At 74.4% G+C, this 54656-nt stretch carries 53 protein-coding genes and 1 riboswitch (2 of these 54 cut by a window edge); of the genes, 29 read left to right on the top strand and 24 right to left on the bottom strand.

Annotated features, from left to right (window positions below):
- On the top strand, positions 1-1526 hold the 3' portion of the coding sequence (locus ACIOFR_RS09050) for a diguanylate cyclase domain-containing protein (RefSeq protein WP_400993833.1). Its footprint begins 385 nt before the window's first position; the window shows 1526 of its 1911 coding nt (coding positions 386-1911); the start codon falls outside the window, past its left edge; the stop codon is at positions 1524-1526.
- Positions 1527-1667: 141 nt separating this feature from the next.
- Positions 1668-2570, top strand: a complete 903-nt coding sequence (locus tag ACIOFR_RS09045) for a hypothetical protein (protein ID WP_400993830.1) — start codon at positions 1668-1670, stop codon at positions 2568-2570.
- Here the strand turns inward: ACIOFR_RS09045 and ACIOFR_RS09040 are convergent.
- The 4 genes from ACIOFR_RS09040 to ACIOFR_RS09025 all read right to left on the bottom strand — a co-directional run bounded on the left by ACIOFR_RS09040 (position 2548) and on the right by ACIOFR_RS09025 (position 6671).
- Entirely contained in the window at positions 2548-3411 is an 864-nt protein-coding gene (locus tag ACIOFR_RS09040; RefSeq protein WP_400993828.1) for a class II fructose-bisphosphate aldolase, read from the bottom strand. The two genes, ACIOFR_RS09045 and ACIOFR_RS09040, sit on opposite strands and share 23 nt — an antisense overlap.
- A gap of 65 nt (positions 3412-3476) precedes the next feature.
- Positions 3477-4652 (bottom strand): N-acetylglucosamine-6-phosphate deacetylase, encoded by a 1176-nt coding sequence (gene nagA, locus ACIOFR_RS09035; RefSeq protein WP_400993826.1) that lies wholly within the window; start codon positions 4650-4652, stop codon positions 3477-3479.
- Entirely contained in the window at positions 4649-5581 is a 933-nt protein-coding gene (locus ACIOFR_RS09030) for an ROK family protein (RefSeq protein ID WP_400993823.1), read from the bottom strand. Before ACIOFR_RS09030 ends, nagA begins: the two co-directional genes overlap by 4 nt.
- Positions 5582-5750: 169 nt before the next feature.
- Positions 5751-6671 (bottom strand): SIS domain-containing protein, encoded by a 921-nt coding sequence (locus ACIOFR_RS09025; RefSeq protein WP_400993820.1) that lies wholly within the window; start codon positions 6669-6671, stop codon positions 5751-5753.
- A 220-nt stretch (positions 6672-6891) separates the two neighbouring features.
- On the opposite strand from ACIOFR_RS09025, the gene ACIOFR_RS09020 reads away from it, so the two are divergent.
- Entirely contained in the window at positions 6892-7686 is a 795-nt protein-coding gene (locus ACIOFR_RS09020; protein WP_400993818.1) for a DeoR/GlpR family DNA-binding transcription regulator, read from the top strand.
- Between the two features lie 199 nt (positions 7687-7885).
- Positions 7886-9196 (top strand): extracellular solute-binding protein, encoded by a 1311-nt coding sequence (locus ACIOFR_RS09015; RefSeq protein ID WP_400993815.1) that lies wholly within the window; start codon positions 7886-7888, stop codon positions 9194-9196.
- Positions 9197-9287: 91 nt separating this feature from the next.
- Here the strand turns inward: ACIOFR_RS09015 and ACIOFR_RS09010 are convergent, their stop codons facing one another.
- Positions 9288-9632, bottom strand: a complete 345-nt coding sequence (locus ACIOFR_RS09010) for a cupin domain-containing protein (RefSeq protein WP_400993812.1) — start codon at positions 9630-9632, stop codon at positions 9288-9290.
- A gap of 93 nt (positions 9633-9725) precedes the next feature.
- Between ACIOFR_RS09010 and ACIOFR_RS09005 the strand changes: the two genes are divergently transcribed.
- Entirely contained in the window at positions 9726-9953 is a 228-nt protein-coding gene (locus ACIOFR_RS09005) for a DUF3263 domain-containing protein (protein WP_371498597.1), read from the top strand.
- Positions 9954-10053: 100 nt separating this feature from the next.
- Positions 10054-10914: a trehalose-phosphatase gene (gene otsB, locus ACIOFR_RS09000; protein WP_400993809.1), complete on the top strand. Its 861-nt coding sequence runs from the start codon at positions 10054-10056 to the stop codon at positions 10912-10914.
- 3 nt (positions 10915-10917) lie between these two features.
- On the opposite strand, the gene ACIOFR_RS08995 is transcribed toward otsB, so the two are convergent.
- Complete coding sequence (locus ACIOFR_RS08995) at positions 10918-12387, bottom strand: trehalose-6-phosphate synthase (RefSeq protein ID WP_400993807.1); 1470 nt, start codon at positions 12385-12387, stop codon at positions 10918-10920.
- Positions 12388-12454: 67 nt separating this feature from the next.
- The gene (locus tag ACIOFR_RS08990) at positions 12455-13441 is read right to left on the bottom strand and encodes a glucosyl-3-phosphoglycerate synthase (RefSeq protein ID WP_400994016.1); all 987 of its coding nucleotides are present in this window, start codon (positions 13439-13441) and stop codon (positions 12455-12457) included.
- A 191-nt stretch (positions 13442-13632) separates the two neighbouring features.
- Positions 13633-13776: riboswitch (SAM riboswitch) on the top strand.
- Positions 13777-13793: 17 nt separating this feature from the next.
- Here ACIOFR_RS08990 and thrC point away from each other — a divergent pair.
- From thrC to ACIOFR_RS08960, 6 genes are all read left to right on the top strand, one after another.
- Positions 13794-15068, top strand: a complete 1275-nt coding sequence (gene thrC / locus ACIOFR_RS08985) for a threonine synthase (RefSeq protein ID WP_400993805.1) — start codon at positions 13794-13796, stop codon at positions 15066-15068.
- 37 nt (positions 15069-15105) lie between these two features.
- Positions 15106-15384, top strand: coding sequence for a MoaD/ThiS family protein (locus tag ACIOFR_RS08980; protein WP_400993803.1), 279 nt, complete (start codon positions 15106-15108; stop codon positions 15382-15384).
- Between the two features lie 607 nt (positions 15385-15991).
- Positions 15992-16198 carry a cold-shock protein gene (locus ACIOFR_RS08975; protein ID WP_033819590.1) on the top strand — a complete coding sequence of 69 codons (207 nt, stop codon included), beginning with the start codon at positions 15992-15994 and terminating at the stop codon, positions 16196-16198.
- Between the two features lie 308 nt (positions 16199-16506).
- Positions 16507-18129, top strand: coding sequence for a chaperonin GroEL (groL, locus tag ACIOFR_RS08970; RefSeq protein WP_400993800.1), 1623 nt, complete (start codon positions 16507-16509; stop codon positions 18127-18129).
- A gap of 197 nt (positions 18130-18326) precedes the next feature.
- Positions 18327-18911 (top strand): Uma2 family endonuclease, encoded by a 585-nt coding sequence (locus ACIOFR_RS08965; RefSeq protein ID WP_400994013.1) that lies wholly within the window; start codon positions 18327-18329, stop codon positions 18909-18911.
- Between the two features lie 19 nt (positions 18912-18930).
- Entirely contained in the window at positions 18931-19287 is a 357-nt protein-coding gene (locus ACIOFR_RS08960; protein WP_400993797.1) for a hypothetical protein, read from the top strand.
- 24 nt (positions 19288-19311) lie between these two features.
- On the opposite strand, the gene ACIOFR_RS08955 is transcribed toward ACIOFR_RS08960, so the two are convergent.
- Positions 19312-19950, bottom strand: coding sequence for an HD domain-containing protein (locus ACIOFR_RS08955; RefSeq protein WP_400993794.1), 639 nt, complete (start codon positions 19948-19950; stop codon positions 19312-19314).
- A 91-nt stretch (positions 19951-20041) separates the two neighbouring features.
- Here ACIOFR_RS08955 and ACIOFR_RS08950 point away from each other — a divergent pair, with 91 nt between their 5' ends.
- The 3 genes from ACIOFR_RS08950 (at position 20042) to ACIOFR_RS08940 (ending at position 22071) form a co-directional block, all read left to right on the top strand.
- Entirely contained in the window at positions 20042-20389 is a 348-nt protein-coding gene (locus tag ACIOFR_RS08950; protein ID WP_400993792.1) for a PadR family transcriptional regulator, read from the top strand.
- The gene (locus ACIOFR_RS08945; protein WP_400993790.1) at positions 20386-21318 is read left to right on the top strand and encodes a hypothetical protein; all 933 of its coding nucleotides are present in this window, start codon (positions 20386-20388) and stop codon (positions 21316-21318) included. Before ACIOFR_RS08950 ends, ACIOFR_RS08945 begins: the two co-directional genes overlap by 4 nt.
- A 66-nt stretch (positions 21319-21384) precedes the next feature.
- The gene (locus ACIOFR_RS08940; RefSeq protein ID WP_400993788.1) at positions 21385-22071 is read left to right on the top strand and encodes a copper homeostasis protein CutC; all 687 of its coding nucleotides are present in this window, start codon (positions 21385-21387) and stop codon (positions 22069-22071) included.
- A gap of 77 nt (positions 22072-22148) precedes the next feature.
- Here the strand turns inward: ACIOFR_RS08940 and ACIOFR_RS08935 are convergent, their stop codons facing one another.
- Positions 22149-24242, bottom strand: a complete 2094-nt coding sequence (locus tag ACIOFR_RS08935; RefSeq protein WP_400993786.1) for a HelD family protein — start codon at positions 24240-24242, stop codon at positions 22149-22151.
- Positions 24243-24630: 388 nt separating this feature from the next.
- Here ACIOFR_RS08935 and ACIOFR_RS08930 point away from each other — a divergent pair, with 388 nt between their 5' ends.
- A complete protein-coding gene (locus tag ACIOFR_RS08930; RefSeq protein ID WP_400993784.1) occupies positions 24631-24852 on the top strand; it encodes a hypothetical protein in 222 nt (73 codons plus the stop codon).
- Between the two features lie 42 nt (positions 24853-24894).
- Here the strand turns inward: ACIOFR_RS08930 and ACIOFR_RS08925 are convergent, their stop codons facing one another.
- On the bottom strand, positions 24895-26529 hold the full coding sequence (locus ACIOFR_RS08925) for a DNA repair helicase XPB (protein WP_400993782.1): 1635 nt from the start codon (positions 26527-26529) through the stop codon (positions 24895-24897).
- A 97-nt stretch (positions 26530-26626) separates the two neighbouring features.
- Between ACIOFR_RS08925 and ACIOFR_RS08920 the strand changes: the two genes are divergently transcribed.
- Entirely contained in the window at positions 26627-26902 is a 276-nt protein-coding gene (locus ACIOFR_RS08920) for a hypothetical protein (protein WP_400993780.1), read from the top strand.
- Between the two features lie 18 nt (positions 26903-26920).
- Here the strand turns inward: ACIOFR_RS08920 and pgeF are convergent, their stop codons facing one another.
- Together pgeF and ACIOFR_RS08910 are read right to left on the bottom strand one after the other, a co-directional pair.
- Positions 26921-27637 (bottom strand): peptidoglycan editing factor PgeF, encoded by a 717-nt coding sequence (pgeF, locus tag ACIOFR_RS08915; RefSeq protein WP_400993778.1) that lies wholly within the window; start codon positions 27635-27637, stop codon positions 26921-26923.
- A gap of 41 nt (positions 27638-27678) precedes the next feature.
- Positions 27679-30207: a helicase-associated domain-containing protein gene (locus ACIOFR_RS08910; RefSeq protein WP_400993775.1), complete on the bottom strand. Its 2529-nt coding sequence runs from the start codon at positions 30205-30207 to the stop codon at positions 27679-27681.
- A gap of 233 nt (positions 30208-30440) precedes the next feature.
- Here ACIOFR_RS08910 and ACIOFR_RS08905 point away from each other — a divergent pair, with 233 nt between their 5' ends.
- Positions 30441-31355, top strand: a complete 915-nt coding sequence (locus tag ACIOFR_RS08905; RefSeq protein WP_400993773.1) for a hypothetical protein — start codon at positions 30441-30443, stop codon at positions 31353-31355.
- 16 nt (positions 31356-31371) lie between these two features.
- On the opposite strand, the gene ACIOFR_RS08900 is transcribed toward ACIOFR_RS08905, so the two are convergent.
- Both ACIOFR_RS08900 and ACIOFR_RS08895 read right to left on the bottom strand, forming a co-directional pair.
- Positions 31372-32229, bottom strand: a complete 858-nt coding sequence (locus ACIOFR_RS08900; RefSeq protein ID WP_400993771.1) for a class I SAM-dependent methyltransferase — start codon at positions 32227-32229, stop codon at positions 31372-31374.
- Between the two features lie 75 nt (positions 32230-32304).
- Positions 32305-33291 carry an ABC transporter substrate-binding protein gene (locus tag ACIOFR_RS08895; protein WP_400993768.1) on the bottom strand — a complete coding sequence of 329 codons (987 nt, stop codon included), beginning with the start codon at positions 33289-33291 and terminating at the stop codon, positions 32305-32307.
- Between the two features lie 177 nt (positions 33292-33468).
- Here ACIOFR_RS08895 and ACIOFR_RS08890 point away from each other — a divergent pair, with 177 nt between their 5' ends.
- The gene (locus ACIOFR_RS08890) at positions 33469-34074 is read left to right on the top strand and encodes an HAD family hydrolase (protein WP_400993765.1); all 606 of its coding nucleotides are present in this window, start codon (positions 33469-33471) and stop codon (positions 34072-34074) included.
- On the opposite strand, the gene ACIOFR_RS08885 is transcribed toward ACIOFR_RS08890, so the two are convergent.
- On the bottom strand, positions 34062-34313 hold the full coding sequence (locus ACIOFR_RS08885; protein WP_400993763.1) for a hypothetical protein: 252 nt from the start codon (positions 34311-34313) through the stop codon (positions 34062-34064). The genes ACIOFR_RS08890 and ACIOFR_RS08885 overlap by 13 nt on opposite strands.
- 190 nt (positions 34314-34503) lie before the next feature.
- Between ACIOFR_RS08885 and ACIOFR_RS08880 the strand changes: the two genes are divergently transcribed.
- Both ACIOFR_RS08880 and ACIOFR_RS08875 read left to right on the top strand, forming a co-directional pair.
- Positions 34504-35643, top strand: coding sequence for an alpha/beta hydrolase (locus ACIOFR_RS08880; RefSeq protein WP_400993761.1), 1140 nt, complete (start codon positions 34504-34506; stop codon positions 35641-35643).
- A gap of 403 nt (positions 35644-36046) precedes the next feature.
- Positions 36047-36430 carry a cold-shock protein gene (locus ACIOFR_RS08875; RefSeq protein ID WP_400993759.1) on the top strand — a complete coding sequence of 128 codons (384 nt, stop codon included), beginning with the start codon at positions 36047-36049 and terminating at the stop codon, positions 36428-36430.
- Positions 36431-36454: 24 nt separating this feature from the next.
- Here ACIOFR_RS08875 and ACIOFR_RS08870 read toward each other — a convergent pair whose 3' ends face one another.
- From ACIOFR_RS08870 to ACIOFR_RS08855, 4 genes are all read right to left on the bottom strand, one after another.
- Complete coding sequence (locus ACIOFR_RS08870; RefSeq protein ID WP_400993758.1) at positions 36455-37303, bottom strand: 1,4-dihydroxy-6-naphthoate synthase; 849 nt, start codon at positions 37301-37303, stop codon at positions 36455-36457.
- Positions 37296-38039, bottom strand: coding sequence for a futalosine hydrolase (locus ACIOFR_RS08865; RefSeq protein WP_400993756.1), 744 nt, complete (start codon positions 38037-38039; stop codon positions 37296-37298). Before ACIOFR_RS08865 ends, ACIOFR_RS08870 begins: the two co-directional genes overlap by 8 nt.
- Positions 38040-38049: 10 nt before the next feature.
- A complete protein-coding gene (locus ACIOFR_RS08860) occupies positions 38050-38568 on the bottom strand; it encodes a hypothetical protein (protein ID WP_400993754.1) in 519 nt (172 codons plus the stop codon).
- A 93-nt stretch (positions 38569-38661) separates the two neighbouring features.
- A complete protein-coding gene (locus ACIOFR_RS08855; protein ID WP_400994011.1) occupies positions 38662-39990 on the bottom strand; it encodes an MFS transporter in 1329 nt (442 codons plus the stop codon).
- A gap of 519 nt (positions 39991-40509) precedes the next feature.
- Here ACIOFR_RS08855 and ACIOFR_RS08850 point away from each other — a divergent pair.
- The gene (locus ACIOFR_RS08850; RefSeq protein WP_400994009.1) at positions 40510-41391 is read left to right on the top strand and encodes a DUF3027 domain-containing protein; all 882 of its coding nucleotides are present in this window, start codon (positions 40510-40512) and stop codon (positions 41389-41391) included.
- A gap of 196 nt (positions 41392-41587) precedes the next feature.
- Positions 41588-44878, top strand: a complete 3291-nt coding sequence (locus ACIOFR_RS08845) for a sacsin N-terminal ATP-binding-like domain-containing protein (protein WP_400993752.1) — start codon at positions 41588-41590, stop codon at positions 44876-44878.
- Here ACIOFR_RS08845 and ACIOFR_RS08840 read toward each other — a convergent pair.
- The 3 genes from ACIOFR_RS08840 to ACIOFR_RS08830 all read right to left on the bottom strand — a co-directional run bounded on the left by ACIOFR_RS08840 (position 44842) and on the right by ACIOFR_RS08830 (position 48090).
- Positions 44842-45129, bottom strand: coding sequence for a hypothetical protein (locus ACIOFR_RS08840; protein WP_400993750.1), 288 nt, complete (start codon positions 45127-45129; stop codon positions 44842-44844). The genes ACIOFR_RS08845 and ACIOFR_RS08840 overlap by 37 nt on opposite strands.
- A 14-nt stretch (positions 45130-45143) precedes the next feature.
- Entirely contained in the window at positions 45144-47693 is a 2550-nt protein-coding gene (locus ACIOFR_RS08835; RefSeq protein ID WP_400993748.1) for an HAD-IC family P-type ATPase, read from the bottom strand.
- Between the two features lie 109 nt (positions 47694-47802).
- Positions 47803-48090, bottom strand: coding sequence for a DUF2530 domain-containing protein (locus ACIOFR_RS08830; protein ID WP_400993745.1), 288 nt, complete (start codon positions 48088-48090; stop codon positions 47803-47805).
- 262 nt (positions 48091-48352) lie between these two features.
- On the opposite strand from ACIOFR_RS08830, the gene ACIOFR_RS08825 reads away from it, so the two are divergent.
- Positions 48353-49819: an NCS2 family permease gene (locus tag ACIOFR_RS08825; protein WP_400993742.1), complete on the top strand. Its 1467-nt coding sequence runs from the start codon at positions 48353-48355 to the stop codon at positions 49817-49819.
- Between the two features lie 122 nt (positions 49820-49941).
- Here the strand turns inward: ACIOFR_RS08825 and ACIOFR_RS08820 are convergent, their stop codons facing one another.
- Positions 49942-50364, bottom strand: coding sequence for a DUF5994 family protein (locus ACIOFR_RS08820; RefSeq protein WP_400993740.1), 423 nt, complete (start codon positions 50362-50364; stop codon positions 49942-49944).
- Between the two features lie 252 nt (positions 50365-50616).
- On the opposite strand from ACIOFR_RS08820, the gene ACIOFR_RS08815 reads away from it, so the two are divergent.
- The 3 genes from ACIOFR_RS08815 to ACIOFR_RS08805 all read left to right on the top strand — a co-directional run bounded on the left by ACIOFR_RS08815 (position 50617) and on the right by ACIOFR_RS08805 (position 53503).
- Entirely contained in the window at positions 50617-51027 is a 411-nt protein-coding gene (locus ACIOFR_RS08815; protein ID WP_400993737.1) for a CBS domain-containing protein, read from the top strand.
- A gap of 72 nt (positions 51028-51099) precedes the next feature.
- Positions 51100-51645, top strand: coding sequence for an FHA domain-containing protein (locus ACIOFR_RS08810; protein ID WP_400993735.1), 546 nt, complete (start codon positions 51100-51102; stop codon positions 51643-51645).
- 118 nt (positions 51646-51763) lie between these two features.
- Positions 51764-53503: a hydrogenase maturation protein gene (locus tag ACIOFR_RS08805; protein ID WP_400993733.1), complete on the top strand. Its 1740-nt coding sequence runs from the start codon at positions 51764-51766 to the stop codon at positions 53501-53503.
- On the opposite strand, the gene ACIOFR_RS08800 is transcribed toward ACIOFR_RS08805, so the two are convergent.
- On the bottom strand, positions 53457-53825 hold the full coding sequence (locus ACIOFR_RS08800) for a VOC family protein (protein WP_400993731.1): 369 nt from the start codon (positions 53823-53825) through the stop codon (positions 53457-53459). The genes ACIOFR_RS08805 and ACIOFR_RS08800 overlap by 47 nt on opposite strands.
- A 150-nt stretch (positions 53826-53975) precedes the next feature.
- Between ACIOFR_RS08800 and ACIOFR_RS08795 the strand changes: the two genes are divergently transcribed.
- Both ACIOFR_RS08795 and ACIOFR_RS08790 read left to right on the top strand, forming a co-directional pair.
- A complete protein-coding gene (locus ACIOFR_RS08795; protein ID WP_400993729.1) occupies positions 53976-54410 on the top strand; it encodes a MarR family winged helix-turn-helix transcriptional regulator in 435 nt (144 codons plus the stop codon).
- 108 nt (positions 54411-54518) lie between these two features.
- On the top strand, positions 54519-54656 hold the 5' portion of the coding sequence (locus ACIOFR_RS08790; protein WP_400993727.1) for an MFS transporter. Its footprint extends 1425 nt past the window's final position; the window shows 138 of its 1563 coding nt (coding positions 1-138); the start codon lies at positions 54519-54521; the stop codon falls past the right edge of the window.

Below are 54656 nucleotides of genomic sequence, written 5' to 3'. Positions count from 1 at the left end.
TGTACGCCAACGACTGGCACCCCAACGACGCCCTGCTCGCCCCGATGTACAGCGCCGGCGGCGACCTGCTCGGCGTGCTCTCGGTGGACCGCCCGCGCAGCGGCAAGCGCCCGGGCGCCTGGACCCGCGAGGCCCTGGAGATGTTCTCGCTCCAGGCGTCGATCGCCATCGGGAACGCGAGGCTACGCGCGGAGATGCAGCGCGCGCTGGCCCGGCTGGAGAAGGAGCAGCAGGCCCTGCGGGCCAGCGAGGAGAGCTTCCGGCAGGCCTTCGAGTACGCGCCCAGCGGGATGGCCATCACCGAGTTGCACGGGGACGCGATGGGCCAGCTGACCCGGGTCAACGACGCGCTCTGCCGCCTGCTCGGCCGGCCTCGGGCCACCCTGCGCCAGCAGCGCTTCGCCGACCTGGTCCACCCCGAGGACCTGGCGCTGCTCCTGCGCACCAGCGCCGAGGGCGGCCGGGCGGAGCTGCGGCTGTCCCGCCGGGACGGCGGCTACCAGTGGGTCTGTCTGCGCAACTCGGTGGTGGCCGACGCCGCCGAGGGGCCGAGCTTCCTGCTCACCCACGTCGAGGACATCGAGGACCGCAAGAAGCACGAGCTCCAGCTCGCCCACCGGGCCAGCCACGACGCCCTGACCGGCCTGCCCAACGGCGCCGAGCTGCGGGCCAGGCTCGGCCGCCGGCTGTGTGCCGCGCCGCAGGGGCCGGGGGGCGCGGCCGCGCACGGCGCGGCGTACGGAGCGGGCTACGGCGCGGTGGCGGCCGGACACGCCCCGCTGCCCCAGGCCGCCGTGCACGACGCCCAGGACATCGCCTTCGGGGCGTCCTACGGCCCCGCCCACGAGCCCGTCCACGGCGGTTCCTCCTACAGCGCCTCCTACGGCGCCCACGGGGGCTTCGAGGGCCTGGACGCGGGCGTCCCGCCGCACGGCTACGGCCACCCGGAGGAGTCGCTGCACCTCGACGTCGACGCGTTCGACGGCGGCTACCCGCTGCGCGGCCGGGAGCCGGCCGCCGACCACGTGCACGCCGTCGTTCCCGGCGACCCGCCGGCCGGTGAGGTCTGGGGGGCAGCCCGCCGGACCGCCCCGCCGGGCGAGAAGGGCCTCGCGGTGCTCTTCTGCGACCTGGACGGCTTCAAGTCGGTCAACGACCGGTTCGGCCACAACGCCGGCGACGCGGTGCTGATCGAGGTGGCCCGCCGGCTCCAGCAGGTGGTCCGGGAGGGCGACACGGTGGCCCGGATGGGCGGCGACGAGTTCGTCGTGCTGGCCGACGGCATCGGCCGCGAGGAGGCCAAGGACCTGGCCGGACGGCTGCGCAACGCGATCATCCCGCCGATGCGGATCGACAACCGGGCGATGCGGGTCGGGGTCAGTCTGGGCATCGGCTGGGCGGGCTGCGGGATGAGCATCGAGGAGGTGCTGCACGCCGCCGACGAGCGGATGTACGACGAGAAGCGGGCCCGCGGGAGCGCCGTGCGCGGGGCGCGGGGCGACCGTTCGCACCGCCGCGCGGGCTGAGCCGGGCGGGAGCGGCCGAGCGCAGATCAGACCGTTTTCCCGGTAGTCCGGGGCGGCAGGTAGGGTGCCCGGGTACGAGCGTCCACCACTGACCGTACGGCATGCTCCGTGCGGCCCGCCGCGATGGGGAGTTGAACCACCGTGACCACGGCCGGCAGCAACGGCACACCCGAGGGCGCGGGCGACGACGACCCGTTCGCCTACCTCTACCGCCCCGCCGAGGGCGAGACGGCTCCGCAGCAGCAGCCGCGCAGCGCGTACAGCAGGCCGATGGAGGTCGGCCGGGCCCAGTACGGCGCGCCGGCCGCGGCGCCCACGCAGCAGTTCCCGCAGCCCCCGCAGCCCGCATCGGTGCCGCAGCAGAGCCGGTACGCCGAGCGCTCGCGCCCGCAGCCGGGCGACGACCGGCCCGGTGGCGGCCGGGGCAAGGCCGCGGTGATCGGCGCGGTCGCGGTGATCGCCGCCGTCGCGGTCGGCGCGGGCATCGCGCTGTCCACCGGCGACGCGGACGGCAAGTCCGGGGCGAAGGGCACCCAGAGCAGCGCGCCGGCCGCGGCGCAGTCCTCGGCGGCGCCCCCGGCGTCGCCGGCGGCCTCGCCCAGCCCGACGGCGGACGGCAACCCGATCGCGGACGCCTCGAAGCTGCAGGGCCAGAACGCCCAGGCGGGCAACTCGGTCAAGGGGGCGATCTCGGCGGACGGCGGCTACCTCACGCTGCAGGCCGGATCCTCGGTGACCTGGACGATCTCGGTGCCGACCGCCGGTCAGTACAAGCTCTGGCTGCACTTCAACAACTCGGTCGCCGACCTGCCGGCCACGGTCACGGTCAACGGCGCGGAGCACCAGGGCGGCGTCACCCTCAAGAACTACGGCAAGGGCGGCACCGACCCGGAGCGGTCCTGGTTCAGCACCAACATATGGCCGCAGATGCAGGCCGGGACGAACACCGTGACGGTGACCATCCCGGCCGGCGGCGGCGGTTCGGTCCTGCTCGATCAGGTGGCGCTGACCGCGATGTCGGTCACCGACTACCCGAAGCGCTGACCACCCCGGCCAGGTGGGCGACCACCTCGGCCATCGCGGCGCGGGCGGGCGCCAGGTAGGTGCGCGGGTCGCTGACCCGGTCGTCCCCGGCCAGGTGCCGGCGGACGGCCGGGGTGAAGGCGGTGTTCAGCGCCGTGCCGACGTTGACCTTCACCAGGCCGGCCGCCAGGCCCGCCGTCAGCTCCTCGTCCGGGACGCCCGAACTGCCGTGCAGCACCAGCGGGACGGTCACCGCGGCGGCGAGCCGGCGGATCAGCCCGTGGTCGAGCGCGGCGGAGCGGGTGGTCATCGCGTGCGAGCTGCCGACCGCGACCGCCAGCGCGTCCACCCCGGTCTCGGCGACGTACCGCGCGGCCTCGTCCGGGTCGGTCCGGGCGCCGGGGGCGTGCGGGGAGAGCGGCGGTTCGCCGTCCTTGCCGCCGACCCGGCCGAGTTCGGCCTCCAGGTGCAGGCCGTGCCGGTGGGCCCAGGCGGTGGCCTCCGCGGTGGCCTTGACGTTCTCCGCGTGCGGCAGGGCCGAGGCGTCGAACATCGCGGAGGAGAAGCCGGCCGAGGGCGCGGCCCGCAGCAGGTCCTCGTCCTCGACGTGGTCGAGGTGCAGCGACAGCGGCACCCGGGCGGCGGCGGCCACCTCGGCGCAGGCCCGGGCGAGCGGGAGCAGCCGCCCGCCGTGGAAGGCGACCGCGTTCTGACTGATCTGCAGGATCGCCGCGGTGCCGGCGCGTTCGGCGCCGGTGGCGATCGCCTCGGCGTGCTCCAGCGTGATCACGTTGAAGGCCGGCAGGCCACGCCGCTCGGTGACGGCGGCGGCGAGCAGGTCGGCGGTACGGGCAAGAGGCATGGGAGTCCCCCGGAAGGTGAGTAGCGGGACGCGGCACCGCTACTCACCCCCGGCAGGACGGGAGTTCAGGCCGCGTGGGCCCGGGCGAGGCGGTCCGCGCCGACGATCCACTCGCCGCGGCGCATCACCGCGACGAGCTCGTGGGTGTCGGAGTCGAGGACGACGAGGTCGGCGTTCTTGCCGGCCTCCAGGGAGCCGATCGAGTCGCTCAGCCCGAGCAGGCGGGCCGGGACGGTGGACAGGGACTGCACGGCCTGTTCGAGGCTCAGGCCGTTGACGGTGACGGAGCGCCGCAGCGCCACGTCGAGGGTGAGGGTGGAGCCGGCGATGGAGCCGCCCTCGACGAGCCGGGCGACGCCGTTCTCCACCCGCACCTGGAGCGGGCCGAGCGGGTAGAGCCCGTCGCCCATGCCGGCCGCGCCCATCGCGTCGGTGATCAGCGCGACCCGGTGCGCGCCGGCGGTGCCGTACGCCAGGTCCAGCACGGACGGGTGCAGGTGGACGCCGTCGTTGATGAGCTCGACGGTGACCCGCTCGTCCTCCAGCAGCGCCACGATCGGGCCGGGGGCGCGGTGCTGGATGCCCGGCATCGCGTTGAACAGGTGGGTGGCGACGGTGGCGCCGGCCTCGATCGCCTCCAGGGTCTTGGTGTAGTCGGAGTCGGTGTGGCCGACCGCCGCGATGATGCCGAGGTCGGCCAGCATCCGGACGGACTCCAGGCCGCCCGGCAGTTCCGGGGCGAGGGTGAACATCCGGGCGTGGCCGCGGGCCGCGTCCGCCAGCTTGCGCACCAGCGCCGGGTCCGGGTCGCGCAGCAGGTCGGGGCGGTGGGCGCCGCACCGGTTGTGCGAGATGAACGGCCCCTCGAAGTGGATGCCGGCCAGCACGCCGTCCTCGACCAGCTCGGACAGCACCGCGGCCTGGTGGCACAGTTCGTCGATCTCGCCGGTGACCGTGGAGGCGACGGTGGTGGTGGTGCCGTGCTCCAGGTGCGTCCGGGCCGCCCGCAGGGCCTCCTCGGCCACTCCGGAGGTGTACGAGGCACCGCCGCCGCCGTGCACGTGGAGGTCGACGAACCCGGGCACCACGGTGCGTCCGGTGAGGTCGAGGTCGCCGGGCCGGGACTCGCCGCCGACGGACGCGATCCGCGACCCCTCGACGGTGATCCGGCCGTTGTCGACGACGCCGCCGGGCAGGACCAGACGGGCGCCGGCCAGTGCAGTACGGTCCGCGGTTGTCACGCGGTCACCTCCATGGAGAGCAGATCCCAGGCGAGCAGGCCAGCGCCCAGGGACGCGGCGGTGTCTTTGAGCATGGCCGGAACGACCATCGGGGGCATCTGGAAGGTCAGCCGCTCGTTCACCGCGTCGCGCAGTGGCGTGAAGAGGGTGTCACCGGCCTCCGCCAGCCCGCCGCCGACGATCACCGTCGACGGGTCGAGCAGGCTCTGGGCCAGCACGATCCCGTCGGCGAGGGCGTCGACCGCGGTCCGCCAGACCCCGACCGCCCGCTCGTCCCCGGCGTCGACGGCCAGCGCACAGGCCGCGGCGTCGGCGAAGGGGTCGCCGCTGGCCTCGGCCCACGCCCGGGAGACCGCCGAGGCCGAGGCCAGGGTCTCCAGGCAGCCGGCCGCGCCGCAGCCGCACCGCGGCCCGCCGGGGCGGACCACCACGTGGCCGATCTCGCCGCCGTAGCCGTGCGCGCCCGCCTCGATCCGTCCACCGATGCCGATGGCGCCGGCGATGCCGGTGCCGAGCGCGATGAACAGGAAGCGGTCGACCCCGCGGCCGGCGCCGATCCGGCCCTCGGCCAGCCCGCCGGAGCGGACGTCGTGGCCGAGGGCGACCGGCAGGCCGCCGAGCCGCTCGCCGAGCAGCTTGCGCAGCGGGAGGTCCCGCCAGCCGAGGTTGGCGGAGAAGACCGCGATCCCGTTCCTCTCGTCGATCGTCCCCGGCACCGCGACGCCGGCGGCGAGGGGCGCGCAGCCGAAGCGGCTGCGGCCCTCGTCCGCCAGGTCGGCGGCGAAGTCGAGGATGGTGGCGACGACGGCTTCGGTGCCGCGCTCCCGCCCGGTCGGTCGGCGTGCTTCGAACAGCACGGAGCCGTCCTGGGCGAGCAGCGCGGCCTTCATGCCGGTGCCGCCTACATCGAGTGCGATGACGTGCTTCACGGGGGACAGTTTCCCTTGCCCGAGTCGAAGAGGTCTAGTCCAGTTGCCCGATTGGTCTGGTCCATGGGAGGTGAGGTTTGTCGCGCTTGGGTGCCTGCTGAGGGGTTTGTGGATCCTCGGGCAACCTTCCTTCCGGTCGTGCCCGTGGCGCCCGGGGGTCGCCGCGGGCTCAGGCCAGGATGACGGACCGGGTCAGGTTGCGGGGCTTGTCCGGGTCGAGACCACGCGATTCGGCGACCGCGATGGCCAGCCGGTGGACGCGCACCAGGTCCGCCAGTGGGTCGATGCCGCCGGGGCCGGAGTCCGCGACCAGCCGCCCGCCGACCCCGTCGACCTGCTCGGCCAGGCCCTCGGGCAGTGCCCCGAAGCCCCAGACCGCGCGGCCCGGCGCGGTGATGCTGATCGGGCCGTGCCGGTACTCCATGGCCGGGTAGGCCTCCGTCCAGGCCAGTGCCGCCTCGCGCATCTTCAGACCGGCCTCCTGGGCCAGCCCGTTGGTCCAGCCCGCACCGAGGAAGGTGAACTGCTCGCAGGCCACCAGCTCCGCCGGCAACCGCTCGGCCAGTGCCCGCTCGGCGTCCTCGGCGGCGGCGGCCACCGTGCCGACCCCGGCCGGACGGGCCCCCTCGACCTCCAGGTGCGCGCGCAGCAGTGCGAGCGCGGTGGTGGCGAAGCGGGTCTGCACCACCGAGCGCTCGTCGGCGAAGCCGAGGTCGACCAGCCGGTCGGCGGCCGCGGCGATGGGCTGCGAGACGTCCCCGGTGATCGCGGTGCTGGGGGTGTCGATCCGGCCGAGCAGGTCGAGCACCTCGGTGGTGGTGCCCGAGCGGCTGATCGCCACCACCCGGTCGTAGCGGCGGTGGTAGGGGAACTCCGAGGCCGCGAAGGCGTCCGTCTCGCCGTGGCCGCCGGCCTCGCGCAGGGCCGCGTAGGACTGCGCCATGAACCACGGGGTCCCGCAGCCGACCACGGCCACGCGCTCGCCGCGTCGCGGCAGGGCGGCGCCCGCCTCGGCCGCCAGGGAGGCGGCGGTGCGCCAGTCGGCGGGCTGGGTGGCGAGCTCCTCGCCGGTCAGGGATGGATGGGGCATCGGGTGGGCTCCTCGGGTCGGCACTCCGGTCCAGGCAACGAGTGATGCGTGAAGCTGATTGATTTATAGCTTTTTCGAGCATCATTGCGCAATGGTGCTCGCCGTCCCGATCGGAGGATCCCGCATCGGCACGCGGGGATGTGACAAGCTGTCCCCGCTTCGCGCGCGGTCCCGTGCGACTCCCGGAGCAGGCCGAACGTGCGAGGAGGGGCGGCACCGCGTGTCCAGGTACGAGCGTTGGAACTCACTGCTGGAGCTGCTCGCCGAGCACGGCAAGCTGGAGGTCGAGGAGGCCGCCGACGCGCTCGGGGTGTCCGCCGCCACGATCCGGCGCGACCTCGACCAGCTGGCCCGCCAGCAGATGGTCACCCGCACCCGCGGTGGCGCGGTGGCGCACCACGTCTCGTACGACCTGCCGCTGCGCTACAAGTCGGCCCGGCACGCGGACGCCAAGCAGCGGATCGGCGCCGCGGTGGCCGCGCTGATCGCACCCGGCGAGGTGGTCGGCCTCAACGGCGGCACCACCACCACCGAGGTGGCCCGCGCGCTGGCCGTCCGCCCGGAGGTGGCCGAGCGGCCGGAGAACGGCCCGGGGCAGCCCCTCACCGTCGTCACCAACGCGCTCAACATCGCCAACGAGCTGACCGTCCGTCCGCAGGTCAAGATCGTGGTGACCGGCGGCGTCGCCCGTCCGCAGTCGTACGAGCTGATCGGCCCGCTGGCCGGCCTGGTGCTGGGCGAACTCGCCCTGGACATCACGGTGCTGGGAGTGGACGCGGTGGACGTCGAGCACGGTGCGACCGCCCACCACGAGGGCGAGGCCAGCGTGAACCGGATGCTCGCCGAGCGGGCCCGCCGGGTGGTGGTGGCCGCCGACTCCTCCAAGGTCGGACACCGCGCCTTCGCCCGGATCTGCGGTCTCGACCGGGTGGACACCCTCGTCACCGACGCCGGTGTCGACGCCGAACTGGCCGCCGCCTTCACGGAGGCGGGCGTCGAGGTGATCACGGCCTGAACGGGACGTGGGGCCCCCGCGCAGGTCCGGGGGAGACCCGGCGGAGGGTGTCCTCGATGTCACGAAAGGCCCGAATCCGGTTGCGCCTGATGCAACGTCAGGAGACAACTCGGTAACTAACACCGCAAGAGGTATGGACCACCCAGGAGAAGCCTGTCAGGGTGGCGCCGGTCTCCTCCCCCGAAGGCGGTAAACCGAGTTGAACAGCGCGGCCCAGCAAAGACCGACTCGCACGTCCTGTCGCCCGGCCCTCGCGGCGGCCCTCTCCGGCGCCCTCCTGCTGACCGGCTGCGGCACGGTCGGCAGTGACGACAGCGGCCCGGTCACCCTCCGGCTGGTGGCCGCCGACTACGGCGACACCGAGGCCACCAGCACCACCCACTACTGGAACGACCTGGTGAGCCGCTTCGAGGCGACCAACCCGGGCTTCAAGGTCTCGGTGGAGGTGGTCAGTTGGAACGACATCGACAAGCGGGTGGCCGAACTGATCGCCACCGGCAAGACCCCCGACGTGGTGCAGACCGGCGGCTACGCCGACCAGGTCGCGGCCGACCGGCTCTACCCGGCCGGGGAGGTGCTGTCGATCGACACCCAGGCCAACATGATCGACGTGTTCGCCAAGGCCGGCCAGGTGCTCGGCAGCCAGTACGGCATCCCGTTCGTCGCCTCCACCCGGGTCTTCGTCTACAACAAGACGATCTTCCAGAAGGTCGGCATCAGCGGCCCGCCCGCCACCTGGGAGGACCTGCGCAAGGACGCCGAGCTGATCAAGTCCAAGCAGCCCGGCACCATCCCGTACGCGCTGCCGCTCGGGCCCGAGGAGGCCCAGGGCGAGTCCATGATCTGGACCATGAGCGGCGGCGGCACGCTGGCCGACAACGCCGGCAACTACACCGTCGACAGCCAGCCCAACCGGGACACCTTCAAGTGGCTGCGCACCAACCTGGTGGACCGTCACCTCACCTATCCCGACCCGTCGACGGTCGACCGCAAGACCGCCTTCACGGACTTCGCGACCGGCAAGGTCGCCATGCTGAACGGGCACCCCGGGCTGGTCGCCAAGGCGATCGACGCGAAGGTCGAGTACGGCACGGCGGCCATCCCGCGCAAGGACGCCGGTGCCAAGCCGAGCACCCTCGGCGTGGCCGACTGGATGATGGCCTTCAAGGCCAACGGCCACAAGGCCGAGATCAAGAAGTTCCTCAACTTCGTGTACGCGAAGGAGAACACGCTCAAGTTCGACGAGCAGTACAACCTGCTGCCGGTCACCCAGGACACCAAGGACGAGATGATCGGCAGCGGCAAGCACCCCGACCTCACCGAGTTCCTGAACGCCCTGCCGACCGCCAACTTCTACCCGCTCGGCGACCCCTCCTGGGACAAGGTCAGCGGGCTGCTGAAGGCGAAGATCGGCGGAGCGGTGAAACCGGGCGGCGAGGGCGTGCTGGCCGAGCTCCAGGCCTCGGCCGCCCAGGAGGCCGGCCGGGCCCGCGCCGCCGCCGGCCACTGACGTCCGCCGGCCACCGACGGCCGCGGGGCACCGACGGCCGCGGGGACCGGGGCGGGCACGGGGGCGGGGCGGTGGGCGGCGGCGGCCGCGGTCAGAGGTTGATCGAGTAGGCCTTGCGCAGCGTCTCGTGCACCGTCCAGGTGGTGCGGTCGCCCTCCCGCAGGACGGCGAGGTCACCCGGACCGACCTCCAGCGTCGGGCCGTCCTCGAACTCGATGGTGGCCCGGCCGCTGACCACGACGAACAGCTCGTCGGCCTCGGTGTCGGTGACCACGCCGGGGGTGATCTGCCAGATGCCGCGGACCTGCCTGCCGTCCGGGGACTCCCAGAGCACCTTGCCGGACACCTCGGGGGAGCCGGAGACGATCTGGGCGGGGTCGAGCGGGTCGGGTTCGAGCTCGGCGTCGGGGATGTGCACCGCGAAACTGTTGGTCATGATCCCGACGCTAGCCGCCGGCGGCCCCGGCCGGCGGACGCAGAGTGTGTCGGGGCGGGCGGGCAGAATGACACCTCGTAAGCGGAGGTGACCATGGCTGAGCTGAGTGAGCGCGATCGCGCGGTGCTGGCGCTGGAGGCGCGGGCCTGGCGGACGGCCGGCGCCAAGGAGCGGGCCGTCCGGGAGGAGCTGGGCATCTCCGGCACCCGGTACTACCAGCTGCTCAACGCGCTGCTCGACCGGCCGGAGGCGCTCGCCCACGCACCGGTGCTGGTCAACCGCCTCCGGCGGATCCGGCAGGCCCGGCGCGACGCGCGCTGAGGCGGGCGGGTCGTGGCGGCCTGGCGCGGGCGGGTCGCGTCCGCCGGGCGCGGGCGCGCGGGCAGGCATCGGCCCGGCGGGTCTGGGTACGGTCGTGGGCATGGGTATGCCTGAGAACGTGACGCCCCGGACCGCCGCGGGCCGGGAGGGGCTGGCCGCGCTGCTGGCCGAGCCCGGGCGGGGCGCGGTGGGGCTGGACTTCGACGGGACGCTGGCGCCGATCGTCGCCGACCCGGAGCGGGCCCGGGCGCACCCCGGGGTGGTGCCCGCGCTCGCCGCGCTGGCGCCGCTGGTCGGTTCCGTGGTGGTGGTGACCGGGCGGCCCGCCGCACTGGCGGTGGAGTACGGCGGCTTCGCCGGCGTCCCCGGGCTCGAACACCTGACCGTCCTGGGGCACTACGGTGCCGAGCGCTGGGACGCCCGCACCGGGCGGATCACCGCCCCCGAGCCGCCCGCGGGGGTGGCGGCGGTCCGCGCGGAGCTGCCCGCCGTGCTGGCCCGGGCCGGCGCACCCGACGGCACCTGGACCGAGGACAAGGGGCGCGCGCTGGCCGTGCACACCCGGCGCACCGACCGGCCGGAGGAGGCGCTGGAGCTGCTGCGCGGGCCCCTCGACGAGCTCGCGGCCGCGCACGGCCTGATGGTCGAGCCGGGCCGGATGGTGCTGGAGCTGCGCCCGCCGGGGGTGGACAAGGGCGCGGCGCTGACCGCCTTCCTCACCGAGCGGGAGCTGCGGACGGTGCTGTACGCCGGCGACGACCTCGGCGACCTGCCCGCGTACGCGGCCGTGGAACGGCGCCGCGCCGAGGGCCTGGCCGGTCTGCTGGTGTGCAGCGCGCCGGACGGCGGCGAGGCCCCGGTCCGCGACCTCGCCGACCGGGCGGACCTGGTGGTCCCCGGCCCCGCCGGCGTGGTCGCACTGCTCGCCGCCCTCGCGGGCCGGCTCGGCCGAGCGCGTTGAGGCTCAGCCGAGGGCGTCGAGCTGGTCCAGGAACCACTGCTGCGGGGGCAGCGCGGTGGCCGCGGCGGCCAGCCGCTTGGTGCGGTCGGCACGCTCGCCCCGCGGCATGGTCAGGCCCCGGTGCAGGGCCTCGGCGGTGGCGACGACGTCGTACGGGTTGACGGTGATCGCGTCCTCGGCGAGCTCGGCGAACGCGCCGGCCTCGCGGGAGAGGACGAGCGCGCACCCGTCGTCGGAGACCACCGGGATCTCCTTGGCGACCAGGTTCATGCCGTCCCGGATCGGGTTGACCAGGGCGACGTCGGCGAGCCGGTAGGCGGCCAGCGAGCGCGGGAAGTCGTCGTTGACGTGCAGGATCAGCGGCTGCCAGGCGGGGGTGCCGAACTCGTCGTTGATCTCGTGCGCGATGCGCTGCACGGCGGCGGTGTACTCGCGGTACTCGGGCAGGTCGTGCCGGGACGGGTAGGCGAACGCGATGTGCACCACCCGGTCCTGCCACTCGGGCCTGGTCCGCAGCAGGTGCCGGTAGGCGAGCAGGCCGCGGACGATGTTCTTGCTGAGCTCGGTGCGGTCGACCCGGACGACCGTCCGGCGGTCACCGACGGCCTCCCGGAGCGCGGCGAGCCGGGCGTCCACGTCGGGCCGGTGGGCGCGCTCGCGCAGGAAGTCGGCGTCGGCGCCCAGGCCGTGCACGCCGAGCCGGGTGGTGCGGCCGGCGTGCGTCACGGTGAGGGCGTCGCGGTCGACCTCGGCGCCGAGCAGGTCGGCGCAGCAGTCGGCGAAGGCCAGCGCCCAGCGGCGGGTGAGGAAGCCGGCCCGGTCGGCGCCCAGGATGCCGGTGAGGACGGCGGTGCCCACGTCGTCGGGCAGCATCCGGTAGTACTCGGGCGGAGCCCAGGGGGTGTGCGAGAAGTGGCCGATCCGAAGGTCCGGGCGCAGCGCCCGGAGCAGGTCCGGGGCCAGCGACAGGTGGTAGTCCTGGATCAGCACGGCGGCGCCGGGCGCGGCCTCGGCCGCCAGGGCCCGGGCGAAGGCGGTGTTGTACGCGGTGTAGGACTCCCACTCGCGGCGGAAGCGGTCGTCGAAGACGGGCGAGACCGGGGTGTCGTAGAGCAGGTGGTGGACGAACCAGAGGGTCGAGTTGGCCACGCCGTTGTAGGCGCGGGCGAAGGTGCCGGGATCGATGTCCAGCATCCGGACGGCCTGTCCGCCGACGTCGAAGCCGCCGAGGTCGAGCCGGCCGTCGGGGGACTGCCGGGCGGCCGTCCGGTCGGCCTCGCCGAGCGCGGCGCAGACCCAGACGGCACTGGGGTCGTCGATCGCGGAGAGGCCGGAGACCAGGCCGCCACCCCCTCTGCGCAGGGTCAGCGAACCGTCGTCCTCGCTGCTGAAGGACACCGGGCCGCGGTTGGAGGCCACCAGGATCGGGGCGGCGCCGGGCTGATTCGAACGTGCGGACGCGTGATCGGCCATACTGCCAAGCTTGCCGCGACACCCCGGGCGCAAACCACTCGGCGCGGTGGCCGGGCGCGCCGCGCGGTCACGGGAACAGTCGCCGGTACTCGGGGACGGTGTGCATCGGCGGGCGTTCCACGGCGCCGACGGGATGGGTGTGGGCGGTGAAGCCGCGGGTCTGCGGGTCGCGGGAGAACTGGGTGAGCAGCGGGTGCACCAGGCCGTCCCCGGCCTTCAGCCGGTGGGTGCGGTCCAGCCTCTCCAGGGCGGTGCGGTAGATGGTGGCGGCCATCCGGCCGAGCGCCTGGCCGTCCTGGTGGCGGTGGTGCCGGACACCGACGTCGACCTGCGCCAGCGCGTCCAGGCCGACCGTGTCCAGGGCGTCCACCAGCAGGCCGAGCTCGACGCCGTAGCCGGTCGGGAACGGCAGCCGCTCCAGCAGGGAACGGCGGGCCGCGTACTCGCCGCCGAGCGGCTGGACGAAGCCGGCCAGCTGCGGCCAGTGCAGGTTGAGCAGCGGGCGGGCGACGAGCTCGGTGACCCGGCCGCCGCCGGCCGGGACGACCGCGCCCTCGGTCTCCAGCGGCCGGTCGTACATGGCCTTGACCAGCTGGATCCCGGGATCGGTGAGCAGCGGGCCGATGATGCCGGTGACGAAGGCCGGGTCGAACTCGCGCAGGTCGGCGTCGATGAAGCAGACGATCGCGCCGCGGGTGGTGAGCAGGGAGCGCCAGAGCACCTCGCCCTTGCCGGGCTCGGCGGGCAGCCGCGGCAGTATCGCGTCCCGGTGCACCACCCGCGCGCCGGCCTTCGCGGCCCGTTCGGCGGTGCGGTCCACCGAGCCGGAGTCGACCACCACCAGCTCGTCCACCAGCGGCAGCCGCTCCATCAGCTCCTCGCGGATCGCCGAGACGATCTCGCCCACGGTCGGCTCCTCGTCCAGGGCGGGCAGCACCACGCTGACCGTGCCCGCCCGCCCCGCGGCGCGCTTCGCGGCGAGCAGTGCGTCGACCGGGCGCTCGCCCGCCGCCCAGGAGCGGCGGCGCAGCCAGGACGCCACCTCGGGCAGCACGTCGGGCCGGGGCTGGTCGGGCAAGGTCTGCTCCTTGTAATGGGCGACGCCGTCTCGGGTGTCGGACGCCATGAGGTGGTACCGGGGCCTTCGGATACAGTCTTGGTAATGCGATCCGACCTTCGCACGTCGGGGTGGGTCGCCGTGCACGACCACAAACGCGCTGCCGGTTCCAACACCGCGCGCCACATTGCTCATCCAGAGGGACTGAGGGAACGGCCCGTCGACGTCCCGGCAACCTTCCCGTCCGGCTGACCGACCGTCAGGTCGGGGCTCCGGCGGGACAGGTGCCAATTCCGTCCTGTGGCGCGCCCGCGTCACGGGGAAGATGAGGAGAGAGGCCTCCGCCATCATGGCTACCGCTACCCCTGTCGCCGTCGACCTCGGCCCCGCCGCCGCGCTGTCCTGTCGCGAGTGCGGCGCCCGCACCCCGCTCGGCCCGAGCTTCGCCTGTGTGGAGTGCTTCGGTCCGCTGGAGATCGCCTACGACTTCGGCTCGTACGAGGCCGAGGAGCTGCGCAAGCGGATCGAGTCCGGACCGGCCTCCATCTGGCGTTACGCCCCGCTGCTGCCCGTCCCGGCCGACGTCGCCTCCAAGCCCAACCTGAACCCCGGCTGGACCCCGCTGGTCAAGGCGGACAACCTCGGCCGCGAACTCGGCTTCACCGCCCAGCTGCACGTCAAGGACGACTCCGGCAACCCGACCCACTCCTTCAAGGACCGGGTGGTCGCCTGCGCCATCGAGGCGGCGCGCGCCTTCGACTTCACCACCCTGTCCTGCTCCTCGACCGGCAACCTGGCCGGTGCGGTGGGTGCGGCGGCGGCCCGGGCCGGTTTCAAGTCCTGCGTGTTCATCCCGCACGACCTGGAGCAGGGCAAGGTCGTGATGGCCGGTGTCTACGGCGGCGAGCTGGTCGGCATCCAGGGCAACTACGACGACGTGAACCGCTTCTGCTCCGAGCTGATCGGCGACCCGGCCGGCGAGGGCTGGGGCTTCGTCAACGTCAACCTCCGCCCGTACTACGGCGAGGGCTCCAAGACGCTGGCGTACGAGATCTGCGAGCAGCTCGGCTGGCGGCTGCCGGAGCAGATCGTCATCCCGATCGCCTCGGGCTCCCAGCTCACGAAGATCGACAAGGGTCTGCAGGAGCTGATCAAGCTGGGCCTGGTCGAGGACCGCCCGTACCGGATCTTCGGGGCCCAGGCCGAGGGCTGCTCCCCGGTCTCCGCCGCCTTCAAGGCCGGCCACGACGTGATCCGCCCGGTCAAGCCCGACACCATCGCCAAGTCGCTGGCGATCGGCAACCCGGCCGACGGCCCGTACGTGCTGGACATCGCCCGCCGCACCGGCGGCGCCGTCGAGGACGTCACCGACGCCGAGGTCGTCGAGGCGATCAAGCTGCTGGCCCGCACCGAGGGGATCTTCGCCGAGACCGCGGGCGGCGTGACCGTCGGCGTGCTCAAGAAGCTGGTCGAGACCGGGCAGTTGGACCCGACCAGGGAGACCGTCGCGATCAACACCGGCGACGGCCTGAAGACCCTGGACGCCGTCTCCGATGCCGGGCTGACCGCCACCATCCGGCCGACCCTGGAGTCCTTCCGCGCCGCCGGCCTCGCCTCCGCCTGAGCCCCCACCACCACCCCGCAGCAAGGAGTAGACGCCCATGAGCGCCACCGTCCGCATCCCCACCATCCTGCGCACCTACACCGGCGGTTCGGCCGAGGTGGCCGCCGAGGGCTCCACCCTGGCCGAGGTGATCGGCGACCTGGAGCGGAACCACCCGGGCATCGCGGCCCGGATCCTGGACGACGCCGGCCAGCTGCGGCGATTCGTCAACGTGTACGTGAATGACGACGACGTGCGATTCGACGGCGGCCTGCAGACCGCGGTCAAGGACGGCGCCGCCGTCTCCATCATCCCGGCCGTGGCCGGCGGCTGCTGACCTCGGCCGACGCCCCTCGCCGGGCACTTCCCCGGCACTTCCCGCGGGGCTGCTAGCACGCCTGAGCCGTCGCCAGGAACGGAATGCGGAAATTCCGGTCCCGGCGACGGCTCCCGGCGTTGCCGGCGGACATTTGCGCACGTGGCTGGGTATAGAGTGCGGGGCAACGGGGCATTCGAGGCCGATTCGAGCGAGCCTGTCCCCGTCCTCCGGTCGGGTACGCAGCGCCTGTCCGTGCACTGAGGCCGGTGCGGCGGAGCGCGGCCGGGAACTGTCAGGCCGCCGTCAGAATTATTTCGGCGATTTGCGCCGTTGGTCCCCGATGTCCGGCGTCAATTGCACACAAGTGCCGCTTTCATCCCGTCATATCCCCTGCGGCCCGTAGCATTTGCCCAAAAGTGGGGCCTGTTGCAGAGGGCGCATGTCCGGATACATTCAGCCGCGGTCGACGCATTCACCCGCGTTCCGGTTCCCCTTTCGGGCCCGGCGCGGTGGTCTGCGGCGTGCACGGCTGCGCCCAGGGGGGTTCCCGGGCCGGCCTTCCAGACCTCTGGACCCGCACCCTGCGGGTCCGTGAAGGGCCAGCACAGCACAAGGGGAGTTCGGAATGGCTCAGGGCACCGTCAAGTGGTTCAACGCCGAGAAGGGCTACGGCTTCATCGCGGTCGACGGTGGTGCGGACGTGTTCGTCCACTACAGCGCGATCCAGATGGACGGCTACCGCACCCTCGAAGAGGGCCAGCGGGTCGAGTTCGAGATCTCCCAGGGGCAGAAGGGTCCGCAGGCGGACATGGTCCGCGCGCTGGTTGCGTGACCTCTTCGACCTGCGGAGCCTCGGTTCGGTCAACGAGCTGGCGGCCACAGATCACCGGCAGCAGGCCCGTACGGCATCCCCGTGCGGGCCTGCCGCCATGTTCGGGGACACCCCGCGATCGGGCTTGCACTCGCCACCCGAGAGTGCTAATCATTGGCGTTAGCACTCTCGGTACGAGAGTGACAAACGGATCGGGTCGGTGAGGCCTCCCGGGAGCGGTAGGGGACAGGACCCCCGCTCGCAGGGCCGTCCGTCGCGGGCACCCTTCGGTCCGATGCAGTCGATCGCGTCCCGGAGGACCACTTCACATGGCAAAGATCATCGCGTTTGACGAGGAAGCTCGCCGCGGCCTTGAGCGCGGGATGAACCAGCTTGCCGACGCCGTCAAGGTGACGCTTGGCCCCAAGGGCCGCAACGTCGTCCTTGAGAAGAAGTGGGGCGCCCCCACGATCACCAACGACGGTGTCTCCATCGCCAAGGAGATCGAGCTCGAGGACCCCTACGAGAAGATCGGCGCGGAGCTCGTCAAGGAGGTCGCGAAGAAGACCGACGACGTCGCGGGTGACGGCACCACCACCGCCACCGTGCTCGCCCAGGCCCTGGTCAAGGAAGGCCTGCGCAACGTCGCGGCCGGCGCCAACCCGATGGCCCTGAAGCGCGGCATCGAGAAGGCCGTCGCGGCCGTCTCCGACCAGCTGCTCGCCCAGGCCAAGGACGTGGAGACCAAGGAGCAGATCGCCTCCACCGCCTCCATCTCGGCCGCCGACACCCAGATCGGCGAGCTCATCGCCGAGGCGATGGACAAGGTCGGCAAGGAAGGCGTCATCACCGTCGAGGAGAGCAACACCTTCGGTCTGGAGCTGGAGCTCACCGAGGGCATGCGCTTCGACAAGGGCTACATCTCGGCCTACTTCGCCACCGACCTGGAGCGGATGGAGGCCTCCTTCGAGGACCCCTACATCCTGATCGCCAACTCCAAGATCAGCTCGGTCAAGGACCTCCTCCCGCTGCTGGAGAAGGTCATGCAGAGCGGCAAGCCGCTCGTCATCATCGCCGAGGACGTCGAGGGCGAGGCCCTGTCGACCCTGGTCGTGAACAAGATCCGTGGCACCTTCAAGTCCGTCGCCGTCAAGGCCCCGGGCTTCGGTGACCGCCGCAAGGCCATGCTCGGCGACATCGCCATCCTCACCGGTGGCACCGTCATCTCCGAGGAGGTCGGCCTCAAGCTGGAGAACGCCGGCGTCGACCTGCTGGGCACCGCCCGCAAGGTGGTCATCACCAAGGACGAGACCACCATCGTCGACGGTGGCGGCGACAGCGACCAGGTCGCCGGCCGCGTGAACCAGATCCGCGCCGAGATCGAGAACAGCGACTCGGACTACGACCGCGAGAAGCTCCAGGAGCGCCTCGCCAAGCTGGCCGGCGGCGTCGCCGTCATCAAGGCCGGCGCGGCCACCGAGGTGGAGCTCAAGGAGCGCAAGCACCGCATCGAGGACGCCGTCCGCAACGCGAAGGCCGCCGTCGAGGAGGGCATCGTCGCCGGTGGTGGCGTCGCGCTGCTGCAGGCCGGTGTCGCCTTCGACAAGCTGGAGCTCGACGGCGACGAGGCCACCGGTGCCAACATCGTCCGCGTGGCGCTGGAGGCCCCGATCAAGCAGATCGCGACCAACGCCGGCCTCGAGGGCGGTGTCGTGGTGGAGAAGGTCCGCAACCTCCCCGCCGGTCACGGCCTGAACGCCGCCACCAACGAGTACGTCGACCTCATCGCCGCGGGCATCATCGACCCGGCCAAGGTCACCCGCTCCGCGCTGCAGAACGCCGCCTCCATCGCGGCGCTCTTCCTCACCACCGAGGCCGTCATCGCCGACAAGCCCGAGAAGGCCGGCGCGCCGGCCGGCGGCGGCATGCCGGGCGGTGACATGGACTTCTGATCCTCCTTCGAGGATCGGCGAGTTCCGATCGTCCGCGAGGGCGGTCTCCCCACGGGGAGGCCGCCCTCGCGGCGTTCTCGCCCCCGGTCACCCGATCGTGCGACGCTGGGCGCATGAAGGGTCCCGGCGCCTCGGAGCGCGGCTACGGTGAGGGCGAGCAGCGTCATGCGACAGAAGGGGGGACGGCGGTGACCGCGATGGCCGTGGAGTCGGAACGGGAGTGGACCTACCTGCTGGACACCTGGAGGGAACTGGACGTCCCGGAGGGCTGGCGCGCCGAGATCGAGGAAGGGCAGATCGTCTTGGTGCCACCGCCCGGCAAGGGCCACAACCTGATCGCTGGTGAGGTGCATGACGCCCTGGTGCGCTGCCTCCCTCCGGAGATCGGCGCCTATCAGACCCTCGGAGTCGAGATCGTGCAGTCGGAGCGGATCTACGTCCCGGACCTGGTGGTCGTGGACAAGGAGCTCCTCAAGCAGCCGGACCGCGGCGACGCGGACCCGGTCGACGCCTCCGAGATCCTGCTGGCCGTCGAGATCACCTCCGCCGGCAACGCACGGCACGACCGCACCAGGAAGCTCTGGGCCTACGCCCACGCACCCGTCCCGCACTACCTGCTGATCGACCGCTTCGACGAGCACGGCCCGACCGTCACGCTGTTCTCGGAGCCGGTCAACGGTGCCTACCGGCGGAGCCTGCGCACGCCCTTCGGCAAGCCGGTCTCCCTGCCGGAGCCGTTCGGGGCCGAGCTGGTGACCGACGGGTTCCCGGGGCCGCGCTGAGCTGCGGGACAATGGGCGGATGGCCAGTCCTGAGATCGAAGCCGCACTGCACAGCGCCCGGGCGCTGATCCTCGCCGACCTGACCGCCCGCGACGTCGCGGACGCCGCCGTGGTGTCCCTGGTCGAGGACGCCGTGACGCACCGCCGCTGGTGGCTGGAGCAGTGGCCGGACGGCACCGAGTTCGTGCTCGGGCTGGTCGCCCAGGACGTCCAGGACGCGCTGCTGGAGGCGTACGGCCGCTGGCCGCTGTGCGAGGCCTGCGCCGGGGACGGCGACCCGCACGCGCTGAGCGTGGAACCCGAGCTCGGACCGGACCCGCGCTGGGTGTGCGGCAAGGAGGGCCTTATCGTCGCGCCGGTCGGGAAGCTGACCTGACCGTGCTGGGCCGGCCTGGCCGGGTCAGCCTTCGAGGGTCCTGAGCTCGGCCGCCAGGTTGGCGCGCGCGGCGGCGTCGAAGCGTGCCCGGGCGGCCTCGGTGCGGTACAGCGCGGGCAGCTCCAGCAACTGGCGCAGGACCGTCGCCCGGCCCGCCCGGAAGGCGTCCTCGGGAACGAAGCCGTACTCCTCGCGGACGGCGGCCGCGTACGCCGCGTACTGCTCGGGCGAGCCGCCGAGCACGGCCAGGTCGGCGTCGCAGAGCACCTCGCCGTTGCGGTCCCCGGCCTCGGGGGCGTGCGTGACGGTGAGCCTCACCAGCCGGGCCACCTCCTCGACCAGCGGCTCGGCCAGCCCGGCCTCGCGCAGCGCCCGGACCGCCAGGGTCGCGCTGCGCTCCTCGTTCTCGGAGCGGTCCGGCCGGTAGACGGCGTCGTGGAACCAGGCCGCCAGCCGGACGGCGTCCGGGTCCGCGGCCTGCGCGGCGAGCGCGTCCGCGTGGTCGAGCACCGCCCGCAGGTGGTCGGTGGTGTGGTAGCGGCGCTGCGGTTCGGCCCAGCGCCCCAGCAGGTCCCGGCCGTACGGCTGCGGGTCCACGGTCGCGCCGCAGCGGCGCAGCAGGTCGTTCCAGCGGTCCAGCAGGTCGGCGGTCATGGCGCCCATTGTGGCCCGGCGCGGCGACGGTCCGTCAGGGAGGGCCGGGTTTCTCGAATCGCCTGACGGTATATACCGACGACCGGTATATATGGGCGACATGACAGAACGTTCGATCCAGGAGCCCACGCTGCTCCTGCTCACCGCCCTCGCCGACGCGCCCCGGCACGGCTACGCGCTGATCCAGGAGATCGCCGTCATCTCCGGCGGCCGCGTCCGGATGCGGGCCGGCACGCTGTACGGCGCGCTCGACCGGTTGCTCGGGCAGGGCCTGATCCGGGTCGAGAGCGACGAGGTGGTGGACGGCCGGGCCCGCCGTACCTACGCGCTCAGCGACTCCGGCCGGGCGGTGCTGGCCGCCGAGGCCGAGCGCCTGCGGGCCGTCGCGGCCGAGGCCGAGCGGCGGCTCGCGGTCGTCCGTCCCCGACTGAACGGAGCCTTCGCATGAGCGACCGCACACTCGACGCCGTGCTGCGGCTCTACCCGCGCGCCTACCGTGCCGACCGGGGCGCCGAACTCGCCGAGGTCTACGACTCGTTGGCCGCCGGGACGGGCCGCCTGGGCCGGGCCCGCGAGCTGGCCGGGCTGGCCGGCCACGGCCTGCGGCTGCGGGCCGGGCTGACCTCCGGCGGCCTGCCCGGGCAGCTGATCGCGGCGGCGGTGCCGTTCGTGGTCGGGGCCGGGCTCGGCCGGCAGGCCGGCGCGGCGTGGCGGATGGCGCCGTACGACTTCGCCTGGCACGGGCAGTTGCGCTGGTGGTGGGTCGGCCTCCCCGTCGTCTGGGCGGTGGCCCTGGTGGCCGGGCTGGCCGGGCGCTGGGTGGCGGCGCGCTGGATCGCGGTGGCCGCGACCGTTGCCGGGATCGTGCTGGAGGTCGGCTGGGCCACCCAGAGCCCGGCGTTCCAGCACCTGCCGCTGTCGGTCTACCTCGCACAGGCCGTCCGGGCCTCGCTGGGCCTCGCGGTCTGGCTGGTGCTGCTGCTCCCGGCGCCGGCGGACCTGCTCGGCGGGCGGGTGCGCCGGGCGGTGCCCACCGTCCTCGCGGGCGTCGCGGTGGCGCTGCTGCTCACGGTGGGCGGGAAGGTCGTTGACACGCACCTGCTCTGGGACCCGAGCTGGCACCCCTACCGGCTCGCGCTGGTGGCGCTGCCGCTGCTGGGCCTGGCCCGCGGCCGGGTGCTGCCGGCCGCGGCGGCGATCGGCGCGCTGCCGCTGCTGATCGACGACAACCTCTGGTACTGGATCGACCTGGAGCTCGGCGGTGCCCGCCGGGTGGCGGGCTACCTGGTGTTCGTGATCCTGGCGATGGTCTGGGCCCGGTGGCTCCGGCGCCGGCACGAGGCCCGGCTGTCGCACCGGCCGCCGACGGCGGACTGAACGGGCGGTCGGGTGACTGCCCGCGGGGGCTCGCCGAGGTGGCGGGGGGTGTGGCAAGGTAGCCGCATGTCTAGACCAATCTTCGAAGTCATCGCGCTGACCGCGCAGGATGCCCAGGCCGCCGCAGCCGGCGGCGCCGACCGCCTCGAACTGGTCACGGACATGGCCGCCGACGGCCTCACCCCGGCGGTGGCGGACTTCGCCGCGATCCGCGCCGCCGTCGACCTCCCGCTGCGCGTCATGCTGCGCATCCGGGACGGCTTCACCCCCGGCGGCCTGGACGAGCTGCTCGCCCGGGCCGCCGCCCTGCGCGCCGAGGGCGCCGAGGAGTTCGTCCTGGGCTTCCTGACCGCGGACGGCCGGCTCGACCTGCCCGCGACCCGCGCCGTCGCCGAGGCGGTGGCCGGCTGCCGCTGGACCTTCCACCGCGCCATCGACCACAGCGCCGACCGCGCGGCGCTGCGCGCCGACCTCGCCGACCTCCCCGGCCTGGACACCTACCTCACCTCCGGCGCCGCCGCGGGCGTCTCGCACGGGCAGCACGTCCTGGAGGGCGAGTTGGCCAAGGCGGGCGAGCCCGGCTACCGGCAGCGGATCCTGGTCGGGGGCGGCCTGCGGGCCGAGCACGTCCCCGGGCTGCGGGCGGCCGGCTTCGACGCGTTCCACATCGGCGGAGCCGTCCGCACCGACGACTGGCACACCCCGGTCGACGCGGCGAAGGTCGCCGAGTGGCGGGCCCTGATCGACGCCTGAGGGCGTCCGGGAGGCGGGGGTCGCGGTCGGCGGACCGCGGCCCCCTTCTTCCCACCCGCTCCGTCACGCCCGCGTCCTCATGACCGCAGCTGCTCGGGCAGCGGCTCGCTGTGCAGCACGGTCAGCCCGGACACCGCCCGGGTCAGTGCCACGTACAGCCGGCGCAGTCCGGTCCGCTCGTCCGGCTCCCCGGCGACCACCGCGGCCGGCTCGTCCAGCACCACGTAGTCGTACTCCAGGCCCTTGGCGAGCGAGGCCGGGACGAGGGTCAGCCGGGCGTCGGCCGTGGTCTCGGTGCCCGGGTCGAGGAACGGCAGGCCGGCCGCGGTCAGCGCCTCGGCCAGCAGGGGGATCCGGGCGTCCGCCGCGATCAGGCCGGTCGACCCCTCCAGGGCGAGCGTCCCGCGGCAGGCCGCCACCACCGACTCCAGCAGACCGTCCGGAACGTGACGGACCGCCAGGGAGTCGGGCAGTTCGCGGACCGAGGACGCCGGCGCCAGGCCCGGGGCGATCGAGGGCAGCAGCCGGGAGGCGTAGACGATCACCTCCTCCGGGACCCGGAAGCCCTGGGTCAGCTCCTCGACGTGGGCCCCCGCCTTGCCCAGGTGGTGCAGCGCCTCCGGCCAACTCCCCGTCGCCCAGGGCGTGGTGCCCTGGGCCAGGTCGCCCAGGACGGTGGCCGAGCCGGTCGAGCAGCGCCGGCCGACCGCGCGGTACTGCATCGGCGAGAGGTCCTGCGCCTCGTCCAGCACCACGTGGCCCAGCGAGGGCGTGCGCTGGACCAGGTCGAAGGCCTCGTCCACGAGGACCGCGTCCGCGGCCGACCAGCGGGCGGACTTCACCGAGCGCGGCGGCCGCGCCCAGCGGATCAGCTCCTGCTCCTCGGGGCTCAGGATCCCCTCGGCGCACTCGGCGAGGAAGGCCGCGTCGGCGAGCAGCCGGTGCACCAGCCGGACCGGGTCGACCGCCGGCCAGCAGGCCCGGACCACGGCCTTCACGGCGGGGGTGCGGGCCACCGCGTCCTGCACCCGGTCGTCCGGGGCCTCGCCGCCCTGCTCCATCTTCACCAGGACGGCGTGTGCGATCCGCTGCGGCAGCGCCTCGGCGGCCGCGCCGTAGCGGATCCCGCGGCGCTGCAACTCCTCGATGATCTCGACGAGTTCGTAGGCCGGGACGCGCCAGCGCCGGGAGCCGCGGACCACCACGCAGGGCTCGGCCGGCAGGCTGATCCCGGCCCGTACGGCCCGCTGGAGCACCTCGGCCATCCGGGCGTCGCCCTTGACCGTCGCCGCGGCCGCCGAGTCCTCGCCGCGCACCTCGACCCGGCCGACCAGGTCCTGGACGGTGGCCTGGGCGACGTCCACCTCGCCGAGCGCGGGCAGCACCTGCTCGATGTAGTGCAGGAACGAGCGGTTCGGGCCGATCACCAGGGTGCCGGTGCGGGCGAGCCGCTCGCGGTGCGCGTACAGCAGGTAGGCGACCCGGTGCAGGCCCACGGCGGTCTTCCCGGTGCCGGGCGCGCCCTGGACGCAGACCGTGCCGGAGACGTCGGTCCGGACGATCTCGTCCTGCTCGGGCTGGATGGTCGCCACGATGTCCCGCATCGGGCCGACGCGGGGCTTCTCGATCTCGGCGGCGAGCAGGGCCGAGCGGGTCTCGGTCTCGGTCGGGTCGGTCAGGTGCTCGTCCTCGTAGGCGGTCAGCTCGCCGCCGGTGTAGCCGAACCGGCGCCGCCGCTCGACGTCCAGCGGCTCCTTGCGGCTGGCCCGGTAGAACGGCTGGGAGACCGGCGCGCGCCAGTCGATCACCATCGGGTCGCCGTCCGCGTCGTGCACGTGCCGGCGGCCGATGTAGAACCGCTCCCCGCCGGCGGCCTCCTCCCCGCCGGCGGCCTCCTCCTCGTCGGCCGTCGGCGAGGAGGGGGCCGCGCCGACCGGGTGGAGGTAGTCGAGGCGGCCGAAGAACAGCGGGGTGTGCGCCAGGTCGGCCAGCGCGGCGATCCGCAGCTCGATCTGGTTGCGCAGGACGGCGGCGGACACCCAGGTGCCCGTGACGTCCCGCAGGTCGAGCGATTCGACGTCCTCGCGCATCGCGCGCAGCGCCGCCCGGGAGGCGGCCAGGTGGTCCCGCTCACGGCGCAGCGGATCGTCGGTGGGGGTGGGAGATGGCACAGCGAACCTTCCCGGCTGCCTGGTGCCCGTCGCACGGAACGGCGGGGCGGGCAGGGCAGTGCAGCGGACTTGTCGGAGCTCACGGTGGAGGGGGTACCGCCGGTTGCCGACCGGTCGGGACCTCCCACGGCTGCCGACGACGGGCACCACGGTTCGGGAGGGGGCAGACCGGAGAGCATAGACCCGCTCACCGGGCGGCGCGAATCAATTCACCGTGCGCCGGCCTCCCCCGCGCGGCGCACGAGCCCGGCCCGCGCGCCGTACGACCCGGACCCGCGCCCCCGAGAGCCCCAGGGCTCCGCGTACGCCGGAAGGACGACCTCGGCCCCCCTGACTACGGTCTTCGGACTGATGCCGTTCGTATGGCCGAAAACCTACTGTTGAAGGCATGAGCACCGTACACATCACGGCGCCCCGGGCCGCGGCTTCCGCCCGCCGGGCGCGCACGTCCGAGAACTCCGTCCCCGGTCCCCGGGTCGCCGCCGGCGCGACCTCGGCCACCGGGCCCCGCCGTCACCGGCCGATGACCACGGCCGTCCGCAACGTCGGCATCCTGCTGGACACCGCCGCCCGGGTGGTCTTCCTCGGCCGGGACGGCGTCCGCTTCTGACCCGGCGGCCGGCCCGTCGGTCACCCGGGTCGGGCCGGTCGGTCACACGTCGTCGGCGTCGATGATCCGGTAGGCGTAGCCCTGCTCGGCCAGGAACCGCTGCCGGTGGGCGGCGAAGTCCTGGTCGACGGTGTCCCGGGCGACCACCGAGTAGAAGTGCGCCGAGTGCCCGTCCGCCTTGGGGCGCAGCACCCGGCCGAGGCGCTGGGCCTCCTCCTGGCGCGAGCCGAAGGTGCCGGAGACCTGGATGGCCACCGTCGCCTCCGGCAGGTCGATCGAGAAGTTGGCGACCTTGGAGACGACCAGCACGCTGATCTCCTTGGTCCGGAAGGCCTCGAACAGCTTCTCCCGCTGGGCGTTGCTGGTCTCGCCCTTGATCACGGGGGCGTCCAGCACCTCGCCCAGTTCGTCCAGCTGGTCGATGTACTGCCCGATGACCAGGGTCTGGTCGCCCGCGTGTTTGCGGACCAGCGACTCCACCACGCGGCGCTTGGTCGCGGTGGTGGAACAGAAGCGGTACTTGTCCTCCGGCTCGGCGGTCGCGTAGGTGAGCCGCTCGGAGTCGGAGAGGGTCACCCGCACCTCGCAGCAGTCGGCCGGGGCGATGTAGCCCTGCGCCTCGATCTCCTTCCACGGGGCGTCGAAGCGCTTCGGGCCGATCAGCGAGAACACGTCGCCCTCGCGGCCGTCCTCGCGCACCAGGGTCGCCGTCAGGCCGAGCCGGCGGCGGGCCTGGAGGTCGGCGGTGAACTTGAAGACCGGCGCGGGCAGCAGGTGCACCTCGTCGTAGACCACCAGGCCCCAGTTCCGGGCGTCGAACAGCTCCAGGTGCGCGTACACGCCCTTCCGCTTGGTCGTCATCACCTGGTAGGTGGCGATGGTGACCGGGCGGATCTCCTTGCGGGTTCCGCTGTACTCGCCGATCTCGTCCTCGGTCAGCGAGGTCCGCTTCACCAGCTCGTGCTTCCACTGCCGGGCCGAGACGGTGTTGGTGACCAGGATCAGCGTGGTCGACTTGGCCTCGGCCATCGCCGCGGCGCCGACCAGCGTCTTGCCGGCGCCGCAGGGCAGCACCACCACGCCGCTGCCGCCGTGCCAGAAGCCCTCCACGGCCTGCTGCTGGTACGGGCGCAGGTGCCAGCCGTCCTGGTCCAGCTCGATCGGGTGGGCCTCGCCGTCCACGTACCCGGCGTGGTCCTCGGCGGGCCACCCGAGCTTGAGCAGGATCTGCTTGATCTGCCCGCGCTCGGAGGGGTGCACCACCACCGTGTCCGGGTCGACCCGGGCGCCGACCAGCGGGACGATCTTCTTCGAGCGCAGCACCTCCTCCAGCACCGGGCGGTCGGTGGTGGACAGCACCAGCCCGTGCACCGGGTGCTTCTGCAGCTGCAGCCGCCCGTAGCGCGCCATGGTGTCGGCGACGTCCACCAGCAGCGCGTGCGGCACGGGGTAGCGGGAGTACGTCACCAGGGCGTCCACCACCTGCTCGGCGTCGTGGCCGGCGGCGCGGGCGTTCCACAGACCGAGCGGGGTGACCCGGTAGGTGTGGATGTGCTCGGGCGCCCGCTCCAGCTCGGCGAACGGGGCGATGGCGCGGCGGCAGTCGGCGGCCTTGGGGTGGTCGATCTCCAGCAGCAGCGTCTTGTCGCTCTGGACGATGAGCGGTCCGTCGTTCACGCGGGGAGCCCTCCGGTGGTGGTGTCGCAGACCTTCCATTGTCCCGCACTCGGGTGGAGCCGGGTGACCGGACGGCCACGGGCTCGTTGAGCAGCCCATGAACAAGCGCAACCGCTTCCTGGCCGGCCTCGCCCTCTCCGGCGCCGCCGTCGCCACCGCCGTCGGTGCGACCCCGGCACAGGCCGCTCCCACCCCCGGCCTCGACCAGGTCGCGGACATCGGGCAGCCCGGCGGGCTGTTCGGCACCGCGGCCTTCACCGTCACCGGTCTGCTGACCGGGGTCGAGCCCAAGATGCCGGACCCGCAGGCGATCGTCGACGAGGCGAAGAAGCAGAAGCAGGAGCAGGACGCCCAACAGGCCCAGCAGCACTGAGCACCGCCGGGCCGGGTCTCAGCCGGTGAGCCAGACGTAGGCCGCGAAGCGGCCGGTGGTCTGCTCGCGGCGGTGCGAGAACAGGTCCGGGTCCTCCATGGTGCACCGGTCGTCGTGCCGGATCCCGGTCACCCCGGCGCGGGTGAGCTGGGCGGTGATCCCCGCCCGGACGTCCAGCGCCGGGGTCTCCCGGCGGGTGGTGGACCACAGTTCCGGCAGGTCGGCGCAGGCCTCCTCGCGCATCGCCGCCGGCACCTCGTAGCAGCGTCCGCAGGCCAGCGGACCGATCAGGGCCACCAGGTCGGCCGGGTCGCTGCCGCGCTCGGTCATGGCCGCGACCAGGGCGGGCACCACGCCCGACACGGTGCCGACCCGCCCCGAGTGGGCCGCGCCCACCCTCCGCCCGACCGGGTCGGCCAGCAGGACGGGCGCGCAGTCGGCGGCCAGCGCCGCCAGGGCCAGTCCGGGCCGGTCGGTGAACACCCCGTCGAGCGGCGGCGCGTCCGCCCCGAACGGCTCGGTGACGTAGCGCACGTCGGCGCTGTGCACCTGGCGCATGAACACCACGCGGGCCGGGTCCAGGCCGAACTCACGGGCGGTCAGCTCGCGGTTGCGCCGGACGGCGGCCGGGTCGTCCCGGGTCGTGCCGCCCAGGTTGCGGCTGTCGAAGGGTGCGGCGCTCACTCCGCCGCGACGGTCGGCGACCGCGTACCGGATGCCGGGTGCGAGTTCCATCGGGGTCCCCCAGTGGGTAGGTGGTGCGGCTGGTCCGGCGGTCAGTCCTCGTCGACCTCGGCGACGCCGGTGATCCGGTGCAGGGCGAAGGTACGGACCTCGTCGGACAGGTGGTCGTACGCGGTGACGAAGCCGCCCTCCACCTTCACCGGGTCGACCACCCGCTGCGAGGACAGCCCCTCCGCGTTGATGTACCCGATCCACATCCGTTCACCGAGCAGGACGGCCGTCTGCAGTGCGGCCAGGGTGTCGGCGGCGGCGCTGCGCGGCAGGTGGCGCAGGTCGGTGCGGGCGGGACCGGTCTGCTGCAGGGTGGCGGCCGGGCCGGCCACCGTCTCCCGGCGCACCGCGGTGGCGGCCCGGTCGCCGGCCCGGATCGCCTTGAGCGCGGCGGCGAGCAGCACCTCGTCCGGCTGCGGCGGGCCGTCCGGCACGGGGACGGGGGGCGTGCGGGGCAGGGTGCGGTGGCTGTCCGGGCGGGTGATCAGCACGTCGCCCTCGGCGGACTCGGCGACCGGTGCGTACCCCATCTGCCGGACCACCGACAGCAGGGTCTCCGGACCGGCCTGGGCCGCCAGCACCGTCGGCGCCAGCAGCCGCAGCCTCAGTTCGGCGGCCCGGCGGTCGGCCAGCACCTCGGCGAGCAGGGCCGGGTCGTCGCAGCGCAGGTACGAGGAGGCCGCGCCGACCCGCAGCACGCCGTGCCGGCGGGCCACGTCGTCGATCAGGTAGCTGAGCGGCTGCGGCACCGGGGTGCGGGAGTGCTGGGTGAGGAAGGTGCGCAGGTCGGCGGCGGTCCGGCCGGCGTCCAGCGCGCGGCGCACCGAGTCGGGGGTGAAGCGGTAGACGGTGGCACCGCCCTTGGACTCGACGTCCGCGCACAGGGCGAGTGCCTGGGCGAGCGGGGTCAGCAGCGGACCGGGGGCGATGGCCGTCAGATCGGGCTGCAGGATCACGTGGTCCAGCGGCCGCGGCAGCAGCGGGTCCAGCAGCGGGCCGGGGTCGGCGCCGGCCAGCAGGGCGCGGGCGGGCGAGGCCAGCGCGCCGCGGCCGGTGACGCCGAGCAGTTCGGCCTCCTCCAGCGTCCACTCGGTGAGGTGGTCGCGCAGGTCGCGGCCGTCCGGGCCGGTCGGCCCGCCACGCAGCGGCCGCTGCCAGCGGAGCACGGGCAGCAGGGCCCCGGCGCCCACCACCGAGCCGGTCGGCAGCTCGCCGAGCAGCTCCAGCACGGCGCGGCGGACCAGCGGGGCGAGGGTGCGGTCCAGCTCGGGGCCGAGGGCGGCCCGGGTCCTGCCCTTGCCGTCGGGGCTGCCGGTCAGCGCGGCGACCCGGGTGGCGGTGAGCCAGCTGCGGGAGAGCTGCGCCCAGCGGTCGGCGGTGGGCTGCTGCAGCCAGAGGTCGTAGCCGGGAGTGGGCGCCCAGCGTTCGTCGGCCTCGCCGTCCGGGGCCAGCAGGCCCGCGGTGTAGGCGAGTTCCAGCCAGAATGCGGCGACCGGCTCGGGGCACTCCAGGATCAGCGCGGCCCGCTTGAGGTCGCGGACGCCGAGCCCGCCGGCCCGCAGGGTGGCGGGCGGTTGCAGGCCCCAGGCGTCCAGCAGCTCCTCGACGGTGCGGACGGCGGTGTACGCCTGGCCGGCCGCGGCGCCGTCCACCGCCTGGGGATCGCGGGTGTCGGCGGCGGTGAGGGCGGGCGGTGCGGCCTCCACCGCACGGTGGCTGCGGCCGCCCCGCAGGTGGAGCGCCAGTTCGCGGGGCAGCACCACGGAGCCCGCGCTGGACGGCAGCAGCAGGCCGCGGGCGAGCAGCCACTCCACCGGGCTGCGGACCTCGTCCACGGTGACCGGCCGCGCCGCGTCCGGGACGGTGCCGGTGGGCGGGCCCCAGACCAGGCGCTCCAACAGCGCCAGGGCCGGTTCGGGTGCCTCCGCGAGCAGCGCGGCGCAGCGCTTGCGATCGGCGAGCAGGCCGGCCAGGGCGGCGACGGCGGTGACCGGGTCGGCGGTCGGCGGCAGCCCGGCGCCGGCCAGCAGCTGCTGGAGGCGGGCGGGGGACATGCCGACGGTGGCTTCGGCCACCGTCGGACCGAGACCGGTCCGGCCGGGGTTGGCGGCGCTGGGGGTGAGCGCCTCGCGGACCGCGATCACCAGCCGCAGGGCGGAGTCCGGGCCCCAGAGCAGTGCCTGCTCGCGCAGCTCGGCGAGGGCCGCGGGCAGGGCGGCGGCGACGGCCTCCCGGTCGACCGGATCGGCCGACGGGTGCGGCTTCACCCGGGCCGGGCCGGTCAGCAGGGTGCGCACGGCCGTGTCCGGGCCGCCGTCGGGCAGCGCGGCGAGCGCCTCCGCGACCTGAAGGGTGAACCGGTCGAGGCGCTCCAGGGCGCGCAGCGCGGAGGCCCGGCTGGAGAGCCGGGCGGCCAGCTGGGTCAGGTCCCCGGGGACCGGGTTGAGCAGATCGGGCCGCGCCCGCAGCAGGCCGGTGAGCGCCTGGTCGCTCCGGGCGCGGAGCTCCTCGGCGAGCGTGCGGGGGGCGGCGGCCCGGCCGGGGCGCGACCCGCTCTGCGTGGTGGTCATCCGACCCAGGTTAGTCGGCCCGGACCGAGGGAGGGCAAGGGGCGACGGGCGGATCGGGCCGGGCGGGAGTGCGAGGACGGACCCCGGGACCGCGACCGGACCGGGCGCGGCCGCGGGCACGTGGCGTCCGGCCGGGGCGCGAGGGGGCGAAGCGCTCGCTTGGGGCGGGCGGCAGTGGGTACCGTCAGCGCAGGTGGGCCGTGCGGTGCGGTGCGATGCGGGGTGGCGGGGCGATGGCGGACAGTCCTACGAACGGCGAGTGGTGGCGGGTCGGCGGGCGGGTGCTGGGAGCCGGCGCCGGGGGCGACGGGGGGACGCAGCCCGAGGAGAGCGTGTACGCGGCGCAGGTGCCGGCCGCTGCGCCCCCGCCGCCGTCCGGTTCGTCCTCCGCCGGTTCGTCGCCGGGCCCGTCGTCGTCGCGGTCGGACGTGCCGCGGTCGGACGTACCGCGGTCGGATGTGCCGCTGTGGGACCGGTCGCTCACCGGCACCGGTGCGGGGTCCGGTGCGGCGGCCGGTGCCGACTCCGGCCGGCGCTCGGTCGGCGAGGACGTCACGGCGAGGTTCCCCGGCTGGGACGCCGTCAAGTTCTACCCCTTCGAGGAGCCCGCGCCCGCGCCGGTCGTGCCGGATCCGCGGGAGGGCGACGAGGACGCCGAACCGGGTCCGAAGGCACCGGGTGCCAAGGGAGCGCGGGGGCCGGTCGGCCGGGCGTCGAGGGCCCGGGCCGCGGAGGCCCCGGTGCCCGAGGCCGCCGAGGACGCGGTGGGGCCACCGGTGCGGCCCGGGCTGCTGGCCGGGCGGCGGCCGGCGCCGCTGCTGCTGGTCGCCGCGCTGGCGCTGCTGGCGGGGGCGTACACCGGGGTGCTGCTGGCGATGCTGGCCGGCTGGGGGGCGGCGTACCTGTCCCGGGGGCTCGGCGACGTCACCAAGAAGTTCGCGGTGCTGGGGATCCCGATGATCTGCATGACCGGGGCGACGGTCTGGTTCTGGGGCCGGGCGCAGGGCCGCTGGGGCACGCCGGTGAGCGCGGGAACGCCGATGGGCGAGGTGACCTGGTCGGCGGCGCCGGGGGTGCTGCGGGTCGCCGCGGTGCTGACGGCGCTGTTCCTGCTGGCCGTGACGCTGCGGCGGCGCCGGGAGCCGTGAGCCGGCCCCCGGGGCGTCAGTCCCCGCGCACGGCGGTGGTGTAGCGGATGGTGGTGCGGCGGGTCAGCGATCCGTCGGGCCCGGTCAGGGGCGCCAGCGCGGCGAGCGCGGCCCGGCGGGCCTCGGCGAGGCGTTCGGCGGGGACGGCCTCCAGGGTGGCCCGGCGCCCGCTCGCCCGCAGCGCCTCCCACCAGGCCCGCGGATCCGGGTAGTGGGTGACGGAGTCCCGTTCGACGGTGCGTACGGCGGTGAAGCCGGCGTCCCGCAGCAGCCCGGCCGCCGCCTCCGCGGTGCGGGCCAGCGGATTCGGTCCGGTCGCGCGGGTGCGTCCGTCGGCGGCCTTCACCGTCGGCCCCCGCCCGGCGGCGAAGCCGGTGAGCACGGCCGAGGGCTCGGCCCAGCGCGGGTCCTCCGGGCCGAAGGCGGTGAAGCCGAACAGCCCGCCCGGGGCCAGCAGCCGGTGGGCGGCGGTGAGGGCGGCGACCGGGTCGGGGGTGTGGATGACGGCGAACGAGGAGAGCACGGCGTCGAAGGAGCCGTCCGGGAAGTCCGGCTGCTCGGCGTCGCCGAGGCGGACCACGACCTGCGGCAGTCCGAGGGCGGCGGCGTCGGCCGCGGTGCGGCGGACCATGCCGGGCGCCAGGTCGATCCCGACCGCCGTCCCGCGCGGGCCGACGGCGGCGGCCGCCGCGAACAGCACCGCGCCGCGGCCGCAGCCCAGGTCGAGCACCCGGTGGCCCGGGCCCGGCGCCGCCAGCGCGACCAGCCGTGCGCCGACCGGGTTGAAGAAGGCTCCGTTGTGCTCCTCGTAGTCGTCGGCGACGAGGGAGAAGGTCCGGGCTATCTCGGCCTTGCGCCGCTGGGCGTGCGCCATGCGGCCATGGTGGCGCGGGCCCGTCGGCGGGGCAAGGGCGTGTCCGCGCGAAGCCGTGACGGCGCACCGGCCGGTTCAGCCGCCGAGGGCCCGCTGGAGTTCGGCGATGACGAGGTTGGCGCCGGTGTAGCCGACGCCCTCGAACCACAGCTGGTCCTCCACCGGGAACGCCCGGTGCGCCCTCACGGCGCCGAGCGCCTGCCAGGCGGGACTGGCCAGGACGGCCGCGGCGCCGGACCGTTCGGGATCGCCGTGGGTGGCGTGGAAGAGGTAGTCGCCGTCGGCCTGGGCGAGCTGGTCGACGCTCACCTCGATCTCGAAGCGGTCGACGTTCTGCGCGTCCGGCCGCCCGAGCTGGAGGTCGCCGAGCACGCTGCCGATGAAGCTCGGCCGCCCGGCCATCCGGATGCCGGGGGAGCCCTCGACGAAGCGCACCACGCTGATCCGCCGGCCGCCCGCGCCGGCCTCGCCGATCGCCTGCACGGCCTGCCCGACGTGCCGGTTGTACGCGCCGACCACGGCCGCGGCCTGTTCGCGGCGGCCGAGGGCGGCGGCGTGCAGCTGGAAGTTGTCCTTCCACGGGTAGCCGGCGGCGTGGGTGAACACGGTGGGCGCGAGGCGGCTCAGGGCGTCGTAGTGGGCGCCGTCCCGGCTCCGGTTGCCGAGGATCACCTGCGGGTCCAGGGCGACGATCCGGACCAGGTCGGGGCTGCCGATGTCCCCGATCCCGGCGACCTCGGCCAGCCGGGACGCGGGCCAGTAGTCGGGCAGACCGGCGTCGAGGGCGGCCTTGGCGGCGCCCACCGGGGTGATGCCCAGGGTCATCGCGGAGTCCAGCTCGGCGGTGTCCAGGGCGATCACCCGGTCCGGGCCGCCCGGTACCACGACCGGCCCGGTGGCGGCTGTCACCGTGACGCTGGGCGTCGGCAGCGGGAGCGGGCTCCCGGTGCCGCCGACCGGCGGCGCCAGCCGCGGCCGACCGGTGCCCAGCGCGGTGCAGCCGGTCAGCAGCGCGGCGCCCAGTCCGGCCAGTGCGGTGCGGCGGGAGGGCTGGTGCGGCACGCCGGAACCTCCTGATCACGCTCGGTTGCCAGCGATTATGTCCCGGTTTGCCCGCGAAGACGGGGACCCGGTGCGGCAGAGCGTGATCAATGGCGCCCGGGGCGTCCGGGTCCGCCGTCCGGGTCCGGCGTTCGGGTCGGCCGCCGGGGTCGGGCGGGCGGGTCCTAGGCTGGCGGTATGGCGCTCACCGTTGGTTTCGACCTCGACATGACCCTGCTCGACACCCGACCCGGGATCAAGGCCACCTACGACGTGCTGTCCGCGGAGACCGGCACGTTCATCGACAGCGACCTCGCGGTCAGCCGGCTCGGCCCGCCGCTGGTGCAGGAGATCGCGCAGTGGTTCCCGGCCGAGCACGTCGACGAGATGGCCGACCGCTACCGGGCGCTCTACCCGGACCACGCGGTGCCCCGCACCCTGGTGCTGCCGGGCGCCTTCGAGGCCGTCCGGGCGGTCCGCGAGCGGGGCGGCCGGGTGGCGGTGATCACCGGCAAGTACGAGCCCAACGCCCGCCTGCACCTGGACGGCGTCGGCCTGCGGGCGGACGTGCTGGTGGGGGACCTGTGGGCGGAGACCAAGGGGGCGGCGCTGCGCGAGCACGGCGCGAGCGTGTACGTCGGCGACCACGTCGGCGACGTGGTGGGCGCCCGGGCGGCCGGCGCGGTGGCGGTCGCGGTGGCCACCGGTCCGTACGGCGAGCAGGAGCTGGCCGAGGCCGGCGCCGACGTGGTGCTGGCGGACCTGACCCGGTTCCCGGCCTGGCTGGCGGGCTACTCGGGCTGAGCCGTGAGCCCCGCCACGGCCCGCCGCCGCTGGGCCCGCGCGGACAGGAACAGCCCCGTGACCGAGAGCAGGAAGCCCAGCGGCATCAGCATGCACAGCCAGTAGGCCGGGCTGGGGAAGCGCGGCAGGTCGAAGAAGAGCGGGACGAAGGTCACCAGGGTGGCCACGGCCCCGGCGCCGAAGACGATCGCCCCGGCCCGGACGAGGGCGTCGCCCCGGTCTGCACTCGGACTGCTCACAACTGACTCCTTCACCGCTCGGCCGTCCAGTCTGACAGAGCGTCCGACCCCCGCCGATCGGCGGGGTGGGGCTCCCTCTGTACGCTCAGGTTTCCCAGGGAGTTCTCAGGCACCCTGGAGGTTGTCGTACTGAGGCTTCTGCGGGGGGATCCCGGGGGCCGGGCCGTCGGGAAACAGGGGCTTCACACGCATGGGTCTGACCAGTCACAAGGTGCTGGCGCTGTCCGCGCTGGTCTCTGTCCTGCTGGTGGTCGGGACGGTCTGGCTGTGGCCGCGGCTCGCCCGCGGCGGCTGGGCGGCGGTCTGCGGCCGGATCGGCACCATCCTCGCCACCCAGCTGGCCGTGGTCTGCACGCTGGGGCTGGCGGCCAACAACTCGTTCGCCTTCTACAGCAGTTGGGACGACCTGCTGGGCACCGCGGACAACGGTCCGGTGAACATCGAGAACCAGTTCGCCGACGGCCGCCGGACGGCCGGCATCCAGCAGATCGGCAACGAGAACGTGCGCGGCGCCAACACCGTCGGCCGTGACCCGGCCGTGGTCGGCCGCCTGGAGCGGATCCGGATCCCGGGCGCCACCACCGGTCTGGCCACCGAGGGTTACGTCTACCTGCCGCCGCAGTACTTCCAACCCGAGTACCAGAACCGCAAGTTCCCGGCCGCGATGGCCATCACCGGCTTCCCCGGCGACGCCAAGAACCTGGTCACCAAGCTCAACTACCCCGCCACGGAGCTCCAGCAGATCCGGGAGGGGAAGATGAAGCCGACCGTGCTGGTACTGATGCGCCCCTCCCCGGCGATGCCGCGCGACACCGAGTGCGAGGACATACCCGGCGGCCCGCAGGCCGAGTCGTACTTCGCCAAGGACGTGCCGGCCGCCATCCGCGGCTCCTACCGGGTCGGCGCCGCCCCCGGCGACTGGGGCCTGGTGGGCAACTCCACGGGCGGCTACTGCGCGCTCAAGCTGGCGATGAAGCACCCCGAGGTGTTCTCCGCCGCCGTCTCGCTCTCCGGTTACTACCGCGCGGCCGACGACCCGACCACCGGCGACCTGTTCGGCGGGCAGCAGCAGCGCCGCAACGAGGCGGACCTGTCCTGGCGGCTGGCCAACCTGCCGCACCCGGCGGTCTCGCTGCTGGTCGGCGGCAGCAAGGAGGGCGACGGCGACTACTACGAGAGCACCCGGCAGTTCGTCGCCGCCGCCAAGGGCGGGCCGACCCGGGTCTCCTCGATCACGCTGGAGACCGGTGGCCACAACTTCAACACCTGGAACCGGATGCTCCCGGCCTCGCTCGGCTGGTTGAGCGAGCACCTGAACGCGCCGGCCTGACCCCGTCGGCCCGACCCGCCGCGCCCGCCCGGTTCCCGCCCCGTTCCCGCCCGGTTCCCGCCGCTGTCCCGCCCCGCCGTGACCAGGCATCGGTCACTGCATGGAGTTTCCTGGCAGCGGGGAGTTTCGACCTCGCCCCGGCCGGGGTATGCAGCCATCGCGCGGGGTCCGAGCGGACACCCGCCCTACCGAGCGGGGGTGAGAGCCAGTGGACAGCGCCCCTGCGCACCCTGGCCCGGCCAGGCCCCGAAGTGCGTCTCTTCCAGCGCATGAGTGAGCAGCTGAGAGATCATTGACCCGCTCACCGGGCCGATCCGCCGAGCGCGGTCGGTCCGGCGTCCACCCAGCGGGCCCCGGGCGCAGCGCCGAGGCCGCTCCACACCCACACCGAGGACTTTTCGAGATGCCCACCGGCCAGGTCAAGTGGTTCAACGAGACGAAGGGCTACGGCTTCCTGTCGCGCGACGACGGCGGCGAGGTCTTCGTCCACACCAAGGCGCTGCCCACCGGCGTCACCGCGCTGCGGCCGGGGCAGCGGGTCGAGTTCGGCATCGTCGCCGGTCACCGCGGTGACCAGGCGATGAGCGTCACGCTGCTGGAGGCCCTGCCGTCGGTGGCGGCGGCCCAGCGCAAGAGCGCGGACGACATGGCCCCGATCGTGCAGGACCTGATCACCACGCTCGACGCCGTCCTGCCCGGGCTGCAGCGCGGTCGCTACCCGGCCAAGCCCACCGGCCAGAAGCTGGCCGTGCTGCTGCGCGCCGTGGCCGAGCAGTTCGACGTCTGAGCGACGCTCAGGACACCGGCCCGGTCAGAACGCCAGCGCGCCCGGGTCGACCGCGGGGGCCAGACCCTCCTCGGCGGCCCGGGTGAGCAGGGCGCGCACCGCGGCGTGGCCCTCCTCGCCGAGCTCGGCGGTGAACTCGTTCACGTACAGGGCGATGTGCCGGTCCGCCACGTCCGGGTCCATCTCCTGGGCGTGCGCCATCACGTACCCGCGGGAGGCGGCCGGGTCGTCCCAGGCCATCGTGACCGACGTGCGGATGGTCCGGGCCAGCTCGCGCAGTCGGTCGGCGCCCAGCGAGCGGCGGGCCACGATCGCGCCCAGCGGGATCGGCAGGCCGGTCTCCAGCTCCCAGGCCTCGCCCATGTCGGCCAGGCTGTGCAGCCCGTAGCGCTGGTAGGTGAACCGGGCCTCGTGGATCACCAGGCCGGCGTCCACCCGGCCGTCCCGGACGGCCGGCATGATCTCGTGGAACGGCAGCACCACGATCTTCCCGAAGCCGCCGGGCACGGCCTTCGCCGCCCAGAGCCGGAACAGCAGGTACGCGGTGGAGCGCTCGCTCGGCACCGCCACCGTCCGACCCGCCAGCGCGGCCGCGTCCCGCTCGCCCGCGGTCAGCACCAGCGGCCCGCAGCCCCGGCCGAGCGCCCCGCCGCAGGGCAGCAGCGCGTACTCGTCCAGCACCCAGGGCAGCTGCCCGTAGGAGATCTTCAGCAGGTCGAGCTCGCCGCGTTCGGCCATGCCGTTGGTGAGGTCGATGTCGGCGAAGGTCACCTCGGGCGCGGCCGCGCCGGGCACCAGGCCGTGCGCCCAGGCGTGGAAGACGAAGGTGTCGTTGGGGCAGGGCGAGTAGGCGACCTTGAGCGGCTCAGCCACGGGAGGCCTCCTGGAGCAGGGCTCGGTACGGCAGCGCGTGGAAGGACCGCTCCAGGGCCCCCAGCGCCTCTCCGATCCGCCAGGCCGCGCGGTCGCGCGGTCCGACGGGGTTGGACACGGCCCGGACCTCGAAGGCCGGCGTCCCGAACCGGGCGGCCGCCTCGGCCACCCCGAAGCCTTCCATCGCCTCGGCCAGCGCCCGCGGGTGACGGGCGGTCAGTGCCGCGGCCCGTTCGGCGCTGCCGGTGACCGTGGAGACGGTCAGGACGTCCCCGGTGGCGGCCCCCAGGGCATCGGCGGCCAGCCGGACGGCGGCGGGGGGAGGGGTGTGCCGGACGGTCCCGAAACCCAGCCGGGCGACGTCCTGGAAGCCCTCGGGCGTCTCGGCGCCCAGGTCCGCGGCCACGATCCGGTCGGCCACCACCAGCGAGCCGACCGGCGCGCCGGGTGCGAACCCGCCCGCGATCCCGGCCGACACCACCAGGGCGTACGGCCGTGCGGCCAGCGCGGCCGCGGCGCCGGCCGCGGCGGCGGCCGGGCCGACACCGCCGACCAGGACGTCCACCGGCACGCCGTCGGGGTGTTCGCCGCGCCGCAGCTCGCCGCCGCCCGGGACGGGCAGCGGCCGGGCCCCGGGCAGCGCGCGCAGCACCGCGTCCGCCTCGGCCTGCACCGCGACGACGACCAGCAGCCCGGCCTGCGGGAGGCCGGGCTGTTCGTGGTCGGACGCGCTCATCGCGGAGGGGTCAGCTCGCGGTGTGCAGCTCGAAGTACCAGACGCCGTAGATGTCGTTGGTCTTCTGGTCGGCCTCGACCACGGTGACCGTGGTGGTGCCGGAGGTGTTCAGCAGCGTGGAGGCGAGCACCGTGCCGGAGAAGGTGGAGCCCTTGACCTCCTGCGCGATCGGCGACTGGCCCTGCTGACCGCCGTCGGTGAACGCGAACCAGCCGCGGTCGCCGGTGTCCGGGTCCACGCCGACGCCTACCCGGTTGCCGGCCTCGACCTCCAGGGATTCCAGCTTCTTGTCCTTGCCGGCCTTCTTGGCGTCCACCTGGCACTTCTCGATCTGCGCCTGGTCGAGCGGCTTGCCGCCGTTGTAGCAGAGCGGACCGCTGCGGACCGAGGAGGTGCCGACGACCAGCGTCGCCTCGCGCTCTGCGGGCTTGCCCTGGTTGCTGGCGTAGGCGATCGAACCGCCGACCGTGCCGGCGCCGATCACGACGACGGCGCCGAGGGCGGCGATGACACGGGTGCTGAGGCTCATGGGCAAGAGGCTACCGGGCTTTCGCGATCACGGTGCGCCGGGGTGGCCGAGTCGGCCCCGGCGTCCCCACGGGCGGCCGATCCTCCGGGCGGGTCAGGCCACCCGGGGCCGGGCCGCGGAGCGGCGCGGGCCGATCCGGAAGAGCGACCAGACGGTCAACAGCAGTGCCACGCACATCACCCCGGCCGCGAGCGCCAGGCCGAGCACCGCGTTCAGCGGCAGCGAGATGCCGACCACCCCGCCGGCCACCCAGGACAGCTGGAGCAGGGTCTCCGAACGGGCGAACGCCGAGGTCCGGACCGCCTCCGGGACGTCCCGCTGGATCAGCGCGTCGAGCGCCAGCTTGCCCAGCGAGGCCGACATGCCGGCCGTCGCGGCGACCACGGCCACGGTCAGCAGGCCGTACCAGATCGCCGCCGCGGCGGCGGCCACGGTGGCCAGCAGCAGCACCGTGGTGATGATCACCTCGGAGCCCCTGGTGCGCAGCCAGGAGCCGAACACCGAGCCGAGCGCGTTGCCCACCCCCGCCGCCGCCGCGACCACGCCGAGTGCCGCCGTCTCCGGCAGGCCGCCGATCGGGTCGTTGCGGATCAGGAACGCCAGGAACATCACCAGGAAGCCCACCAGGAACCGCAGCGAGGCCACCCCGCGCAGGGCCAGGATCACCGAGGGGCCGACCGCCCGCAGCACCCCCTTGGCCTTGACCGGCCCGTGCTCCTCGGAGTGCAGCACGGCCCGCTGCTCGCCCTTGGCGGAGTCCACCTTGTGCGGCAGGTGGAAGGCCATCAGGGTGCCGATCACGAACACCAGGAACGCCCCGCGCAGCGGCCAGCCCGGGCCGATCAGGTGCAGCGCCCCGCCCACCCCGGCCGCCACCATGGTGGCCAGCAGCCCGGCCAGCGTGACCCGCGAGTTGGCCTTCACCAGGGACAGCTGCGGTGGCAGCAGCCGCGGCACCACCACGCTGCGCACCACCCCGTACGCCTTGGAGGCGACCAGCACCCCCAGGGCCTCCGGGTACAGCGCCAGGCCGCCGGTGGCGATCGTCCCGGCCATCGTCCAGGCCAGCACCGCGCGGGCCAGCATCGACATCGCCATCGCGGAACGGCGGCCGTGCGGCAGCCGGTCCAGCAGCGGGCCGATCACCGGCGCCAGCAGGGCGAACGGCGCCATCGTGATCAGGAGGTAGAGCGCGACCCGGCCGCGGGCCTCGCCGGTCGGCACCGAGAAGAAGATGGTGGAGGCCAGCGCGATGGTGATCAGCATGTCGCCGAAGGAGTTCAGCGCGTGCAGCTCGATCAGCTTGGCCAGGCCGGACTCGCCGGCGCCCTCCGCGGAGGTCGCCCGCCGGATCCGCCGCCCGGTGCCGTGCACCACCTTGCCGGTGCGCGCGCCGGCGGCCGAGGCGCCGCGGGTCAGCACGTTGCGTGAGCGGGCGGGCCGCGCCGAGTCGTCCTCCGGCTGCGGCTCCGGTTCGCCGGCCGGGGGGACCGTCGGCTGTCGCGGCACAGCCTGCGCCTCCGCGTGGTCCTCGCCCTGCGGGGAGTGCGGCCCGTGCTGCGACGGATTGTCGTCCGCCACATCGCAATCCTGCCCGAGAATGGCGTGGGCGACGAGTGATTGACGCTTGCGTACGGATGGCGAGTCGCCGTCCGGGCGGTGTCGGGGGTGCCCGGTGCGGCCGTCGCGGTGCCCCGGGCTGTGCTCCCCGGTCGACTGGCGGGTAGCCTGCACTACGGCGTGTGCCGGGACGGCACAGGGGAGGGGTCAGGGCGGCGCGGCCCGTCCCGGAGGTGTCCCCGGTTCGAGCAGAATGGAACCGGTACCCGGCGGGCCGACGCCCGTCGGCAGCATTGCGGGCCCGCCCCGGCGGGGCGGTGGGCCGGATATCTACCGCAGGAACGACAGGACTGGGAGAGAATCGACGCCGTGAGCGCTGCGATGCGAAGCCGTACCCCGGACCGGCTCTGTGCCGAGGCCGTCGAACTCGCCCGCCAGGCCGCCGGGGAGGCGGTGGGCCCCGAGAGCGTGGGCGCCCACCTCGGCGTCCAGGCGGACGGCGACCGCGTCGTCACCCACACCTTCGAGTGCCTGGACGCCGCGTACCGCGGCTGGCACTGGGCCGTGACCGTGGCGCGGGCGCCGCGGGCGAAGAACATCACGCTGGACGAGACCGTCCTGCTGCCGGGCCAGGACGCCGTCCTCGCACCCCAGTGGGTGCCGTGGAGCGAGCGGCTGCGCCCCGGCGACCTCGGCCCCGGCGACCTGCTGCCGACCGGCGCCGACGACCTGCGCCTGGAGCCGGGCTGGACCGGCGAGGACGAGCCCGCCCCCAACTCCGCGGTGGCGCTGGCCGCCGAGGAGGAGGTCGTGGTCTCGGACCCGGACGTCCAGCCCGCACCGGCCCGGGCCCGGATCGGCGCGATCGCCGAGGAGCTCGGCCTCGGCCGGCCCCGGGTGCTCTCCCGGCTCGGCCTGCACCTGGCCGCCGACCGTTGGGAGTCCACCTTCGGCCCGCAGACGCCGATGGCCCAGGCGGCCCCGGCCTCCTGCACCAGCTGCGGCTTCCTGGTCCCGATCGGCGGCTCGCTCGGCCAGGCGTTCGGCGTGTGCGGCAACGAGTTCGGCCCGGCCGACGGCCAGGTGGTCTCGCTCGGCTACGGCTGCGGCGCGCACTCCGAGGCCGCCGTGCTGCCCGCCCCGCCCGTCCCCTCCGAGCTGATCCTGGACGAGACCGTGGTCGAGCCGCTCCAGCTGCGACCGGACCGCACCGGCGGTTCGGTCGAGCCGGACGCCCCGGCCGAGGAGCTCGGCCACTCCTGACGGCCCGGCAACCGCTTCCGGAGGACCCCGTCGAACCGGCGGGGTCCTTCGCCGTTCCCGCCCGCGCCGCCGCGGCCGGTGGCCGCCGACCGGCTCGCGCCCGGCCCGCCGCGCCCACCCGTGGTCGGTGATGTCGGCCGGGCAGGGAAGAATGCCCCCGTACGCACGACAGCTCGGCGGAAGGCGGCAGGTCGCGGTGGAGCCTCGGATCATCGGCAGCGGCACGGACGGACAGGCGGCTGACGTCTTCGACACGGCCGGACTGCGCAGGCGGGTGCTGGACGCCTGGACGGCCGCGCCCGCACGGTTCCGCGAGGACGCCAACGCGGAGGAGGAACTGGCCCTCGGCGGTTACCGCGACCGGCTGATCGTCGAGCTCGCGCAGAACGCCGCGGACGCCGCCGCCCGCGCCGGCGGCGGCCCCGGCCGCCTCAGGCTGACCCTGCGCGAGGGCGTCCTCGCCGCCGCGAACACCGGCGCCCCGCCGGACGCCGCCGCCGTCGAGTCGCTCTCCACCCTGCGCGCCTCCGCCAAGCGGGCCGACGGCGACGGCGCCGTCGGCCGGTTCGGCGTCGGCTTCTCCGCGGTGCTGGCCGTCAGCGACGAACCGGCCGTGCTCGGCGGCCACGGCGGCGTCCGCTGGTCGCTCACCGAGGCGTACGGGCTGGCCGCGGCCCGGCCCGAGCTCGCCGAGGAACTGCGCCGCCGCGAGGGCCACGTCCCGCTGCTGCGCCTGCCGTTCCCGGCCGAGGGCGCCGCCCCGGACGGCTACGACACGGTCGTGGTGCTGCCGCTGCGCGATGCCGCCGCCGAGGACCTCACCCGCCGGTTGCTGGCCGAGGTCGACGACGCCCTGCTGCTCACCCTGCCGGGCCTCGCCGAGGTCACCGTCGAGACCCCCGACGGCGTGCGCGTCCTGACCCGCTCCGCGACGCTCGCGGAGCCCGGCGGGCCGACCCTGGTGACCATCACCGACGGTGAGCGGCAGGCCAGTTGGCAGACCGTCAGCCGGTCCGGCGAGATCGCCCCCGAGCTGCTCGCCGACCGCACCACCGAGGAGCGCGCCCGCCCGTACTGGTCGGTGACCTGGGCCGTCCCGGTCACCGCCGACGGCACCCCGCAGCCGCCCCGCACCACCCCCGTGGTGCACGCCCCCACGCCGAGCGACGAGCCGCTCGGCGTGCCCGCCCTGCTGATCGCCGGGTACCCGCTGGACTCCACCCGCCGGCACGTCGCGCCCGGCCCGCTCACCGACTTCCTCACCGAGCGCGCCGCCGAGGCCTACGCCGACCTGCTCCGGGTCCGCGGCGCCGACCTCGGCTCGCTCGGCCTGGTGCCCGCCCCGCTCGGCCAGGGGGCGCTCGACAACGCCCTGCGCGCCGCGATCCTGGAGCGGCTGCCCGCCACCCCCTTCCTGCCGCACCCCGGCACCGTGGACGAGGGCACCCCGGCCCTGCGCCCGCGCGACGCCACCCTGCTGGAGGGCGCCGACCACCTGGTCGTCGAGGCGCTCGCCCCGATCTTCCCCGGCCTGCTGCCGGCCGGCCTGGAGCGCCGCAGCGAGCTGCGCGCCCTGGCCGTGCGCCGGGTGCCGCTGGCCGAGGTGGTCGACCAGCTCGGCGGCCTGGACCGCGAGCCCGCCTGGTGGCGCAACCTGTACGCGGCGCTCGGTGGGGCCGACCCGGAGGCGCTGGGCGCGCTCCCGGTACCGCTGGCCGACGGCCGTACCGTCACCGGCCCGCGCCGGGTGCTGCTGCCCTCCGACGCCGCCGACTGGGCCGGCTACGAGGGGTACCCCGAGACGCTTGCCGAGGCCCTCGAACTGCTCGACCTGCGGCTGGCCCACCCGGACGCCGCGCACCCGCTGCTGGCCAAGCTGGGCGCCGGCACCGCCACCCCGGCGGGCGTCCTGGACACCCCCGAGGTCCGGGCCGCCGTGGCCCGCTCGCTGGAGGTCGGCGAGGACGACTTCGACGCCGCCGTGGACCTCGCCGACGCGGTGCTCGCCCTGGTCAAGGCCGCCGACGCGACCCCCGGCGGCCACCCCTGGCTGGCCCGGCTGGCATTGCCCGACGACGAGGGCGAGCTGACCCGGGCCGGTGAGCTGATCCTGCCCGACAGCCCGCTCGCCGCCCTCGCCCGCGAGGACGACGCCGGGTACGTGGACGACGACCTGCTGGACCGCTGGGGCCCCGACGTCCTCGCCGCCGCCGGAGTGCTGTCCAGCTTCGCCCTGGTCCGCGCCGAGGACGTGGTGCTCGACCCGGACGACCTGGAGCGGCTCGACCCGACCGCCCCCGCCGACCGCGCCGCCGGCGGCCGTCCGACCGGCCTGCTGGACGAGGCCCCCGACGGCCTCGCCGACTGGTGCGAGGACGTGCTGGAGGCGCTGCACGCCGACGACGCCGACCTCGGCGTCCCGCCGGTCGCCGCCGAGCTGCTCGCCGTCCGCGACCTCGACCTGGTCGACGACACGGCCTGGCCCGAGGCGCTCGCCCTGCTCTCCCGGCCGCCGTACCGCGAGGCCGTGGTCAACCCCGTCCGGACCCTGCTGCCCGACGGCAGCTACACCGACCTGCCGCCGTACACCGCCTGGTGGCTGCGCGACCACCCGGTGCTGGACGGCCGCGAACCGGCCGGGCTGCGGGCCGCCGGCGCGGACCCGCTGCTGCGCGGCCTCTACGACGAGGCCCGCACCGCCCTGGACGAGCAGTTCCTGCACGCCCTCGGGGTGCGCACCACGCTCGCCGCGCTGCTCGCCGAGCCGCACGGCCCGGAGGAGCTGCTGGACCGCCTCACCGACCCGGCCTCCGAGGTGACGCACCGCCAACTGCACGGCATCTACACCGCGCTGGCCCAGTTGCCGGCCGAGCGGGTGGAGTCGCTGGACGTCGTGCGGGCGCTCACCGCGCTGGACGAGGAGACCGGCCGGCGCGGCGACCGCACGGTGGTCGTGGACGCCGCCGACGCGGTCGTCGCCGACGCCCCCGACCTGGTCGAGCTGCTGCACGGCCACCCCGTGCTGCCGGTCGCCCCCGCGCTCGCCGTGGACCTCGCCGAACGGCTGCACGTCTCGCTCGCCAGCGAGGTGGCCGGCGGCCGGGTGCTCTCCGAGGGCAGCCTGCACCGGGTGCCCGCCGTCGTCCGCGAGCTGCTGCCCGGCTGCCCCGCCGCGTACGAGGAGCACGAGGAGCTGCTGGTGGTCGGCCCGGACGGCCGCGAGGCCGCCGTGCACTGGCGCTGGGACGGCGCCGCGGCCGCCCCCGAGCTGCCGTACGACCCCGAGGACGCCGAAACGGCCGACGAGGACGACGAGTTCGAGGTGCCCCCGGCGCCCGGCCTGCTGCACGCCGCCACCCCCGAGGGGCTCGCGGCCGGCCTGGCCTGGTCGGTCGGCCAGTGGCACCGCCGGTTCGAGGTCCTCACCGCGCTCACCGAGCCCGACCGGGCCTACGAGCTGCTGGCCGCCCGCGACTTCGAGTCCTGACGGTCCTTCAGGTCGCGCAGCGAGGCGAGGTCCTGCGCCTGCCGGGCGGCCTCCGGGGCCCGGAGTGCGCGGTACACCAGTACCGCGCACCCGGCCCCCAGGGCCAGCAGCACCAGCAGCATCCCGCCGCGCGGCGCGCCGTGCCCGGTCAGCCGGGCCACCGCGTGCAGTGCCAGCGCGCCCGTGACCGCGGCCGCCCCGCCCGCCGCGAAGGCGATGAACGCCTCCAGCTCCCCGCCCCTGCGTGCCATGCCGCCCCCCGCCGCTACGCGTCCGCCCGGCGGACGATCACCCGCCAGACCACCTCCAGCAACAACCCCGCCACCACCGCGATCCCTACCCCCACCCAGGTGTCGCGCACCCCCGGCAGCGACAGCTGGAAGAAGTCCGACAGCCACGGCACCACCAGCACCAGCGTGAACGCCCCGCACATCGTCGCGATCAGCAGCAGCCGCCACCAGGTGTACGGCCGCGCCACGATGGCCAGCACCCAGATCGCCACGATGAACAGCGTCAGCGTCGCCACGCTGGTGTCCGCCTCCAGGTCGGTCGACTTGTCGGACCGCGCGACCATGTACGCCGTGAAGGTCGCCGTCCCCGCGATCACCCCGCCGGGCACCGCCAGCCGCAGTACCCGCCGGACGAAACCGGTCCGGGCCCGCTCGTTGTTGGGCGCCAGCGCGAGGAAGAACGCCGGCACGCCGATGGTCAGCGTGGACAGCACCGTCGAGTGCCGGGGCAGGAACGGGTACGGCACGTTGGTGAACACCACCAGCAGGGCCAGCAGTACCGAGTACACCGTCTTCACCAGGAAGAGGTTGGCCACCCGCTCGATGTTGCCGATCACCCGGCGGCCCTCGGCCACCACCGAGGGCAGCGTGGCGAACCGGTCGTCCAGCAGCACGATCTGCGCCACCGCCCGGGTCGCGTCGCTGCCGGTGCCCATCGCCACCCCGATGTCGGCGTCCTTCAGCGCCAGCACGTCGTTGACGCCGTCGCCGGTCATCGCCACGGTGTGCCCGCGCGACTGCAGCGCGCCGACCAGGTCCCGCTTCTGCTGCGGGGTCACCCGCCCGAAGACGCTGGTCCCGTCGACCGTCTCGGCCAGCGCCTCGCCGTCCGCCGGCAGGTCCCGGGCGTCCAGCGGCCGCTCCGCCCCCGGCAGGCCCAGGTGCGAGGCGACCGCGCCCACCGAGATCGCGCTGTCGCCCGAGATCACCTTCGCCCGGACCCGCTGGCTCTCGAAGTAGCGCAGGGTCGGCGCCGCGTCGTCCCGCAGCCGCTGCTGGAGCACCAGCAGCGCCAGCGGCTCCAGCCCGGCGGCCGGGTCCGGCGCGTCCAGCGCGACCGTCGTGCGGCCCAGCAGCAGCACCCGCAGCCCCTTGGCGCCCAGCTCGTCCACCGCGGCCAGCGCCGGGTCGCCGGCCGGCAGCAGCACGTCCGGAGCGCCCAGCAGCCAGCTCCCCTCGGTGCCCTGCGGCTCCAGCAACTGCACCCCGCTCCACTTGCGGGCGGACGAGAACGGCATCGCCTCCAGCACCCGCCAGCGCCCCTCCGGCGGGGGGTCGAACGCGTCGATCACCGCCTGCATGCTCGGGTTCGGCCGGGAGTCCGCACCGCCCATCGCGGCCAGTGCCTGCTGGAGCAGCTCCGGGTCCGCGAAGGGGTGGGCGGCCGGCGGCGCACCCGGCCCGGGGTCGCCGTCCACGTCGGTCCCGGCGCTTTCGGCGCGCCCGTCGCTCCCGCTCCGCCCGCCGTGGGGGGCCAGCAGCGGACGCAGCTCGACCACGTCCATGCCGCCCTCGGTGAGGGTGCCGGTCTTGTCCAGGCAGACGGTGTCGACCCGGGCCAGGCCTTCGATCGCCGGCAGTTCCTGGACCAGGCACTGCCGGCGCCCCAGCCGGATCACCCCGATCGCGAACGCCACCGAGGTCAGCAGCACCAGTCCCTCCGGCACCATCGGCACGATCCCCGCCACCATCCGGCGGACCGCCTCCCGCCAGTCGTTGCCCTCCACCGCCAGCTGGCTGATGACCAGGCCGATCGCGGTCGGGATCAACAGGTACGTGATGAACCGCAGGATGTCGTTGATCCCGCTGCGCAGCTCCGAGCGCACCAGGGTGAACCGGCTCGCCTCCTCGGCCAACTGGGCCGCGTACGCCTCGCGCCCGACCTTGGTGGCGGTGAACGCTCCGGCGCCGGCCACCACGAAGCTGCCGGACATCACCTCGGCACCAGGGTGCTTGAGCACCGGGTCCGGCTCGCCGGTGAGCAGCGACTCGTCGATCTCCAGGCCGTCCGCCTCGGTCACCCGGCCGTCCACCACGACCTTGTCGCCGATGCCGAGCAGCACGGTGTCGTCCAGGACGATGTCGGCCGTGGGCACCGCCTGCGCGGTGCCGTCGCGGCGGACCTGGGGCCTGGCCTCGCCGATCAGGGCGAGGCTGTCCAGGGTCTTCTTGGCCCGCAGCTCCTGGATGATGCCGATCGCCGTGTTGGCGACGATGACCAGGCCGAACAGGCCGTCCTGGATCGGTCCGACCACCAGGATGATGCCGAACATGACGCCGATGATCGCGTTGAACCGGGTGAAGACGTTGGCCCGGACGATCTCCTTCGTGGACCGGCTGGAGCGCACCGGCACGTCGTTGACCTGGCCGCGCGCGACCCGCTCGGCGACCTCCGCCGAGCTCAGGCCGACGGCCCGCGGCGGCCGGGGGCCGGTCGCGTGGGCACCGGGGACGGCCGTGGCGGGCGGGCGGGCGCCGAGACTGGCGCTCCCCACACCGGAGGAGTCTTCCGCGGGGTGCGTCATGGCACGACTCTATGGGGGTGATTTGTCCGCTGCGCCCCACTGTGTAGCGATTCGGGCCAACCGGGTGGCGGGCCCGGCGGGAGCGGCTCCGGCCTGGGGCCGTGACGGCTCAGCCCGGCTGGTTCTCGGCCGTCGGCCCGTCGGCCCGGGCGGCCGCCTCGCGGTCGCGGCGGATCGCCGAACGGCGCGAGACGCAGTACCAGAGGCCGATCAGCCCGAGCAGGCCGCCGGAGAGGCAGATCCACGGCCAGGTGCCGTGGTCGTGCTCGGACAGCGTGCTCTGGAAGGGGACCAGCGCGACGAAGGCGACGAACCACAGCACCGTGCCGCCGCCGACGATCGCGACGTCATTGGCCTCCATCGGCGGAGGGGCGGGGTGCAGCGGGGTCTTCGGCATGGGGCCAAGCGTACGGGGGCGGTGCGGGAGCGCGGCAGAGGCGGGGGTGCCGTGGTGACCGGAGATGCCCGGGGATTGTCGTAAGGGGTCTCTTCTACGCGCGAAGATGGCGCGTGCACGACCCAGGAACTCATACTTGGCATTCCGGTTGGTCACCGGCGGGTCGGCTCTCCCGGAGCGCGAGCGCCAGTACCCCGGCGGACCCGGCCACCGTCGCTCGGGTGCCCTTCCTCCTCCGCCCCCACCCGACGAGGACACCCGAATGCCTCCGCTGGCCCACTCGACCGATGCGTCGGACGCCAAGCCCGACCCGACGGCGCCGCACCCCCCGACCGGCGCCGTCGACCGCTACTTCCGCATCTCCGAGCGCGGCTCCAGCCTCGCCCGCGAGGTCCGGGGCGGTGTCGCGACCTTCTTCACCATGGCCTACATCCTGGTGCTGAACCCGATCATCCTGGCCAACGCCGTGGACATGAACGGGACCCACCTCGACAGCGCCCAGCTGGTCACCGCGACCGCCCTCACCGCCGGGCTCACCACCCTGCTGATGGGCGTGATCGGCAACGTCCCGATCGGCCTGGCCGCCGGCCTCGGCGTCAACACCATCGTGGCCCTGCAACTGGCCCCGCGGATGACCTGGCCGGACGCCATGGGCATGGTCGTGCTGGCCGGATTCGCGATCATGATCCTGGTCGCCACCGGCCTGCGCGAACGCGTCATGAACGCGGTGCCGCTCGGCCTTCGCAAGGCCATCGCGATCGGCATCGGCCTCTTCATCTGCCTGGTCGGCCTGGTCGACGCCGGCTTCGTCAGCCGGATCCCGGACGCCGCCCACACCACCGTCCCGCTGCAGCTCGGCAGCAACGGGCACCTGCTGGGATGGCCGGTCCTGGTCTTCGTCCTCGGCCTGCTGCTCACCCTGGTGCTGCTGATCCGCAAGGTGCCCGGCGCCATCCTGATCAGCATCGTCGTGATGACCGGCGTCGCCGTGCTCATCCAGCAGCTCACCCAGCTGCCCGGCACCGACTGGGGCCTCACCGTCCCGCAGTGGCCCGGCAACCCGGTCGCCGCCCCCGACTTCGGGCTGGTCGGCGAGGTGGACCTGTTCGGCGGCTTCTCCGACGTCGGGGCCCTGACCGGGGTGCTCTTCGTCTTCACGGTGCTCATGTCGTGCTTCTTCGACGCGATGGGGACCATCCTCGGCGTCGCCGACGAGGCCCACCTGCTGGACGAGAAGGGCGACCTGCCCGGCATCAACCGCATCCTCATGGTCGACGGCATCGCCACCGCCGCCGGCGGCGCGACCTCGTCCTCCGCCAACACCTGCTTCGTCGAGTCCACCGCGGGCGTCGGCGAGGGCGCCCGCACCGGCTTCGCCTCGCTGGTCACCGGCGCACTCTTCCTGGTGGCGCTCTTCCTCACCCCGCTCGCCACCATGGTCCCCGCCCAGGCGGCCACCCCGGCCCTGGTCACCGTCGGCTTCCTGATCCTGGCGAACTCCATCACCGAGATCGACTGGGCCGACTTCACCATCGCCGTCCCGGCCTTCCTGACCATGGTGATGATGCCGTTCACCTACTCGATCACCAACGGTCTGGGCATCGGCTTCATCACCTTCTGCGTGCTCAAGCTGGCCGCCGGCCGGGGCCGCGAGGTGCCCGTCGCGATGTACGCGGTGGCGGGAGTGTTCGCCTTCTACTACGTGATGCCCGCCTTCGGCCTGATCTGACGGCCGCCCCCGGCCGGCCGGCACGTCGAGCCCTTCCCTCGTTCGGGGGAAGGGCTCGATCCGTTGACCGGGCGGTGCCTGATCAGCTCACGAACGGGAGTCGTGCGTCGGGTGGAGCGGCCCTAGGCCGGGCGGGTGTGCAGGAGGTCGGTGGCGGTGCTGCTGTTGCCCGGGGTGGCGGCGTGGGCCATGGCGGCGGCGGCCGTGTGGGCGGGGGTGTCCGGCGGGATCACCAGCAGGACGAACTGGTCCTGGAGGCCGCGGCTGAGACTCATGGTGTTGCCGCTGGCGCTGAAGCGGCCGATCCGCACGAGCAGGCCGTCGACCTGGACGGACCGGGGGACGGTGTCCCACGTGGAGGTGTCCAGACCGACCCGGAGGATCCGACCGCAGTGGGCGGACAGCGCGGTGATCAGGTCGGGGAGTTCGGCTTCGAGGTAGCGGGTGCGGGGCCACCAGGCACCGTCGAACATGCCGTTGCGGGAGAAGGTGCACTCCAGGGCCAGGCGGGGCAGGAGTGGCGAGGGAGACTGTGCCGGCAACACGGGGTGCCGCCCGTCCCGGCCCGTCGAGGGGCCGACTTCGACCAGGGTGACACCGGCTCGGTCGCCGATATGGGTACGTCCTTGGTACGTCCACGGTACTCCACCGCAGGCCCGCCCCGTGTGGGCCGAACGGAGTACGGTGGAGGCACCCAGGGCACTTCGCATCCCGGCCACCCACCTCCGGTTTCGTCCCGGGCGAGCGACAACGCCGGGTCGGCCCTCCGGCCGGCCCGGGGGCAGGCCGGTGCAGCCATGACCGTTCTCATGGGACCGCCGACGGTGACGGACTCCGTCGAGGCCGTGATGGTCGTTCCCGACTACCAGATCACCGACGACACCTCCGTCGACAGCGCCAACGAGATCCTGCGCGGGGCCGACGTCCCCTACCTGGTGTTGCGTGACCACGACGGCCGCTGTTCGGGGATCGTGACGAGGGCTCAGCTGGCCCCGTTCCTCTCCGATCCGCGCCTCGCCGAGCACGTGCGGGTCCGGGACGTCCCGCACGACGAAGGCCCCTACGCCTGGCCGGAGCTGGCCCTCACGGTGGCGGCCGTGGCGATGGCGGCCAAGTCGCTGCCGGCCTGGCCGGTGGTGGACGACGACGGGTTCCTGCTGGGCGTGCTCACGCCGGACCGGCTCGCCCGGGTGGTCCACGAGGGGTGATCGCCGCGGTCGGTGCGGGGCTGTGCTGCGGGAATCTGGACAGGGCCCCGGCGGGCCGCTGACAATCTGTTCATGACCTCTCTTGAGTTCCGCACCCAGGTGGCCCGGCCGTCGCAGGTCGAGCGCGACCGGGCGCTGGACGTGCTGCGGGAGGGGGTCGGCAACGGGCAGCTGTCGCACGACACGTTCATCCGGCGGATGGAGCTCGTGCTGACCGCCCGGAGCCGGGCCGAGCTGGCCACGGTGGTGGCCGACCTGCAGACGTACGGGCGGTTCCAGCGCGTGGTGCTGCGCGGGGTGGCCCGGGTGTCGGCGTTCCAGGTCCGGCTGCGGCGGACGTGGGAGACCGAGCAGTTGCCCGGCCTGCGGCTGCCGGGCCCGGGCGCGGCCCGGGTGGTGATCGGCCGGCAGACCGGGTCGGACCTGCGGCTGGGCGACGCCTCGGTGTCGCGGGTGCACGCCGAGCTGCGGCCCGCGGCCGACGGCTGGGTGCTCCAGGACCTGGGGTCGAGCAACGGGACGTTCGTGAACGGGCTGCGCGTCGTGGGTGCGGTCTCCGTCCGGGCCGGCGACCAGGTGCGGTTCGGGCGGCTCGGCTTCCAGCTGATCGTGGAGTGAGCGTGGAGTGACCGGCCGGGCGGTCGGATCCGGCCGCCCCCACGGCCAGGTGCGGTGACGCGGTGTCACATCCTGGGTACCGTCGGTGGGATCCGTTCCCCACCGCCGGAGGGCACCCGTGCGCATCCTGCTGCTGGCCAGCGCGTTCAACAGCCTCACCCAGCGCGTCCACGTCGACCTGCGCCGGCGCGGCCACACCGTCGCCGTCGAGCTCGGCCCGGGGGACGACGCGCTGCGGGAGGCGCTGGACCGGTTCGCCCCGGACCTGGTGGTCGCCCCGATGCTGACCCGGGCGGTGCCGGAGGACGTCTGGCGCCGGTGCACCGTGCTGATCGTGCACCCCGGCCCGCCGGGTGACCGCGGCCCCTCCTCGCTGGACTGGGCGGTCGCGGACGGTGTCGCCGAGTGGGGCGTGACGGTGCTCCAGGCCGTCGCCGAGATGGACGCCGGGCCGGTCTGGGCGTCCGCGTCGTTCCCCGTACCGCCGTGCGGCAAGAGCGAGTTGTACCGCACCGAGGTCGCCGACGCGGCCGTGGGCGCGGTGGCGCTGGCCGTCGAACGGTTCGCCGGCGGCTTCGTCCCGGCGCCGGGTGCCACCGGGCCGCTGCGCCCGTACCACGCGCAGGAGTTCCGGCGGATCGACTGGGCCACCGACCCCACCGCGGCGGTGCTGCGCAGGCTGCGCGCCGCGGACTCCCAACCCGGGGTGCTGGACACGCTGTTCGGCCGGGAGTACTACCTGCACGGCGGCCACCCGGAGGACCGGCTGCGCGGCGTGCCGGGCGAGCTGCTGGCGACCCGGGACGGCGCGCTCTGCCGGGCCACCGCGGACGGCGCGGTCTGGATCCCGCAGCTGCGCCCGCGCCGGGTGCCGGGCGGTGCGGCGACGTACAAGCTGCCCGCGGCGCGGGTGCTGGGCGGCCTGCTCGCGGGGGTGCCCGAGGTGCCGGTGGAGCCGGCCGCGGCGGCCCGGCGGGAGACCTGGTCCGAGCTGCGCTACCGGGAGGCGGGCGGGGTCGGCCACCTGGAGTTCGCCTTCCCCGGCGGGGCGATGAGCACCGACGGGTGCGAACGGCTGCTGGCCGCGTACCGGGCGGCGTGCGACCGGCCGACGTCGGTGCTGGTGCTCGGGCCGGCCCGGGACTTCTTCTCCAACGGCATCCACCTGAACGTGATCGAGGCCGCCGAGGACCCCGGTGAGGAGTCCTGGCGGAACATCAACGCCATGGACGACCTGGTCGAGGCGGTGCTGACCACCGAGAAGCTGACCGTGTCGGCGTTGGCGGGCAATGCCGCCGCCGGCGGGCTGATGCTGGCGATCGCCGCGGACGAGGTGTGGTGCCGGGCCTCGGCGGTGCTCAACCCGCACTACCGGCTGATGGGGCTGTACGGCTCGGAGTACTGGACATACACGCTGCCGCGCCGGGTCGGCGAGCACCAGGCCGGCCGGCTGACCTCGGCGGCGCTGCCGGTCGGGGCGGCGGAGGCGGTCGAACTGGGCCTGGTGGACCGGGTGTTCGCCGGCGACGCGGCTGCCTTTCGGGCCCGGGCGGAACGGGAGGCGGCGGCGCTGGCGGCCTCCCCGGCCCTGGCCGACCGGCTGCTCGCGAAGAAGCGCCGGCGGGCCCGGGACGAGCGGGTGCGCCCGGCGGCGGCCTACCGCGCGGACGAACTGGCCCGGATGCGGCGGAACTTCTTCGACCCGGACGAGCCGTACCACGCGCTGCGACGGGCCTTCGTGCACCGGGACGGCCCGGCGGGGACGCCCGAGCACCTGCGCACGGGCGCGGGCGGCGGGGCCGTCCGGGAGGTCAGCGCGGGCAGAGACAGAACGGATGGCCCGCCGGGTCGAGCATGACCGTCCAGCCCTCGCCGGGCTGGTGGTCGGGGCGGACGGCGCCGAGCTCCTGGGCCCGGGCGACGGCCAGCTCCACGTCGTCCACGTGGAAGTCCAGGTGGAACTGCTTGCTGCCGTTCGGGTCGGGCCACGGCGCGGCCCGGTAGCCGTCGACCCGGCCGAACCCGATCGGGGCGCCGCCCTCGACGGGGTTGGCCAGCATCGCGTACTCGGCCTGGCTGTGGGCGATCTCCCAGCCGAGCGCACCGGCGTAGAACTCGGCGAGTGCGGCCGGGTCGGCGCAGTCGATGGTGACCATGGCGAGGTCGGCGAATCCGGGCATGGCGGTGGTCTCCCTGGGCTGGACCGGACTGAATCGATCGGGTGTTCGATAATCATGCCGCATCCGTGGGGTGGATGTATGGCGACGCGCCGGACGGGGCAGATGGGTAATGGATTTTCCTTAGCGAAAGTAATGACATAGGCTAAGGACATGCCCGAGATGTCCGAGGACGACCTGGCGGCGATCAGCCAGCTGCGTTCGTCCGCGATGCGCCTTGCCCGCAGGCTGCGAAACCAGCGGGTCGAGGAGTCGTTGAGTCCCACCGAGATCGGGGTGCTCGGCACCCTCGGCCGGTGCGGCAGTGCCACCCCCGGCGAGCTGGCCAGGCGTGAGCACGTCCAGCCGCCGTCCATGACCAGGATCATCGCGATGCTGGAGGAGAAGGGGCTGGTGCGGCGCGAACCGCACCCGGAGGACCGCCGCCAGGTGGTCGTCAGCAGTACCGACCAGGCCGACGAGATGCTCGCCGAGTCCCGTCGGAAGCGGAACGCCTGGCTGGCCGACCTGGCCGCCGGGCTCACCGAGGAGGAGTGGGCGCAGCTGCGTGCGGCGGCGCCCGTGCTCTACAAGCTGGCGCACCTCTGACATCAGGCACGGCAACAGAAGGAGTACCGCATCACCGCAGGACCGATCAGAGAGACCAGCAGCGCGGCGGCAACCCTGCCCGCCGCCGCGCACCGAGGGGAGCACCACGTGACACCGCCGGCCGCAGCCAGCGCCGCCATCCGTACCGACGACTCCACCACCGATCCGGCAGCGGGTACCGCCGCCACCGCCGAGAGCCAGGCGCCCGCACCCGTGGGCCTGCCGGGCACCGGCGACGACGACCCC

It is taken from the genome of Kitasatospora sp. NPDC088346, from assembly GCF_044740765.1.
Lineage (GTDB): Bacteria > Actinomycetota > Actinomycetes > Streptomycetales > Streptomycetaceae > Kitasatospora.
This window is presented reverse-complemented; position numbering and strand designations above follow the sequence as displayed.

What these genes read in the sequence shown, in the direction of transcription:
- ACIOFR_RS09040 (WP_400993828.1), bottom strand. Translation starts at nt 3,411, where the DNA reads ATGCCTCTTGCCCGTACCGCCGACCTGCTCGCCGCCGCCGTCACCGAG.
- ACIOFR_RS09025 (WP_400993820.1), bottom strand. Translation starts at nt 6,671, where the DNA reads ATGCCCCATCCATCCCTGACCGGCGAGGAGCTCGCCACCCAGCCCGCC.
- ACIOFR_RS09010 (WP_400993812.1), bottom strand. Translation starts at nt 9,632, where the DNA reads ATGACCAACAGTTTCGCGGTGCACATCCCCGACGCCGAGCTCGAACCC.
- ACIOFR_RS09005 (WP_371498597.1), top strand. Translation starts at nt 9,726, where the DNA reads ATGGCTGAGCTGAGTGAGCGCGATCGCGCGGTGCTGGCGCTGGAGGCG.
- otsB (WP_400993809.1), top strand. Translation starts at nt 10,054, where the DNA reads ATGGGTATGCCTGAGAACGTGACGCCCCGGACCGCCGCGGGCCGGGAG.
- ACIOFR_RS08995 (WP_400993807.1), bottom strand. Translation starts at nt 12,387, where the DNA reads ATGGCCGATCACGCGTCCGCACGTTCGAATCAGCCCGGCGCCGCCCCG.
- thrC (WP_400993805.1), top strand. Translation starts at nt 13,794, where the DNA reads ATGGCTACCGCTACCCCTGTCGCCGTCGACCTCGGCCCCGCCGCCGCG.
- ACIOFR_RS08980 (WP_400993803.1), top strand. Translation starts at nt 15,106, where the DNA reads ATGAGCGCCACCGTCCGCATCCCCACCATCCTGCGCACCTACACCGGC.
- ACIOFR_RS08975 (WP_033819590.1), top strand. Translation starts at nt 15,992, where the DNA reads ATGGCTCAGGGCACCGTCAAGTGGTTCAACGCCGAGAAGGGCTACGGC.
- groL (WP_400993800.1), top strand. Translation starts at nt 16,507, where the DNA reads ATGGCAAAGATCATCGCGTTTGACGAGGAAGCTCGCCGCGGCCTTGAG.
- ACIOFR_RS08965 (WP_400994013.1), top strand. Translation starts at nt 18,327, where the DNA reads ATGGCCGTGGAGTCGGAACGGGAGTGGACCTACCTGCTGGACACCTGG.
- ACIOFR_RS08960 (WP_400993797.1), top strand. Translation starts at nt 18,931, where the DNA reads ATGGCCAGTCCTGAGATCGAAGCCGCACTGCACAGCGCCCGGGCGCTG.
- ACIOFR_RS08955 (WP_400993794.1), bottom strand. Translation starts at nt 19,950, where the DNA reads ATGGGCGCCATGACCGCCGACCTGCTGGACCGCTGGAACGACCTGCTG.
- ACIOFR_RS08950 (WP_400993792.1), top strand. Translation starts at nt 20,042, where the DNA reads ATGACAGAACGTTCGATCCAGGAGCCCACGCTGCTCCTGCTCACCGCC.
- ACIOFR_RS08945 (WP_400993790.1), top strand. Translation starts at nt 20,386, where the DNA reads ATGAGCGACCGCACACTCGACGCCGTGCTGCGGCTCTACCCGCGCGCC.
- ACIOFR_RS08940 (WP_400993788.1), top strand. Translation starts at nt 21,385, where the DNA reads ATGTCTAGACCAATCTTCGAAGTCATCGCGCTGACCGCGCAGGATGCC.
- ACIOFR_RS08930 (WP_400993784.1), top strand. Translation starts at nt 24,631, where the DNA reads ATGAGCACCGTACACATCACGGCGCCCCGGGCCGCGGCTTCCGCCCGC.
- ACIOFR_RS08920 (WP_400993780.1), top strand. Translation starts at nt 26,627, where the DNA reads ATGAACAAGCGCAACCGCTTCCTGGCCGGCCTCGCCCTCTCCGGCGCC.
- pgeF (WP_400993778.1), bottom strand. Translation starts at nt 27,637, where the DNA reads ATGGAACTCGCACCCGGCATCCGGTACGCGGTCGCCGACCGTCGCGGC.
- ACIOFR_RS08910 (WP_400993775.1), bottom strand. Translation starts at nt 30,207, where the DNA reads ATGACCACCACGCAGAGCGGGTCGCGCCCCGGCCGGGCCGCCGCCCCC.
- ACIOFR_RS08905 (WP_400993773.1), top strand. Translation starts at nt 30,441, where the DNA reads ATGGCGGACAGTCCTACGAACGGCGAGTGGTGGCGGGTCGGCGGGCGG.
- ACIOFR_RS08900 (WP_400993771.1), bottom strand. Translation starts at nt 32,229, where the DNA reads ATGGCGCACGCCCAGCGGCGCAAGGCCGAGATAGCCCGGACCTTCTCC.
- ACIOFR_RS08890 (WP_400993765.1), top strand. Translation starts at nt 33,469, where the DNA reads ATGGCGCTCACCGTTGGTTTCGACCTCGACATGACCCTGCTCGACACC.
- ACIOFR_RS08880 (WP_400993761.1), top strand. Translation starts at nt 34,504, where the DNA reads ATGGGTCTGACCAGTCACAAGGTGCTGGCGCTGTCCGCGCTGGTCTCT.
- ACIOFR_RS08875 (WP_400993759.1), top strand. Translation starts at nt 36,047, where the DNA reads ATGCCCACCGGCCAGGTCAAGTGGTTCAACGAGACGAAGGGCTACGGC.
- ACIOFR_RS08865 (WP_400993756.1), bottom strand. Translation starts at nt 38,039, where the DNA reads ATGAGCGCGTCCGACCACGAACAGCCCGGCCTCCCGCAGGCCGGGCTG.
- ACIOFR_RS08860 (WP_400993754.1), bottom strand. Translation starts at nt 38,568, where the DNA reads ATGAGCCTCAGCACCCGTGTCATCGCCGCCCTCGGCGCCGTCGTCGTG.
- ACIOFR_RS08850 (WP_400994009.1), top strand. Translation starts at nt 40,510, where the DNA reads ATGCGAAGCCGTACCCCGGACCGGCTCTGTGCCGAGGCCGTCGAACTC.
- ACIOFR_RS08840 (WP_400993750.1), bottom strand. Translation starts at nt 45,129, where the DNA reads ATGGCACGCAGGGGCGGGGAGCTGGAGGCGTTCATCGCCTTCGCGGCG.
- ACIOFR_RS08835 (WP_400993748.1), bottom strand. Translation starts at nt 47,693, where the DNA reads ATGACGCACCCCGCGGAAGACTCCTCCGGTGTGGGGAGCGCCAGTCTC.
- ACIOFR_RS08830 (WP_400993745.1), bottom strand. Translation starts at nt 48,090, where the DNA reads ATGCCGAAGACCCCGCTGCACCCCGCCCCTCCGCCGATGGAGGCCAAT.
- ACIOFR_RS08825 (WP_400993742.1), top strand. Translation starts at nt 48,353, where the DNA reads ATGCCTCCGCTGGCCCACTCGACCGATGCGTCGGACGCCAAGCCCGAC.
- ACIOFR_RS08815 (WP_400993737.1), top strand. Translation starts at nt 50,617, where the DNA reads ATGACCGTTCTCATGGGACCGCCGACGGTGACGGACTCCGTCGAGGCC.
- ACIOFR_RS08810 (WP_400993735.1), top strand. Translation starts at nt 51,100, where the DNA reads ATGACCTCTCTTGAGTTCCGCACCCAGGTGGCCCGGCCGTCGCAGGTC.
- ACIOFR_RS08800 (WP_400993731.1), bottom strand. Translation starts at nt 53,825, where the DNA reads ATGCCCGGATTCGCCGACCTCGCCATGGTCACCATCGACTGCGCCGAC.
- ACIOFR_RS08795 (WP_400993729.1), top strand. Translation starts at nt 53,976, where the DNA reads ATGCCCGAGATGTCCGAGGACGACCTGGCGGCGATCAGCCAGCTGCGT.